The sequence below is a fragment of the Microbispora amethystogenes genome, assembly GCF_016863015.1.
GTDB lineage: Bacteria > Actinomycetota > Actinomycetes > Streptosporangiales > Streptosporangiaceae > Microbispora > Microbispora amethystogenes.
Map to the genome: position 1 here is coordinate 1 of NZ_BOOB01000011.1, position 57,255 is coordinate 57,255.

The 57,255-nt window shown below is 71.9% G+C and carries 51 protein-coding genes and 1 pseudogene (1 of these 52 only partly in view); 34 read left to right on the plus strand and 18 right to left on the minus strand.

What is annotated here, in order from left to right; genetic code table 11:
• Together Mam01_RS08035 and Mam01_RS08040 are read right to left on the minus strand one after the other, a co-directional pair.
• On the minus strand, positions 1-901 hold a 901-nt coding region (locus tag Mam01_RS08035; protein ID WP_239101134.1), incomplete at its 3' end, for a nucleotide sugar dehydrogenase.
• 143 nt (positions 902-1,044) lie between these two features.
• Positions 1,045-2,712 carry a glycosyltransferase family 4 protein gene (locus tag Mam01_RS08040; protein ID WP_150933855.1) on the minus strand — a complete coding sequence of 556 codons (1,668 nt, stop codon included), beginning with the start codon at positions 2,710-2,712 and terminating at the stop codon, positions 1,045-1,047.
• A gap of 56 nt (positions 2,713-2,768) precedes the next feature.
• Between Mam01_RS08040 and wecB the strand changes: the two genes are divergently transcribed.
• The 8 genes from wecB (at position 2,769) to Mam01_RS08080 (ending at position 14,579) form a co-directional block, all read left to right on the plus strand.
• Positions 2,769-3,896, plus strand: coding sequence for a non-hydrolyzing UDP-N-acetylglucosamine 2-epimerase (wecB, locus tag Mam01_RS08045; protein ID WP_204284766.1), 1,128 nt, complete (start codon positions 2,769-2,771; stop codon positions 3,894-3,896).
• Between the two features lie 205 nt (positions 3,897-4,101).
• The gene (locus Mam01_RS08050; RefSeq protein ID WP_204284767.1) at positions 4,102-6,171 is read left to right on the plus strand and encodes a glycosyltransferase family protein; all 2,070 of its coding nucleotides are present in this window, start codon (positions 4,102-4,104) and stop codon (positions 6,169-6,171) included.
• A 185-nt stretch (positions 6,172-6,356) separates the two neighbouring features.
• Positions 6,357-7,298, plus strand: a complete 942-nt coding sequence (locus Mam01_RS08055; protein ID WP_204284768.1) for a CPBP family intramembrane glutamic endopeptidase — start codon at positions 6,357-6,359, stop codon at positions 7,296-7,298.
• 42 nt (positions 7,299-7,340) lie between these two features.
• Entirely contained in the window at positions 7,341-8,615 is a 1,275-nt protein-coding gene (locus Mam01_RS08060; RefSeq protein ID WP_239101129.1) for a sensor histidine kinase, read from the plus strand.
• Positions 8,603-9,262, plus strand: a complete 660-nt coding sequence (locus Mam01_RS08065) for a response regulator transcription factor (RefSeq protein WP_150933850.1) — start codon at positions 8,603-8,605, stop codon at positions 9,260-9,262. Before Mam01_RS08060 ends, Mam01_RS08065 begins: the two co-directional genes overlap by 13 nt.
• A gap of 852 nt (positions 9,263-10,114) precedes the next feature.
• Positions 10,115-12,130: a DUF222 domain-containing protein gene (locus Mam01_RS08070; RefSeq protein ID WP_204284769.1), complete on the plus strand. Its 2,016-nt coding sequence runs from the start codon at positions 10,115-10,117 to the stop codon at positions 12,128-12,130.
• 233 nt (positions 12,131-12,363) lie between these two features.
• Entirely contained in the window at positions 12,364-12,891 is a 528-nt protein-coding gene (locus tag Mam01_RS08075; RefSeq protein ID WP_204284770.1) for a DUF1697 domain-containing protein, read from the plus strand.
• Between the two features lie 59 nt (positions 12,892-12,950).
• A complete protein-coding gene (locus tag Mam01_RS08080; RefSeq protein WP_204284771.1) occupies positions 12,951-14,579 on the plus strand; it encodes an ABC-F family ATP-binding cassette domain-containing protein in 1,629 nt (542 codons plus the stop codon).
• 5 nt (positions 14,580-14,584) lie between these two features.
• Here the strand turns inward: Mam01_RS08080 and Mam01_RS37235 are convergent, their stop codons facing one another.
• Entirely contained in the window at positions 14,585-15,097 is a 513-nt protein-coding gene (locus Mam01_RS37235; protein WP_275408916.1) for an NUDIX domain-containing protein, read from the minus strand.
• Positions 15,098-15,169: 72 nt separating this feature from the next.
• Between Mam01_RS37235 and Mam01_RS08090 the strand changes: the two genes are divergently transcribed.
• Positions 15,170-15,634, plus strand: coding sequence for a hypothetical protein (locus Mam01_RS08090; RefSeq protein ID WP_204284772.1), 465 nt, complete (start codon positions 15,170-15,172; stop codon positions 15,632-15,634).
• An 11-nt stretch (positions 15,635-15,645) separates the two neighbouring features.
• Here the strand turns inward: Mam01_RS08090 and Mam01_RS08095 are convergent, their stop codons facing one another.
• The gene (locus Mam01_RS08095; protein ID WP_204284773.1) at positions 15,646-16,869 is read right to left on the minus strand and encodes a cytochrome P450; all 1,224 of its coding nucleotides are present in this window, start codon (positions 16,867-16,869) and stop codon (positions 15,646-15,648) included.
• A gap of 173 nt (positions 16,870-17,042) precedes the next feature.
• Here Mam01_RS08095 and Mam01_RS08100 point away from each other — a divergent pair, with 173 nt between their 5' ends.
• Complete coding sequence (locus Mam01_RS08100; RefSeq protein ID WP_239101130.1) at positions 17,043-18,563, plus strand: MDR family MFS transporter; 1,521 nt, start codon at positions 17,043-17,045, stop codon at positions 18,561-18,563.
• Positions 18,564-18,582: 19 nt separating this feature from the next.
• On the opposite strand, the gene Mam01_RS08105 is transcribed toward Mam01_RS08100, so the two are convergent.
• Complete coding sequence (locus Mam01_RS08105) at positions 18,583-19,533, minus strand: NADP-dependent oxidoreductase (protein ID WP_239101131.1); 951 nt, start codon at positions 19,531-19,533, stop codon at positions 18,583-18,585.
• 92 nt (positions 19,534-19,625) lie between these two features.
• Between Mam01_RS08105 and Mam01_RS08110 the strand changes: the two genes are divergently transcribed.
• Positions 19,626-20,624, plus strand: a complete 999-nt coding sequence (locus Mam01_RS08110) for an AraC family transcriptional regulator (RefSeq protein ID WP_204284774.1) — start codon at positions 19,626-19,628, stop codon at positions 20,622-20,624.
• Positions 20,625-20,661: 37 nt separating this feature from the next.
• On the opposite strand, the gene Mam01_RS08115 is transcribed toward Mam01_RS08110, so the two are convergent.
• From Mam01_RS08115 to Mam01_RS08130, 4 genes are all read right to left on the minus strand, one after another.
• A complete protein-coding gene (locus Mam01_RS08115) occupies positions 20,662-22,131 on the minus strand; it encodes a flotillin family protein (RefSeq protein ID WP_204284775.1) in 1,470 nt (489 codons plus the stop codon).
• Positions 22,132-22,178: 47 nt separating this feature from the next.
• Entirely contained in the window at positions 22,179-22,379 is a 201-nt protein-coding gene (locus tag Mam01_RS08120) for an NfeD C-terminal domain-containing protein (RefSeq protein WP_150933842.1), read from the minus strand.
• A 52-nt stretch (positions 22,380-22,431) separates the two neighbouring features.
• Entirely contained in the window at positions 22,432-23,562 is a 1,131-nt protein-coding gene (locus Mam01_RS08125; protein ID WP_204284776.1) for an acyltransferase family protein, read from the minus strand.
• 119 nt (positions 23,563-23,681) lie between these two features.
• Positions 23,682-24,494, minus strand: a complete 813-nt coding sequence (locus Mam01_RS08130) for an SDR family NAD(P)-dependent oxidoreductase (protein WP_204284777.1) — start codon at positions 24,492-24,494, stop codon at positions 23,682-23,684.
• Positions 24,495-24,681: 187 nt separating this feature from the next.
• Here Mam01_RS08130 and Mam01_RS08135 point away from each other — a divergent pair, with 187 nt between their 5' ends.
• From Mam01_RS08135 to Mam01_RS08150, 4 genes are read left to right on the plus strand one after another with little or no spacing between them, the layout of a single operon-like run.
• Positions 24,682-27,174, plus strand: coding sequence for a sensor histidine kinase (locus Mam01_RS08135; RefSeq protein WP_204284778.1), 2,493 nt, complete (start codon positions 24,682-24,684; stop codon positions 27,172-27,174).
• A complete protein-coding gene (locus Mam01_RS08140) occupies positions 27,171-27,578 on the plus strand; it encodes a roadblock/LC7 domain-containing protein (RefSeq protein ID WP_030507694.1) in 408 nt (135 codons plus the stop codon). The genes Mam01_RS08135 and Mam01_RS08140 overlap by 4 nt, the downstream gene beginning before the upstream one ends.
• A 31-nt stretch (positions 27,579-27,609) precedes the next feature.
• Positions 27,610-27,957 (plus strand): DUF742 domain-containing protein, encoded by a 348-nt coding sequence (locus Mam01_RS08145; RefSeq protein ID WP_225311451.1) that lies wholly within the window; start codon positions 27,610-27,612, stop codon positions 27,955-27,957.
• Positions 27,938-28,513, plus strand: coding sequence for a GTP-binding protein (locus Mam01_RS08150; RefSeq protein WP_150933837.1), 576 nt, complete (start codon positions 27,938-27,940; stop codon positions 28,511-28,513). The genes Mam01_RS08145 and Mam01_RS08150 overlap by 20 nt, the downstream gene beginning before the upstream one ends.
• Here Mam01_RS08150 and Mam01_RS08155 read toward each other — a convergent pair.
• The 3 genes from Mam01_RS08155 to xylA all read right to left on the minus strand — a co-directional run bounded on the left by Mam01_RS08155 (position 28,485) and on the right by xylA (position 31,865).
• Positions 28,485-29,141 (minus strand): DUF998 domain-containing protein, encoded by a 657-nt coding sequence (locus Mam01_RS08155; RefSeq protein ID WP_239101132.1) that lies wholly within the window; start codon positions 29,139-29,141, stop codon positions 28,485-28,487. The genes Mam01_RS08150 and Mam01_RS08155 overlap by 29 nt on opposite strands.
• 140 nt (positions 29,142-29,281) lie before the next feature.
• Complete coding sequence (gene xylB / locus Mam01_RS08160; protein WP_204284779.1) at positions 29,282-30,661, minus strand: xylulokinase; 1,380 nt, start codon at positions 30,659-30,661, stop codon at positions 29,282-29,284.
• A gap of 58 nt (positions 30,662-30,719) precedes the next feature.
• Complete coding sequence (xylA, locus tag Mam01_RS08165; protein ID WP_204284780.1) at positions 30,720-31,865, minus strand: xylose isomerase; 1,146 nt, start codon at positions 31,863-31,865, stop codon at positions 30,720-30,722.
• 107 nt (positions 31,866-31,972) lie between these two features.
• On the opposite strand from xylA, the gene Mam01_RS08170 reads away from it, so the two are divergent.
• The 5 genes from Mam01_RS08170 (at position 31,973) to Mam01_RS08190 (ending at position 39,829) form a co-directional block, all read left to right on the plus strand.
• Entirely contained in the window at positions 31,973-33,145 is a 1,173-nt protein-coding gene (locus tag Mam01_RS08170; RefSeq protein ID WP_204284781.1) for an ROK family transcriptional regulator, read from the plus strand.
• 53 nt (positions 33,146-33,198) lie between these two features.
• Positions 33,199-33,702: a VOC family protein gene (locus Mam01_RS08175; protein WP_150933968.1), complete on the plus strand. Its 504-nt coding sequence runs from the start codon at positions 33,199-33,201 to the stop codon at positions 33,700-33,702.
• 163 nt (positions 33,703-33,865) lie between these two features.
• On the plus strand, positions 33,866-34,705 hold the full coding sequence (locus Mam01_RS08180) for an SAM-dependent methyltransferase (RefSeq protein ID WP_204284782.1): 840 nt from the start codon (positions 33,866-33,868) through the stop codon (positions 34,703-34,705).
• Positions 34,706-34,907: 202 nt separating this feature from the next.
• Entirely contained in the window at positions 34,908-35,261 is a 354-nt protein-coding gene (locus Mam01_RS08185; protein ID WP_204284783.1) for an STAS domain-containing protein, read from the plus strand.
• 110 nt (positions 35,262-35,371) lie between these two features.
• Positions 35,372-39,829: a cation-translocating P-type ATPase gene (locus Mam01_RS08190; RefSeq protein WP_204284784.1), complete on the plus strand. Its 4,458-nt coding sequence runs from the start codon at positions 35,372-35,374 to the stop codon at positions 39,827-39,829.
• A gap of 17 nt (positions 39,830-39,846) precedes the next feature.
• On the opposite strand, the gene Mam01_RS08195 is transcribed toward Mam01_RS08190, so the two are convergent.
• A complete protein-coding gene (locus Mam01_RS08195) occupies positions 39,847-41,946 on the minus strand; it encodes an MMPL family transporter (RefSeq protein ID WP_204284785.1) in 2,100 nt (699 codons plus the stop codon).
• 105 nt (positions 41,947-42,051) lie between these two features.
• On the opposite strand from Mam01_RS08195, the gene Mam01_RS08200 reads away from it, so the two are divergent.
• Positions 42,052-42,528, plus strand: coding sequence for a MarR family winged helix-turn-helix transcriptional regulator (locus Mam01_RS08200; protein WP_204284786.1), 477 nt, complete (start codon positions 42,052-42,054; stop codon positions 42,526-42,528).
• A gap of 44 nt (positions 42,529-42,572) precedes the next feature.
• Here the strand turns inward: Mam01_RS08200 and Mam01_RS08205 are convergent, their stop codons facing one another.
• From Mam01_RS08205 to Mam01_RS08220, 4 genes are all read right to left on the minus strand, one after another.
• Positions 42,573-43,154 carry a hypothetical protein gene (locus Mam01_RS08205; RefSeq protein ID WP_204284787.1) on the minus strand — a complete coding sequence of 194 codons (582 nt, stop codon included), beginning with the start codon at positions 43,152-43,154 and terminating at the stop codon, positions 42,573-42,575.
• A 132-nt stretch (positions 43,155-43,286) separates the two neighbouring features.
• A complete protein-coding gene (locus tag Mam01_RS08210; protein ID WP_204284788.1) occupies positions 43,287-43,973 on the minus strand; it encodes a siderophore-interacting protein in 687 nt (228 codons plus the stop codon).
• Between the two features lie 89 nt (positions 43,974-44,062).
• A complete protein-coding gene (locus Mam01_RS08215) occupies positions 44,063-45,493 on the minus strand; it encodes an aldehyde dehydrogenase family protein (protein ID WP_239101133.1) in 1,431 nt (476 codons plus the stop codon).
• Between the two features lie 142 nt (positions 45,494-45,635).
• Entirely contained in the window at positions 45,636-46,250 is a 615-nt protein-coding gene (locus Mam01_RS08220; RefSeq protein ID WP_150933828.1) for a pentapeptide repeat-containing protein, read from the minus strand.
• Between the two features lie 147 nt (positions 46,251-46,397).
• Here Mam01_RS08220 and Mam01_RS08225 point away from each other — a divergent pair, with 147 nt between their 5' ends.
• From Mam01_RS08225 to Mam01_RS08240, 5 genes are all read left to right on the plus strand, one after another.
• Positions 46,398-47,480 (plus strand): L,D-transpeptidase, encoded by a 1,083-nt coding sequence (locus Mam01_RS08225; RefSeq protein WP_204284790.1) that lies wholly within the window; start codon positions 46,398-46,400, stop codon positions 47,478-47,480.
• Between the two features lie 49 nt (positions 47,481-47,529).
• Positions 47,530-48,162: a trimeric intracellular cation channel family protein gene (locus Mam01_RS08230; protein WP_225311446.1), complete on the plus strand. Its 633-nt coding sequence runs from the start codon at positions 47,530-47,532 to the stop codon at positions 48,160-48,162.
• A 208-nt stretch (positions 48,163-48,370) separates the two neighbouring features.
• Positions 48,371-48,502 carry a hypothetical protein gene (locus tag Mam01_RS37240; protein ID WP_275408919.1) on the plus strand — a complete coding sequence of 44 codons (132 nt, stop codon included), beginning with the start codon at positions 48,371-48,373 and terminating at the stop codon, positions 48,500-48,502.
• Between the two features lie 62 nt (positions 48,503-48,564).
• Positions 48,565-49,443 (plus strand): CDP-alcohol phosphatidyltransferase family protein, encoded by an 879-nt coding sequence (locus Mam01_RS08235; protein ID WP_204284791.1) that lies wholly within the window; start codon positions 48,565-48,567, stop codon positions 49,441-49,443.
• 63 nt (positions 49,444-49,506) lie between these two features.
• Positions 49,507-49,965 (plus strand): hypothetical protein, encoded by a 459-nt coding sequence (locus Mam01_RS08240; protein WP_204284792.1) that lies wholly within the window; start codon positions 49,507-49,509, stop codon positions 49,963-49,965.
• Between the two features lie 20 nt (positions 49,966-49,985).
• Here the strand turns inward: Mam01_RS08240 and Mam01_RS08245 are convergent, their stop codons facing one another.
• Positions 49,986-50,351, minus strand: coding sequence for a winged helix-turn-helix transcriptional regulator (locus tag Mam01_RS08245; protein WP_204284793.1), 366 nt, complete (start codon positions 50,349-50,351; stop codon positions 49,986-49,988).
• Positions 50,352-50,447: 96 nt separating this feature from the next.
• Between Mam01_RS08245 and Mam01_RS08250 the strand changes: the two genes are divergently transcribed.
• The 8 genes and pseudogenes from Mam01_RS08250 to Mam01_RS08285 all read left to right on the plus strand — a co-directional run.
• A complete protein-coding gene (locus tag Mam01_RS08250) occupies positions 50,448-51,326 on the plus strand; it encodes an NAD(P)-dependent oxidoreductase (RefSeq protein WP_204284794.1) in 879 nt (292 codons plus the stop codon).
• 85 nt (positions 51,327-51,411) lie between these two features.
• Positions 51,412-51,897 (plus strand): DnaJ family domain-containing protein, encoded by a 486-nt coding sequence (locus tag Mam01_RS08255; RefSeq protein WP_204284795.1) that lies wholly within the window; start codon positions 51,412-51,414, stop codon positions 51,895-51,897.
• 109 nt (positions 51,898-52,006) lie between these two features.
• A complete protein-coding gene (locus Mam01_RS08260; RefSeq protein ID WP_204284796.1) occupies positions 52,007-53,485 on the plus strand; it encodes a serine hydrolase domain-containing protein in 1,479 nt (492 codons plus the stop codon).
• Between the two features lie 30 nt (positions 53,486-53,515).
• The gene (locus Mam01_RS08265) at positions 53,516-54,190 is read left to right on the plus strand and encodes a response regulator (protein ID WP_204284813.1); all 675 of its coding nucleotides are present in this window, start codon (positions 53,516-53,518) and stop codon (positions 54,188-54,190) included.
• Positions 54,191-54,193: 3 nt separating this feature from the next.
• On the plus strand, positions 54,194-55,726 hold the full coding sequence (locus tag Mam01_RS08270; protein WP_204284797.1) for a sensor histidine kinase: 1,533 nt from the start codon (positions 54,194-54,196) through the stop codon (positions 55,724-55,726).
• A 79-nt stretch (positions 55,727-55,805) separates the two neighbouring features.
• Positions 55,806-56,264 (plus strand): annotated as a pseudogene (locus Mam01_RS36440) (RNA polymerase sigma factor); the annotation flags it as partial.
• Positions 56,265-56,307: 43 nt separating this feature from the next.
• Positions 56,308-56,907: a hypothetical protein gene (locus tag Mam01_RS36445; RefSeq protein ID WP_239101135.1), complete on the plus strand. Its 600-nt coding sequence runs from the start codon at positions 56,308-56,310 to the stop codon at positions 56,905-56,907.
• A gap of 136 nt (positions 56,908-57,043) precedes the next feature.
• Positions 57,044-57,255: the 5' portion of a GNAT family N-acetyltransferase gene (locus Mam01_RS08285; protein ID WP_204284800.1), read on the plus strand. The gene runs 343 nt beyond the window's last position; 212 of the gene's 555 nt are visible here — the first part of the coding sequence; its start codon is at positions 57,044-57,046; its stop codon lies beyond the right edge, outside the window.

Here is a 57,255-nt window from a genome sequence, read left to right on the forward strand (position 1 = left end):
GGGAGCCGTTCACCGGCTTGCGGGCCCGGTTGAGCAGCCGCTGCACCCGGGCCACGACGTACGACGGCATCCGCTCGTTGATCTCCTGGGCGAGCTCGACGAAGCGGAAGGGATAGCCCAGCTTGCGCACCGTGTACGACAGGTACGAGGGGTCGACGGGGATGCAGTGCCCGCCGACGCCGGGGCCGGGCAGGAACTTCTGGTAGCCGAAGGGCTTGGTGGAGGCCGCCTCGATGGACTCCCAGAGGTTCACTCCGAGCTCGTCGCAGAAGATCGCCATCTCGTTGACGAGGGCGATGTTGACGTGCCGGTAGGTGTTCTCCAGCAGCTTGGCCATCTCCGCCTCGCGGGTGCCGCTGACCGGCACGACCCGCTCGACGAACTGGGCGTAGAAGGCGACCGCCCGCTCCTTGCAGGCCGCGGTGTAGCCGCCGACGACCTTGGGGGTGTTGCGCAGGCCGAACTTCGGGTTGCCCGGGTCGATCCGCTCCGGCGAGAACGCCAGGTGGAACTCGTCGCCCGCGGTGAGCCCCGACTCCTCCAGGATCGGCCGTACGAGCTCGTCGGTGGTGCCGGGCCACGTGGTGGACTCCAGCACGACGAGCGTGCCCGCCTGAAGGCGCTCGGCCACGGCCCTGGTGGCGCCCTCGACGGCCGACAGGTCGGGACGGTGGTCCTCGTCCAGCGGCGTCGGGACGCAGATGACGATCGCGCGCGACCGCGACAGCACCGACGCGTCGAGCGTGGCGGTGAAACCCGCCGCGAGCATCGCGTCGAGGTCGGCGTCCGTCAGGTCGTCGATGTAGGAGCGGCCGGCGTTGAGCGCGTCCACCTTGCGGGGATCGACGTCCAGACCAGCCACCCGCAGACCGGCCGCCGTGGCCTCCTTGGCCAGCGGCATGCCCACGTATCCCAGCCCGATGATCGTGAGATCGAAGGCGGTCACGATACGGCCTGAGGGCGGAAACAACACTTCATGGTGGCAAAGGTTATCTCAACTCGGCACCAGGCATGCCTGATGCAACACATCGGACTTCGTGCGTTTTATCGGTTTTCGGTCAGGGACTGGTAGATCCCCCGGTAGGTCCTGGCCAGGCTGCTCCAGGTCCGGTGCGCGGCGACCTCGGCCTTGCCGGCCTCACCCATGACCCGGCGGCGCTCCGGATCGTCGCGCAGCGCGGCCAGCCCCTTGGCGAGCGCGGCCGGGTCGCCGGGCGGCACCAGCAGCCCCGCGCCCTCGCCGCCGACGAGCTCCGACAGCGCGGGCAGGTCGCTGAGCACGACCGGCTTGCCCAGGGCCATCGCCTCGACCGGCTTGAGCGGCGTGACCAGGCGGCACACGCGCAGGTCCTCGCGCGGGCAGACGAAGATGTCGATGGCGGCCTGCGCCTGCAGCGCCTCGTCCGGGCCGACCCGTCCGGGCAGGATCGCGTCTGTCAGGCCCAGCCGCTCGACCTGTTCGAGCAGCGCGGGCCGCTCCGCGCCGTCGCCGACGAGCAGCACCCGCACCGGCGTCCCGGCGTCGCGCAGCAGCGCGGCCGCGTTCAGCAGAGTGGCGAAGCCCTCGTAGCCCACGATGCTCGACACCGAGCCCACGACGATCTCGCCGCGGCCGACGCCGTACGCCTGGCGGAACGCCTCGCCGTCGTAGTCGGCGGTCAGCAGGGAGTCGTCCACCGCGTTGGGCGCGAGGAAGATGCGCTCCCGGGGGACGCCGCGCTCCATGATCTCGGTGGCCATGGTCTCGGCGAGCGTGACGACCGCGTCGGCCTCGCGCATGATGCGCGCCTCACGCTCGCGCTGCAGGACGTGCCGCTCGCTGCCGACCCGCTCCGGGTCCCGGGAGACCCAGGTCTCCTCCAGGAAGCCGCGCACCTCGTACACGAAGGGGGTGTTCGTCCGCTCGCGGACGGCGAGCGCGACCGAGCCGTTGCGGTGGTCGGTGGCCGCGTGCAGGACCTGCGGGCGGAGCGTGCGGACCAGCTCCGACACGTCCGCGGCGCCGCGGATCATCCGGCCCTGCGTCTCGAACGGGACGTCGTCCTTGGGCAGCAGCCGGTAGTAGGGGACCCCGTCGATCTCCTCGTACGGCTCGGCGTCGGTGTGCCCCTGGAGCATCGGCCAGCCCCAGCTCGTCACGACGTGCGGGTCGAGCCCGGCCGCCCGCTGCGCGCTGACGATGCGGTGGGTGCGCACCGTGTATCCCGCCTGCGTGTACGGCAGCGCGTTGGTGACCATGTGCAGCACCCGGCCGGGCACGCGCTCGCCCATGATGACCTTGGGCTTCGGCGGGATCGGGTCCGGGCCCAGCGCGGCGAGCTCGCCCTCGTAGTAGGCGATCCTGCGGCGGACGAACGGCCACCGGGACTGCGCCTGGAGCACTCTGATCGACTCGGACATCCGCCCGGCGTCGAAGTGCGCCTTCGCCTCCTTCAGCGGGCCCTTGGCGGCCCGCTGGAGGATCTTGCGCGTACGCACCTTGACGAAGCGGGCGGCGGGCCAGGCGACGCGGCCGACGAACGGGCGCATCCCGGCCGGCATGGCGTCTGCGGCCGCCTGGGCGACCCGCATCGGGTCGGACTTGACCTTGCCGGCGACGATCCGGGAGACGATGACGGGGTTCTTCGCGAACCCCCGGAGGAAGCCGCCGAGACCGGCCTTCGCGGAGGCGGCGGACACGGCCTTTACGGGCTTGTTGGCCTCGGTTTCCACGGCGCGACCGTACCATAGGCAACGTTTGTCCCAGGGTTAGGTGAAAGGCGAGGTAGATGAGAGACCACCCCCTCGTCCTGCACGTTTTGGGCGCCCGGCCCAACTTCGTCAAGGCGGCTCCCGTCGTCAAAGGACTGGCCGCACTCGGCGTCCGGCAGGGCATCATCCACACGGGCCAGCACTACGACGCGCTGATGTCGGACGTGTTCTTCGCCGACCTCGGGCTGCCCGAGCCGATCGCGAACCTCGGCGTCGGCAGCGGCACCCACGCGCGGCAGACGGCGGCCCTCCTCACCGGGCTTGAGGACCTCGTCCTGGAGCACCGCCCGGCGCTCGTCGTCGTCTACGGCGACGTGAACTCCACGCTCGCCGCGATCCTGGTCTGCGCCAAGCTGGGCGTGCCGACCGCGCACGTCGAGGCGGGCCTGCGCTCCTTCGACCGGGGGATGCCGGAGGAGGTCAACCGGATCGTCACCGACGCACTGTCGGACCTGCTGTTCGCCACCTCGCCGGACGCGCTGTCGCACCTCGCCAACGAGGGCGTGGATCCGGCGAAGGTGCACCTCGTCGGCAACCCGATGATCGACAGCCTGTTCGCCGCGCTGCCCTCGCTCGACCCCGCGCCGGTCCAGGAGCGTCTCGGGATCACCGGTCGGTACGCCGTGGCGACGCTGCACCGCCCGGCGAATGTGGACGACCCCGCGGCCGCCCGCGAACTGGTCGACGCGGTGCTCGGGGTGGCCGAGCAGGTGCCGGTGATCGTGCCGCTGCACCCCCGCGGCCGGCAGCGCCTCGCGGAGGCCGGCCTGGTCGACCGCGACGGGCTGCGGATCGTGGACCCGCTGGGTTACGTGGACTTCCTGTCCCTGGTCCGGGGCGCCGCCCTGGTGGTGACCGACTCCGGCGGCGTGCAGGAGGAGACGACCATGCTGGGCGTCCCATGCCTGACCGTACGGCCGAACACCGAGCGGCCGATCACGGTGACCCACGGGACGAACCGGCTCGTGACCCCGGCGGCGCTGCCCGCCGCCGCGTCGAAGGCGCTCGCGGACGGCGCGGCCACCCCGAGCGGGGAACTGCCGCCGCTCTGGGACGGCGCCGCCGGGCCGAGGATCGCCCGCGTCATCGACGCCTGGCTGCGCGGCGACAACCTCTCCCCCGCGGCCAAAGGCCAGGCGCGCTAGCGCCTGGCGAGCGATCCGGAGGGGCGCGCCGCCGGTCTGGACCGAGGAGCGAGGAACGAGCGACGAGGGAAGACGGCGGGTGTGAGCGCCCCGATGGTGAGCGGGAAGCACAGGCCAGGCGCGCTAGCGCCCGGCGCTGAATCCCCTATTTCGGCATAAAGGCGGCGGCGACAGCCGTACGATGGCTCTTCCTTGAGGGGGAAGCATGGCTGAGACCGACGAGACTCCTGAAGAGCCGCGTTTCCAGCGGCTGGGGCCGGTGAACTGGCTGCCCGAGGAGCGCAAGCACGTCGAGCAGTACGAGGCGCGCATCCGCGACCTGGAGAACCGGCTCGCCTACCAGGAGGCCCGCGCCGACTACGCGCTCTGGCGGCTCCAAGCCACCCAGACCCAGAAGCCGTACCGGGTCGCGCAGGTGCTGACGAACGCGGCCAGGCCCAAGAAGATCGTCCGGCTGCCGCGCGACCTCAGCAAGGCGATGAAGGACGGCAGGAAGGCGCCGAAGGCGCCGCCGTCCGCGATCGAGGTCGCCGCCGCGGCCGAGGCGCGGGGTCCGGAGGTCAAGATCCCGACCCTTCAGTGGCCCGACGGCCCGGTCGTACGGCCCGACATGCGGGTCGCGGTGATCCTCGACGACTTCTCCCGCATGGCGTTCAAATACGAGTGGGACCAGATCGAGTTCGGGCTCCAGGACTGGCGTGAGATCTTCGCGGAGCGGCGTCCGGAGATGCTGTTCTGCGAGTCGGCCTGGCACGGCAACCAGGGCCGCTGGCGTTACCAGATGACCGGGACCAACGCGCCCAAGCAGGAGCTGCGCGACCTGATCGCCTGGTGCCGGGAGGAGGGCATCCCCACGGTCTTCTGGAACAAGGAGGACCCGCCCAACTTCGACTTCTTCATCGAGACGGCCAAGCTGTTCGACCACGTGTACACGTGCGACGGCGACATGATCCCGAAATATCGCGAGATGCTGGGTCATGACCGTGTCGGCGTGCTGCAGTTCGCCGCCCAGCCGCGGATCCACAACCCGATCCAGACCAAGCAGGGCCGGCCGTACGACGTCGTCTTCGCCGGCATGTACTTCCGCGACAAGCACCCCGAGCGGCGCGAGCAGATGGAGACGATCCTCGCGCCCGTACGCCCCCTCGGCCTGCACATCTTCGCCAGGAACGGCACGGTCGCCGACAAGTACGCCTGGCCGGAGGAGTACCGCCCCCACATCGCCGGCGAACTGCCGTACGAGCAGATGCTGGCGGCGTACAAGATGTACAAGGTCTTCCTGAACGTGAATTCGGTGATCGACTCGCCGACCATGTGCGCCCGGCGCGTCTTCGAGCTGTCGGCCTGCTCGACCACCGTGCTGTCGGGCTGGTCGCGGGCCATCGAGGAGACCTTCGGCCCGCTGATCCCGGTCGCGCACTCGCAGGAGGAGGCGTACAACCGGGCGATCTACTTCATCAACAGCCCGGAGCTGCGCGCCCGGCAGGGGCACCTGGCGATGCGCGAGGTGTTCGACAAGCACCTGTTCTCCCACCGGGTCGACCAGATCCTCACCGACCTCGGCCTGCCGGTCGTGTCGCGCTCCCGGTCGATCTCCGTCGTGCTGCCGACCAACCGGGCCGGCCAGCTCGAACACGCGATCACCCAGGTGGCCCGGCAGCAGCACCGCGACCTGGAGCTCGTGCTGGTCATGCACGGCCTGTCCGAAGACCCGGCGGTCGTACGCGACAAGGCGCTCGCGGCGGGCATCCCGGCCGTGAAGGTGCTCACCGCCGACCCGTCCTGGACGCTCGGCGAGGTGCTCAACCACGGCATCGCCCACGCCGACGGCGAGCTGATCTCGAAGATGGACGACGACAACATCTACGGCGAGCACTACCTGTCCGACCTGGTCCGCTCCTTCGACTACGCCGACGCCGAGATGGTCGGCAAGGGCGCCCACTACACCTACTTCCCCGACCAGGACGTCACGATCTTCCGCCTGCCCGGGCTGGAGCACCGTTACGCCCACCTCATCCAGGGGGCGACCATCCTGGCCAAGACCGACCTGCTGCGGGCGTTCCCGTTCGAGGCGGTCAACGCGGGCGAGGACACCCGGCTCGTACGGCGCTGCAAGGAGGAGGGCGTCCGGATCTACTCGGCCGACCGCTACAACTTCATCTACATGCGCGGCTCCGACGCCACCGCCCACACCTGGCAGGCGGCGGACTACAAGCTGACCCGCAACGCCCAGTTCTGCTTCGCCGGCAACCCCGAGCCGCACGTGCTCATCTGAACGTACCTGTCCGGAGTGAGGGCCGCGGCCCTCACTCCGCCTCCCGGCCGACGCTCTGACCTGGTCGTTTTCTCCTTGGTACCCCTGGCTGTACCTCCATTGGGGTGTACGCGGGAGCGACCGGGAGGGCCCGCGGCTGGTGTGCTGATCACTGTCAGTCGAGCACTCCTACAGGAGAGAGTGAAATGGCAGTCGACAGCCGGCCGGAGGCCGAGCGGTACACGAGTCGGAGCGGGCTTCGGGGCTTCATCCGCAACCATCCACTGATCAGCTTCTTCGTCCTGACCAACCTGATGAGCTGGGTCGCCTGGGTGCCCTACATCCTCTCGGCGACCGGCCTGGCGGTCTGGGATTTCACCTTCCCCCGGTTCCTCGGCAGCACGCAGATCGCCGGGGTGCTGCCCGGCGCCTATCTCGGCCCGATCTTCGCCGCGTACATCGTGACCAGGGTCGCGGACGGCAAGGAAGGCGTCCGCCGGTGGGTGCGGAGGATGACCAAGTGGCGGGTCGGCTGGGTCTGGTATCTCGTGGCCGTCCTCGGCGTCCCCGCCGCCATCATCGCCGCCTCTCTCGCGTTCTCCGGCGAAGACATCCGCATCCCGCCCGTCGCGGTGCTGGTCGCCTACGTGCCCAGCCTGCTGATCCAGATGGTCACCACCGGTCTCGCCGAGGAACCCGGCTGGCGTGACTTCGCCCTGCCCCGCATGCAGCGCAGGTTCGGCCCGCTGGGCGCCACCGCCGTCCTCGGCCTGCTGTGGGGCGTCTGGCATCTGCCGCTGTTCCTGAGCGAGTGGGGTGGGTGGCCGGACGTCACCTGGATGAGAGTCGGCGAGTTCGTCGCCTTCTGCTGCGCCTTCAGCGTGGTCGTCACCTGGATGTTCAACCGGACCGGTCAGAGCCTGCCGCTGGTCATGCTGCTGCACGTGAGCGTCAACAACTTCATGTCGCTCCCCTACGGGGAGATGTTCCCGTCGATCGCCACCCCCGAGCAGGCGAGTCACGTCACCCTGCTCGCGGCCACCACGGCGGCGATCCTGCTGCTCATCGCGACCCGCGGCCGTCTCGGCTACCGTCCGGCCGGGGAACCCGCGCCGGAGCTCGCCCAGGCAGAGCTGAACGCTGCTTGATCGACGATTCCTGTTCTAAGCTCTCTGGCCCGAGGGGGGTGCATGATGGCGGCGCACCAGCCGGAACCGGCCGACACCCGGCGAAACGATCGGAGGGGTGTCGCCACACGCGCCCGTGACGTCTTCCACGCGTTCGAACACCTCGTCGGAGGCCTCAGCACGGCGCTGCTGGCACTCGCCGCTCTGGTGTGGCTCGCCGTGGCCGGACTGACCTGTGTGATCGGTGTGGGCCTGCTCCTGCTGCCCGCCGTGCCGCGTGTCGTACGGTCCGTCGCCGAGCGCGAGCGTGACCGGTTGTCCCGCTGGGGTCCGGAGATCGTCCGCTTGGGGCCCGCGCCGGCCGGCGCACGCGCCGCGCTCGCCGATCCGGCCGTACGGCGGGAGCTGTGCTGGATCCTCGCGCACGGCACGCTGGGCCTGTTCCTCGGCGTGGCCGGGTTGACCATGGTGCTGAACGCCGTGCAGAACATCACGTATCCGCTGTGGTGGCGGGCGCTGCCCGCGGAGGATCCCACCCCGACCCTGGTGTTCTGGGACGTGCGCGACGACGCCGGCGCCATGGCGGTCGCGATCCTCGGCGTGGGAATGGCCGTCTGCTTCCTGGTGCTCGGGACGGGAATGGCCCGGTTGCAGGCGTGGCCGGGACGCCGGCTGCTGGCGCCCACCGCCGACGTCGACCTGTCCCTGCGGATCGCGGAGCTGTCGGCCACCCGCGCGGCGGCACTGGACGCCCACGCCGCGGAGTTGCGGCGGATCGAACGCTCGCTGCATGACGGGGCGCAGAACCGGCTGGTCGCGGTCACCGTGATGCTCGGCGCGGCCCGCCGCGCGCTGGCCCGTGACCGGCCGGACGCGGAGGACATGCTCGAACGCGCCCAGGAGACCGCCGAGCAGGCGCTGGCCGAGCTCCGTACGGTCGTCCGCGGCATCCTGCCGCCCGTGCTGGCCGACCGGGGGCTCGCCGGCGCGCTCGCCGGGCTCGCGGCGAACTGCGGTGTGCCCTGCCGGGTCGACGTCGACGCGCTCGGTAGGTGCCCCGCCTCCATCGAGGCCACCGCCTACTTCGTGACCGCCGAGGCACTCACCAACATCTCCAGGCACAGCCGGGCCCGGCACGCCACGGTGACCGTACGGCGTGAAGGCGACCGGTTGTCCCTGCGGATCGAGGATGACGGCGTCGGCGGCGCGGACGAACGGCACGGCTCCGGGCTCACCGGCATCCGCAGCCGGGTCGAGGCGCACGACGGCCGTCTCACCCTGACCAGCCCGCCCGGCGGGCCGACCACACTCGAAGTGGAGTTGTCATGCGGATCGTGATAGCCGAGGACGATCCGCTGCTGCGTGAAGGCGTCGCGCTGCTGCTGCGCGCGGAGTCCTTGGACGTGGTGGCCACGACCGACTCCCCGGACTCCTTCCTGGCGGCCGTCGACGCCCACCGGCCCGACGTGGCCATCGTCGACGTCCGGATGCCTCCGACCCACACCGACGAGGGCATCACCGCGGCGGTCGAGGCCAGGCGCCGTCAGCCCGGCCTGGCGGTGCTCGTGCTGTCCGCCTACGTCGAGCAGGCGTTCGCCACCGAGCTCCTCGCCGGCGGAACCGACCGGCTCGGATACCTGCTCAAGGAGAGGGTCGGCCGCGTCGACCAGTTCCTCGACGCCCTGCACCGGGTGGCCGCGGGCGGCACGGCCATAGACCCCGAGGTCGTCGCGCAGTTGCTCACGCGCACCCGCACCGACAGCGGGCTGGAACGGCTGACCGCCCGGGAGTTCGACGTGCTCGCCCTGATGGCCGAGGGACTGGGCAACACCGCCATCTCCGAACGGCTCTTCGTGAGCGAAGGCGCCGTCCACAAGCACATCCGCAGCATCTTCGCCAAACTCGACCTGGCCCCCACCGACCGGGCGGACCGGAGGGTCACAGCCGTCCTGCGCTACCTGGAGGAGACCCAGCGCCGCGGCTGACGTCGGACACACGCCGCACCCCGCCGGTGCGGCGGTCCGCCTGGTCGCAGGCGGTGGTCATCATGTACGCCCCGCACCGGTGAACGTCTGCACCTCCACTTGTTGTGACTCCAGGTAATTGCAATGGCGGCTTGTTCTACACAGAGAGTGATGAAAGAATTAGGGCAAGAGTTCGAATCGCAGGGGCGATGGGAGGAGGGGCGCATGGAGTCTCCGACGTTCGACGTGCCAGCGCCGCGTCCTCCTGCTGATCCCTGGTGGGCCAGGATCATCGACGGCCCACCCTTCTGGCCCTCAGATGGCTCTCGTACGTCCGAGCCCGGCGCCGAGGATTCGCGTCTTCGCCCTGCCGTCGTGCCAAACCTTGCTGTCGTCGCGCCGAACCACCCTGCCGTCGTGCCGAACCACACTGTTGACGGTGGCCGCTCCCAGGACAGCGCGAGCGGAAACCCCACTGCCGCAGGTGGTGGCACTTCCACCCCGAGGCCGGCCGGTGGGATCCCGGCGAACCTACCCGACGACGCCGCCGACGCCGACGAACACGGGGACGCCGACGGGCCCGGGGACACCGACGGGCCCGGGGACACCGGACCCCAGAGCAGCGCGGCCGAAAGCGCCCCCGGTGGCACTGCCGGTGGCACTGCCGGTCCTGACGGAGCTCCCACCGGAGTGTCCGGCGGCGCCCCCGGCACCGATAGGAGCGATGGGGGCCGTGACCGGCATCGGGATGCCAGTGGTGCGTCTGATGTCCCCGGTGGCGCTGCCGGTGCTGCTTCTGACGGTGCCTTCGGCGGTGCTTCCGGCGGTGCTCGTGGTGGCGCTTTTGGCGCGGGGTCGTCGTCGTGGGTGGCGGTGGCGGCGGTTGCTGAGGCGGCGCGGGCGGTGGCGCTGGTGCCGGTGCCCGAGGCGGCGGAAGTGTGCCTGGCCGAGGCCGAGGAGTTGCTGTCGGCCCGCGACCGGATCACTTCAGCGTTGGCGGCCCGGGTCGGGCGTGTCCATCGGGCCGGGGAGGCGAAGAACCATGGGCATGCCTCCACCAAGTTGTGGCTGCGCACTGCTGGGGGGATGACCGTTCCCGGTGCCAGTCGCCTGTTGACGATGAGCATGGAGCTGGTCCGCCTGCAGGACGTGCGCCGCCTGTTCGCCGAGGGTGGCCTGGCTGAGGGCATTGTGGAGGCGATCTGCATAGCCACTTCCGGGCTGACCGACGACCAGGCCACCACCGCCGCAGGGATCCTGCTGGAGCTGGCTAAATCGGCGGGCGCGGCAGAGGTGGCCAAGGCGGGGCGATACCTGCGCGCGGTGCTCGACCCCGACGGCCACGAGAAGGACGAGCAGGCCGACTTCGACCGCCGATTCTTCCGGGTACGCCGTCGCAGGAACGGCGGTGTGGAGGGGGAGTTCTACCTGCCAGTGGAGGCCGCCGCACGGTTGCAGCACCTGTTCGACGCCTACGCCAAGCCCAAGGCCGAGGGCGATGACCGCACCCTGAGCGTGCGGAACGCGGACGCGTTCATCGCGCTCCTGGAGAACAAGATCGCCACCGAGCTTCTGGTTCTGGTCAACGCCGAATCCCTTCCCGACGACCCCGCGACGGCTCCCGGCAGCGGATCCCGCGCCGGTGATGCTCCGGGGCGTGACAGCGGGCGCTGCGAGAGCGACACCCCTGAGTGCGACAGTGGGTGCTACGAGAGCGACATACCCGAGTGCGACGGTGACCGGTTCGGGAGCGATGCGCCGAAGCGGAGCGACGAGCACTGGGCTGACGCGCCTATCAGCCGGAACCCTGGCGTGGATGCTCCCACCTGCGGCGACGAGCATCCCGCTACGGAGTGCTCGGCCACGGGCAGCCCGAACGTCGCCGAGCCGGGTGGCGCCAGTGCTGCGGGTGACGCCGATGACACCCAGCAGGGCTACGCCACTGACGCAGACATGCAAAGACACCGAGCACGGAACTCGCAGCACCCGTGTGCGCAGCAGGCGCATGCCTCTGATCACTCGTCCGAGGGTGACGACGCCCCTGCCACCCATAACGGGGACAGCTCCAGCGGGAACTGCGCTGGAGACCGACGTGCGTCCGGCTGCCCCGATGAGGACCGCCCTGCCGGTGGCTGCACGACAGGGGGCCGCACGGCGGGGGACTACCGGCATGCCTTCACACCCGGAGAGGCTCCTTACCGGCTGCCGGGGGCGGGAGCCGACGCTCCGCCAGGTGCGGAACACGGCGGCGACGCCTGGCCGGGAGCTGACGCCTGGCCGGGAAACGAAGCCTGGCCTGGAAGTGACGCCTGGCTGGGCGGTGACGGCTGGGCGGGTGAGAGAGCCGACGCTTCGCCGGGTGCGGAAGACGGCGGTCCGTCGTGGGCGGGCGGCAGCGCCGGTGCTCGGTCGGGGGTGGGGGTGAACAGTCCGCCGGGGGTGGGGGTGAATGGTCCGCCGGGGGTGTGGTTGCGGGGGTTGCCGGGGCTGATCCTGGCGACCGGGCATCTGCTGCCCGTCTCCAGCGTGCACCGGCTGGCTCGCACCAGCACTCTGGTGAGGATCGTCATGAACGCCGCCGGGCAGGTCCTGGACATGGGCCGTAAGGCCCGCCTGGCCACCCCCGCCCAGCGCCGGGCGATCTTCGCCCGCTACGCCACCTGCTGGGTCGACGGCTGCCCCCTGCCCGCCACCCTGTGCCAGATCGACCACGCCGACGACTGGTGCCGCGGCGGGCTGACCGACCTCAAGCTGCTCGGGCCGGCATGCCAGTTCCACAACCGCGACCGCTACCGCCACCCCACCCGCTACACCCGCCGCAAGACCGGCGACGACCGCTGGGCCTTCACCTACCGCAACCCTTACAGCACCCGGCGAGCGAGGACATGATGCCGAACCACATACGGGCCGCTGCCATGGTCGCGGGTGGCGGGCAGTCAGGGGGACATGATTAGCGAAGGCATGGCTGCCGGCTGAGGCCGGTGGGGTCCGGCAAGGAGTCGAGACGGTCGTGAGACGGTCGCGCGGATCAGAGCCCGAGCGGTCGGCCGGCATCGCGGCCCGATACCTGACGCTTCCTGACATGATCGGGCGATAGTCTCCCGCCGGAAGGAGGCGATGCGATGCGTTACGTGGCGCTGTTGCGCGGCATCAACGTCAACCCCGCCACCGCGGTGGCGATGGCCGATCTCAAGGCACTGCTCGAACGCCTCGGGCACGGGAGCGTGCGCACGCACCTGCGCAGCGGCAACGCCCTGTTCACGGCGGACGGTGACAGGGAGCCGATCGCCGCCGCGATCGAGCGCGGACTCCAGGAGGAGCTCGGCCTGTCCACAACGGTGATCCTTCGTACGGCTGAGCAGCTTCGCGGTGTGGTGGAGCGCAATCCCCTGGAGGTCAGGGACCCGGCCCGGTTCGCCGTGGTGTTCCTGGCCCGGCCGCCGGACCGTGAGGGGCTGGCGAGCATCGACCCGGCGGTGTACGCACCCGAGGAGATGCGGGTCGGCGAGCGGGAGCTGTACGTCTACTTCCCCGACGGGCTGCGGCGTCCCAAGCTGCCGCCGCTGCTGGAGAAGCACTCGACCGGCCCGGCGACCATGCGCAACTGGAACACCGTCACCCGCCTGCTCACACTCGCCGAGGACCTCTAGGACTGTTCGAGCAGGACTGCGCGGGCTCCCCGTCGGGACCCAGTAGGGTCGGTGTCCTGATGAGCGCCACTCTTGTCGCGAAGGAACTCGCCGCCGGGCACGGCGACCGCGTCCTGTTCACGGATCTCGATCTGGTCGTCGCGCCCGGGGACGTCGTCGGGCTGGTGGGAGTCAACGGCGCGGGCAAGTCGACGCTGCTTCGCCTGCTGGCCGGCCTCGACACCCCCGAGCACGGCAGCGTACGGCTCAGCCCGCCCACCGCCAACGTCGGCCACCTGCCGCAGGAGCCCGAACGGCGGCCGGGTGAGACCGTCGCCGCCTTCCTCGCCCGCCGAACCGGGGTCGCCGCCGCACAGCGGGCCCTCGACGCGGCAACCGAGGCCCTCGTCGCCGGCGATGCCGGCGACGCGTACTCCGAGGCGCTCGATCGGTGGCTCGCCCTGGGCGGCGCCGACCTGGAGGAGCGGGCCGCGGAGGTGTCCGCCGACCTCGGGCTCACGGTCGGCCCGGAGCAGGAGATGGCATCCCTGTCCGGCGGGCAGGCGGCCCGGGTGGGGCTGGCCTCGCTGCTGCTCAGCCGTTATGACGTGTTCCTGCTCGACGAGCCCACCAACGACCTCGACCTCGACGGCCTGGACCGGCTCGAACGTTTCGTGACAGGGCTGCGCGCCGGAACGGTGGTCGTCAGTCACGATCGCGAGTTCCTCGCGCGTACGGTGAACAGGGTGGTCGAGCTCGACCTCGCCCAGCAGCAGGTCCGGGCGTACGGCGGTGGGTACGACGCCTATCTGGAGGAGCGCGAGGTCGCCCGCAGGCACGAACGCGAGCAGTACGAGGAGTACGCCGACACCAGGTCGTCGTTGGAAGCCCGGGCCAGGGCCCAGCGCGCCTGGATGGAGAAGGGCGTCAAGAACGCGCGCCGCAAGGCCCCCGACGGCGACAAGCTCGGCCGGAAGTTCCGCACCGAGGCGACGGAGAAGCAGGCGGCCAAGGCCCGGCAGACCGAGCGGATGATCGAGCGGCTCGATGTCGTCGAGGAGCCGCGCAAGGAGTGGGAGCTGCGGATGGAGATCGCCGCCGCGCCCCGCTCCGGGGCCGTGGTCGCGACGCTGCGTGGCGCGGTCGTGCGACGTGGCTCCTTCACGCTCGGGCCCGTCGACCTGCAGATCGACTGGGCGGACCGGATCGCGATCACCGGCGCGAACGGCTCGGGCAAGACCACTCTGCTCGGCGCGTTGCTCGGCCGGGTGGCCCTCGACGGGGGCACGGCGGCGCTCGGCCCCGGTGTGGTCGTCGGCGAGGTCGACCAGGCGCGCGCCCTCTTCGAGGGCGACGAGCCGCTGCTCGGCGCGTTCGGCGCGCTCGTCGACCTGCCGCCCGCCGATGTCCGCACGGTGCTGGCCAAGTTCGGCCTGCGCGCCGACCATGTGCTGCGCCCGGCGGCCACGCTGTCACCGGGCGAGCGCACGCGGGCGGCCCTCGCCCTCCTCCAGGCCCGTGGGGTCAACCTGCTCGTCCTGGACGAGCCCACCAACCATCTCGACCTCGCGGCGATCGAACAACTGGAGTCGGCGCTCGCCTCGTACACGGGAACCCTGTTGCTCGTCACCCACGACCGGCGCATGCTGAAGGCCGTCCACACGACCCGCCGTGTCGTCGTCGAGGCCGGCCGGATCCGCGAGGGCTGAACCGGCTACGGCTGACGAGCCTCACGGCCGAAGTAGTGGGCCACGACCTGCGTGTGGAGCGGGAACGCCAGCTCCTGAGGGGCGTCGATCACCACCCACTCGCTGGTCTCCGCGGTGGGCACGACCGGCGGGAGTGCGTCCGCGGTCGTGCGCGGCCCGAGGCCGAAGATCAGCACGGTGCCGTCGGGCGCGCTGAGCACGTCGAAAAGCCGCACACCGGCCGCGTCGACGACGACGCCCGTCTCCTCGCGGACCTCCCGTACGGCGGCCTGCTGCCAGGACTCGCCGATGTCGACGAAGCCGCCGGGCAGGGCGAGCAGGCCGCGGTGCGGCTCGACCGCCCGGCGGACCACGAGAAGGCCGGACGTACGCGCGCTGTCCACCGGAAGCACCATGACCGCGACCGGCAGGGGATTGAGATAGCTCGTGTTCCCGCACTCCTGGCAGGTCCTCGGCCAGGGCCGGCCGGGCGCGTAGGCCGCTCCGCAGAAGGAGCAGTGGGAGTTCTTGATCGCCACGCTCGCGAGCGTAGCAAGCTTCGCCGTCAGGACAGCTTGACGTCAGGGAAACCTGACGCAATGCTTGCTGGCATGCCTACTCCTGAAGAGCTTGAGCGTCAGTTCACACTGCTGACCGCGGCCGCGCGCCTTGACGCACTCCGCACTCGCGAGGCCCTCGCCTCACCGGCCGAGGAGGCCGAGGAGGGCGATCTCGGACCCTTGTCCGGCGACGAGGACGCCGAGCCCCTGACGCGGGAGGAGACGCTGGAGCTTCTCGCGCTGGGCGAGGTGATCGCACGGAAGGCGAGCTACGGGCGTCAGCTCACGGTCCGATCGGCTCGCAGGGCCGGAGCTTCGTGGTCGCAGATCGGCGCCGCGCTGGGAACCACCAAGCAGTCGGCCTGGGAGGCGCACCAGCGATGGATCGACGAACAGGCTCGGCACCGGAGCGAAGGCCACTGGGGCTGGGACGGCGACGAAGTGGCGGCCGCCCGCGCACTCGCCGGCTCACCCGAAGGCCAGGAAGCCCAGGAAGGCCAGGAAGCCGCCGGATGAGCCCGCCGGCGTCACCCAGCCGAGGTGACGTGCAGGGCGACCGGCCGCAGGACCAGGCCGTCGGCCCATGTCACCGACTCCGGCGGAGTGGCCAGGCGGAGGGCGGGCCGCCGGGTGACCAGGGCCCTGAACGCCTCGGTGAGCTCGACCCTGGCGAGACTGGCGGCCAGGCAGCGGTGCGGGCCGTACCCGAACGCCACATGCGGGTTGGGCGGGTGGCCGGTGAAACGGTGGATGTCGAACCGGCCGGGCTCGGGGAACGCCCTCGGGTCGTGGTTGGCCGCGTTCAGGTTCGGCATGACGACCGTCCCCGCGGTCAGCGGGCCGCTCGGCAGTTCGGTGTCCTCGGTGACGCGGCGCATGAAGGCGTTGGCGGGCGGCCCGTCGAAGCGCAGGACCTCCTCGACGGCGGTGGCCGTCAGGGCGGGGTCCGCGACCAGTTCGTCCCATTGGCTCCGGTGCAGGAGCAACCGGAACACGCCACGGGCGATCATCGAGGCCGTCGTCTCGTAACCAGCTGTGATCAGGGAGAAGACGGTGTTGACGAGCTCGCCCTCCGACAGCCGGTCGCCTTCGTCCCTGGCCTGGATGAGCAGGTCGATGAGGTCCTGCCCGGGCGAGAGGCGATGCCGGGCGACCAGTTCGGCGGCGTAGGTCATGAAGCCGGTGTAGGCCTCCCCGCGCACCCGCTCGTCGGCCGTGGAGGTGGTCAGGAACATGTCCGTCCACCGGACGAACTTCTCGTAGTCGTCCATCGGCACGCCGAGCATCTCGCAGATGACATGGGCCGGTAGCCGCAGCGCGTATCCCTGGACCAGGTCGAAGTCGTCGCCCAGGCCGTCGAGGAGGTCCTCGGCGATCTTTGCGATGCGGGGACGCCACGGTTCGATCTGGCGCGGGGTGAAGGTGCCGTGCATGATCCGGCGGTAGCGCGTGTGCTCCGGCGGATCCTGGTTGACCAGCGCGTCCGGGTCGTCGTCGATGCCGACGCCGCTCACGAACCGCGGCAGCCCGGGCAGGCGGAGGTTACGGCTGGACGCGGGCGAGGCCAGCAGTGCGCGGACGTCCTCGTACCGGACGACCATCGGGACGCGGTCGCCGCTGGGCATGGTCGCCGGCTCCAGCGGCCCCGACTCACGCCGGCGGGCGAGCTCCGGCGACGGTGTGGCGAGCGGGCCCGGCACGATGTCCGGCACGATGTCCGGCCCCCCATCTGGGCTCAGCTCGGTGGCCATCGCAACCCCTTCCCAGTCGGGGGCGCCCGGGGGGCGGCCTACGCGGAACGTACGAAATGTCGCCGGGGCCGTCAACAGGTCCCGTCAACAGGCCCCGTCAACAGCTCTGGAATGTTCTGACATACGGTGACGGTTGCGCATAACGAAACCGCTGTGCCGAGGGAGTTCTGTCTGTGACCACGACGACGACATCGAAGGGCATCGGGCTACGGTCGGAACGCGGTCCCGTCCTCGCCGCCATCATGCTGTGTACCGGACTGGTGGCGCTGGACAGCACGATCATCGCGACCGCGGTGCCCTCGGTCGTCAGTGACCTCGGCGGGTTCTCCCAGTTCCCGTGGCTGTTCTCGATCTACCTGCTCACCCAGGCCGTCACCGTGCCCATCTACGGCAAGCTGGCCGACGTCTTCGGGCGCAAGCCGGTGATGTTCTTCGGCATCGCCGCGTTCCTGCTCGGGTCGGTGCTGTGCGGGGTGGCCTGGAGCATGCCCGCGCTGATCGCGTTCCGGGCGATCCAGGGCATCGGCGCCGGGGCGGTGCAGCCCATCAGCATCACGATGGCCGGCGACCTCTACTCGGTCGAGGAACGGGCCCGGGTCCAGGGCTACCTCGCGAGCGTATGGGGCATCTCGGCGGTCGTCGGCCCGACGCTCGGCGGCGTGTTCTCCGAGTACGTCTCCTGGCGCTGGATCTTCTTCATCAACCTGCCGCTCGGCGCGGTGGCCGCCTGGGTGCTCGCCCGCCGTTTCAAGGAGCAGGTGAGGCGCGGCTCCCACCGCGTCGACTATCTGGGCGCCGTGCTGCTGACCGGCGGCTCCTCGCTGCTCATCCTCGGCCTGCTGGAGGGCGGGGTCGCCTGGGAGTGGAACTCGGCGCCCAGCATCCTGATCTTCGTGGCGGGGGCGCTGCTGATCGCCGCCTTCGTCCTCGCCGAGCGCCGCGCGGCCGAACCGGTGCTGCCCTTGTGGGTGTTCCGCCGCCGCACGCTGAACGGGGGCAACCTGGTCTCCGTCGGCGTCGGCGCCCTCACCATCGGGCTCACGTCGTACGTCCCGACGTACGCGCAGGGGGTGCTGGGCACCGGCGCGCTGGTGGCGGGCTTCGCCCTGGCCGCGCTGACCATCGGCTGGCCGCTCGCGGCGACGTTCTCCGGCCGCCTCTACATGCGCATCGGGTTCCGCGACACGGCGCTGATCGGCGTCGTCGTGGTGGTGGCCGGCACCGTGCTGTGCGCGCTGCTCGGCCAGAACGCGATGATCTGGCAGGTCGCCGCCGCCTGTTTCGTGGTCGGCGTCGGCCTCGGGCTGTCGGCCAGCCCCACGATGGTCGCCGTGCAGTCGGTCGTCGGCTGGGAGCGCCGCGGCGTGGTCACCGCGACGAACATGTTCTCCCGCTCGATCGGCAGCACGGTCGGCGCCGCGATGCTGGGCGCCATCTCCAACGCGACGCTGTCGGACCGCTTCGCCCATCCGCCGGCCTCCCTCGCCGGGCGGCTTCCGGACAGCCTCGACGCCACGAGCCTGGTGCTGAACGCCCAGGGCGCGGCGGCCCACTCGGCCGCCGCGTCCTTCGTCCGGGGCGCGTTGTACGACGCCGTCCACCACATCTTCATCGCGCTCGTCGTCGTGGCCGTGCTCAGCGTCGGCGCGCTGCTGCTCATGCCCCGCCGTACGACGGAACTGTCATTCGACTGACGGAGACGGCCCCCGCGGATCAGAGCTCGATGACGACCTTGCCCCGGGTCCGGCCGGCTTCTGCCATCCGGTGTACGGCCGCCAGATCCGCCAGGGGGCGCCGCTCCGCGACGTCGACGACGATCTCCTCCGCGTCCACCAGGGCGGCCATCTCGGTCAGCTGATCCACGTCGTTGCGGGTCACGAACCGCGTGGCGGTGACTCGCGAGCCCGGGGGCGGCCGAACGGGCGCGGTGATCGAGACGAGGTGGCCTCCGGGGCGTACCAGCCGGGCCAGATCCGGCCCGGCGCCGGGCGCGAACGGGACGAGGTTGAGCAGCACGTCCAGGTTCCCGGGCAGGGGATCGGTCAGGTAGTCCACCACCTCGTCGGCTCCGCAGGCCCGGACCGCCGCGGCGCTGCGCGCGTTCCCGGCCGTGGCGATCACCGTCGCTCCGGCCCTTCTGGCGAGCTGCACGGTGAACATCCCCACCCCGCCGCCCGCCCCGTTGACCAGCACACGCCGCCCCGGTGCGATCCGGCCGTGCTCGTACACCGCCTGCCATGCCGTCAGCCCCGCCACGGGGATCGCGGCGGCGTCCGCGAGCGGGACGACCATCGGCGCCGGGGCCAGCAGCCGCGCGGGCGCGACAGCGTACTCCGCCGCCGCCCCGCCCTCCAGCAGGCCCATGACCCTGTCCCCCGGGCGCGGCCAGGACACCCCCGCCCCGGTCGCCACCACTGTGCCCGAGACGTCCCACCCGAGCGTGTGCGGTAGCGGAAGGCCCGCCGTCTCCGGCACCACCGTCCGCAGCAGCCCCGAGCGCAGCCCGATCTCGGACGGGTTGAACGAGGTGCCCGCCACCTTGATCAGCACCTCGCCCCGGCCGGGCGTGGGGATCGGGATCTCCTCCTGGCGGATAACGGACGCGTCGCCGTACTCGTGGATGCGGGCGGCCCGCATCGTGGCGCGGCTGCTCTCGTGTGTCATGAGTGCGACGGTAGGACGGCCCGGCCAGACGTCCAATGTCATGAAGTCTGGATTTGATACGCGATCGTCTGGTCTTCCGTAGGGTGATCGGTATGGACGTGCTCAGCGATGTCATCTCCGTCATGCGTACCGGGCGGCCGAACGCGGCACGCGTGCAACGGCGCGGCGTCTGGGGACAGCGGTTCCCGGCGGTACCGGGGGCGGCGGGTTTCCAGGTGATCCTGCGGGGCTCGTGCTGGCTCATCCCGCAGGAGGACGACACCGGCGCCGCGCCGGTCCCGCTGTCCGCCGGAGACGTGGTCTTCTTCTCGCAGGGTCACCCGTACGGCCTGGCCGACTCGCCCGCCACACCCCTCGCCGTCACCGCCTGCGACCCGACGGCCGAAGACCTGGCGTTGTTCGTGAACGACTCGGCGGGACCGGACACCCCGGACGGCGGCGAGGCGGCCACGGTGACCTTGTGCGGCGGGTACCGCCTCGACCCGCGGCGAACGCACCCGCTGCTGCACGACCTGCCCGGCCTCATCCATATTCCGACCCGCGCCACCTCGATGACCGGAGACGGACCGGAGGCCGCCGCGGACGCGACGGCCGAGCTGGGCGCGGTCGTCGCCATCCTCGGCCGTGAGATCGCCACTCCCCGCCCGGGGACGGACGCCGTCGTCCCCGCGCTGCTGGACATGCTCCTGCTCTACATCCTGCGGGCCTGGTTCGACGGGCAACTCGCCCGGGGCGCGGCCACCGGATGGGCGGCCGCGCTGTCCGATCCGGCGGTCAGCACCGCCTTGCACGCCGCTCACCAGGACCCGGCCCGGCCGTGGACGGTCGAGTCGCTGGGCCGGGAGGCCGGGATGTCCCGTGCCGCCTTCGCCGCCCGCTTCACCGCCCTGGTCGGCCAGCCGCCGCTGACGTACCTGACCTGGTGGCGCATGACCACGGCGGCGCGGCTGCTGCGGGACTCCGACGCCGGGCTGGCCGAGATAGCCGCCCGTGTCGGCTACAGCTCGGAGTACGCCTTCGGCGCCGCCTTCAAACGCGTCTACGGCACCGCTCCCGGCCTCTATCGCCGGCGTTCGTCCCCGTCCGGATGACGGGGACGAACGCTACGGCTGACCAGCCCGCCCTCGATCAGGCGATGGGCTTGACGGGGTGCTCGGCGCCGTTCACGCTCGCGCTTTCCTGCTGGGAGGCCGTCGCGGGCGAGCCGCCGGCCAGGAGGGTGCGCGCCAGGCCCAGCCCGGTGCCGCCCAGCGTGAGCGCCTTGGCCAGCATCTCCTCGATGCCCTGGGCGCCGTTGAGGACCACCATGTGGTCGACGTTGCCGAACGCCTTCGCCCCGGCCTCCACGATCTGCGGCCAGTTCTCGGCGAGCTGCTGGGCGATGACGGCTTCCTGGTTCTCCCGCAGCGCCTCCGAGCGGGCCCTGATCGCCTCGGCCTCGGCCAGACCGCGCGCCTTGGCGGCCTCGGCCTCCGCGAGACCGCGCGCCTTGGCGGCCTCGGCCTCGCTCAGACCGGTCGCCCTGGTCGCGGCCGCGGCGGCCTCACCGCGCAGCCGCACCGACTCGGCGTCGGCCGCGGCCGCCTGCTTGACCTGCGACGCCTGCGCGACGGCCCGCAGCTCGGTCTCCTTCGCCTCCGCCTCGGCCTGCGCGATGCGCGCGTCACGCTCGGCCTGCGACAGCGTCACGGTCTCGTACGCCTTGGCGTCGGCGGGCTTGCGCACCTGCGACTGGAGCCGCTGCTCGGAGAGCTGGGCCTCCAGCTCGGCCGTACGGGTCTCCTGGACGACGACCTCCTGACGGGCCGTCGCCTCCGACAGCGGACCGGACTGCCGCGACCGCGCCTGCGCCTCGTCGATCTCCGCCTGGTAGGAGGCCTGCTTGATCTGCGCGTCACGCCACGCGGCGGCCTTGTTCGCCGCCGCGATCTGCTCGGCCTCGGTGGCCTCCTGGTCGCGCTGCGCCTCCGCGATGCGGGCGGACGCGGCGATCTTCGCGGCGTGCGGCTTGCCCAGGTTCGTGATGTAGCCGGTCTCGTCCTCGATCTCCTGGATCTGCAGCGAGTCGACCACCAGGCCGAGCTTGCTCATCTCGTCGGCCGCGGAGCTGCGGGTCTCGCTGGTGAGCCGCTCCCGGTTGAGAATGAGATCCTCGACGGTCAGGTTGCCGATGATCGAGCGCAGGTGACCGGTGAACAGCTCGTGGATGGCGCCGTTCATCGAGTCCTGCTGGTCGAGGAAGCGCCGGGCGGCGTTCGCGATGCTGCTGAAGTCGTCGCCCACCTTGTAAATGATCACGCCGCGCACCTGGACCGGGATGCCCTGCTGGGTCACGCAGTTGACCTGCAGGTTCGTGGCCCGGCTGTCGAGCCGCAGCCGCCGGGAGGTCTGGAAGCCGGGCAGCACGGCGGTGCCCTTACCTGTCACGATCTTGAAGCCCAGGCTGTCGGCGAGCTCGTTCCTCGTGTGGGCGCCGAGGCCCGAGATGATGAGCGCCTCGTTGGGCTCGGCCACCCGCCAGATGGCCTTGAACAGCATGATGAGGACGATCAGGGCGACGATGGCGACGCCGCCCACGACCACGATCTCCGAGGACAATGGGAGCCTCCGTCCAGTGGGGGGATGAGAGAGGAGGAGGGTGCGGGTCAGACGATCGCGCGGGCGACGTAGACGCTGCGCGGGGGCGAGTACTCCACGACGACGACGATGGACCCCACCGGGATCTCCTCGTCCGGGACGCTCGGATAGGCGTAGAACGCCTCGACACCCCCGCGGATGGGGACCATCACCTCGCCGACGAGGCCGGGACCGATCCTGCCCGTGACCCTGCCCTGTCTGCCGACCACCCGCGTCACCCCGTCGTTTTCACCACACCTGGCCGCACCGCGAATGCGTACGCTACCCCGGATTGCGCGCTTCGCCGTGTTCTGCACCATCGCCCGGAAAACGTCCGTACGGCCCTGGGAGTTCCGCCCGGCGTCTACCGGGCCGCCGACCGCGCCGCTGACCGGGCCGGCGCAGCGTCGTGAACGCCCAGGAGACGTCCGGCTCGACCGCCCACCGGAAGACCCGCCGTACCGGAGTGGTGCACAGCAGGGCCGCCAGTACGGCGCCGAGGGCCACCATCGCCGCCACGCCGAGCGGATTGACGAGCGCGTCGTGGAAGCGCTCGGTGACCTTCACCGCGAAGCCGTGCAGCAGATAGGCGTACATGGTGGCGGCGCCGAGGCCGGAGAACCAGGTGCGGCGGTCCGGGGTGAGCGCGAGGAACGCCAGGACCAGCAGGAAGCCCGCCGCCAGCATGGCGAGCCTGATCAGGGTGCCGGTCAGGTCGTCCACGCCGATCTGGTGGTTGGAGTGGCGCCAGCGGATCCACTCCGTCGGCACGAGCCGGTGCACGGCGAAGGCCCCGGCGAGCGCCGCAGCCAGCACGGCGCCACCCGTGATCGCGGCCACCCGCCCGCGCAGCATCTCCAGGTGGCCGGGGGTGAGCATGAGCCCGAGCACGTAGAACGGCAGCAGGCCGAAGGTGCGGTTCATCGACAGCTCGTCCGGCAGCGCGCTCGTCCCCGACAGCAGCGAGAGCCCGACCGCGACGACCAGAGGATGCCGCAACTGCTGCCAGACCGGGGTGGACAGCCGCCAGAGGAACAGCGACATCAGGAACCAGGTCAGGTAGTACGGATCGAGCAGGCTGATCTCCAGCTTGCCGTACAGGAACCAGCGAGGCAGCGAGTAGGCCACCTCGAAGATGACGTACGGCACGGCCAGGCCGCTGATGAGCTTGCGCGCCTTGCCCGCGGAGAACGTGAAGTTACGCGACAGGTAGCCGCTGATCACGATGAACAGCGGCATGTGGAAGAGGTAGACGTAGAAGTAGAGCGCGTGCGCCGCGGGGACGTCCCGCAGGTCCTCCACGAGGTGCCCGGAGACGACGAGCACGATGGCCAGGAACTTGGCGTTGTCCAGCAGCGGGTCGCGGGCGGGGGCCGCCGGGCCGGACGTGCGCGCGGGAGCGGTCACGGTCATGCGGCCGGACCCTAGTCATCCGTCACTCACCCGTCCGTGAGCACCGGCGCAACCCCCGGCGAACACTCCCCTAACTCTTCGGAGCCCGGCGGCCCGCAGGCCCGTCACCCGTCAACCCGTCAGCCCGACAGTCCGGTGGCGGCGGCGCTGGCGTCCCAGAGGGCGGCGGCGAGGGCGGGGTCGGACATCCGCGCCGGCACCCGGGCGGGGGCGTTCTTGACGAAGTAACGGCCCGGGTGGTCCACGCCGTCGGCGTGGGTGACGAGGTGGACGATCCTGGCGGCGCCGGCCTCGACCGGCTCGCCGACACCGGGAACGCGCCACACCATCTTCATGAAGAGCGTGCCGTCCGCGAAGGACGTCTTCAGCACCCCCGGGTGCAGGCACGTGGCGGCGAGCCCGCGCTCGGCGAGCGACACGGTGAACAACGCGTTGGCCTGCTTGGAGTCGCCGTACTGCTGCCAGCCGTTCCAGCGCTGCCGTTCCCTGGACAGGTCGGCGGGATCGAGGCGGCCGAACTTCGCGGCCCGCGACGAGGTGGTGACGACCCGGGCGGACGACGCCGCGAGCCGGTCGGCGAGCAGGTTCGTGAGCAGGAACGGCGCAAGGTGGTTGACCTGCATCATCAGCTCGTTGCCGTCCACCGTCGTCCGCCGGTCGGGCGTCATGACGCCCGCGTTGTTGACCAGCACGTCGATGCGTTCGTAGCGGGCCAGCAGGTCCGCGGCCAGCCGGCGCACCTGGTCGAGTGAGGAAAAGTCGGCCACAAGAGTGTCCGGGCGGGCGCCGCCGGCCTCCGCGGCCCGGTCCGCGACGGCGCTCACCTTCTCGGGAGTGCGCCCGACGAGCACGATTTGATGACCTAGCCGGGCGAGATCAAGGGCGGAAGCTGCACCGATTCCGGCACCAGCCCCAGTGATCACAGTAATCATGGTTTCCTCCTCCTGCGCGCGGAGTGTATCGGTGCTAGCCTTCTGTGCGATCTTCCGGAGGTGCATTCCCCCATAAATGCGGCACAGCCTCCAGCACTGCAGGAGTGGCCATATGGGTTCAAAAAACCGCTCGATTCGGTTCAAGATCTTCTTACTGCTGCTCCTACCATTGCTCATGTTGAGTGCTATGTGGGGGTTTGCCCTAAAACTCACGGTCGGCGACGGTGTCATCCTCCTGCGTGCCAAGACGCTGTACGACACCATCGGCATCGCCTCCACCGACCTCGGGCTGCAGATCCAGGCCGAACGCGCGCTGACCGCGGGAGTGCTGAGCAGCGGCCAGACGACCTCCGGCACGCTCACCACGCAGCAGGCCAAGACCACCGCCTCGGTGGACAGGTTCAGGAAGACCGCCAACGAGGAGTCCACCCGTGACGCCATGGGCGAGGACCTCGTGGCGCCCCTGGACACCCTGCTGTCCTCGCTCGAACGCCTGCCCTCGATCCGGGAGTCCGTCTCGCTCGGCCAGGCGGACCGGCTCTACGCCATCAACTCCTACAACGCGATCATGGACGACATGTTCGCGCTGTACGAGAGGCTGGTCTCGGTCCCCGACCTGACCGTCTTCCAGCAGGCCAGCGCGATGCAGGGGATGGGCAACGCGCACGAGATGATCAGCCGCGAGGACGCCCTCATCCGCGGCGCGCTCGCCAGCGGCATGATGACCGGCGAGGAGCAGACCGCGTTCAGCGAGTGGGTCTCCACCCGCCGGTTCCTCTACCGGAAGAACCGCGCGATCCTGACCGGCGAGATGCGCGCGCCGTACGAGCAGGAGCTCACCTCGCCGCTGTTCGACCGCTTCACGGCGCTGGAGAACCTGCTCGTCAACCGGGTGCGCACCGGCGGGCCGGTCCCGCCGGAGGCCCAGAAGTGGTCGGCGACCGTCGACCAGCTGATCCTCAGGCTCGACTCGGCCCGGGTGAAGGCGTCGGACGCGCTCAACACGAATGCCACCTCGGTCGCCACCGGGATCCTGCTCCGCATCCTGGTCGCCGGAGGGCTCGGCCTCGTCGTCATCGTGACGACGATCATCTTCTCCGTACGGTTCGGCCGCCGTCTCGCCCGTGACCTCGCCGGGCTGCGCGACGCCGCGCTCGATCTCGCCGACGTACGGCTGCCGCGGGTCGTCGAGAAGCTGCGGCGCGGCGAGGAGGTGGACGTCGAGGCCGAGGCGCCCCCGATCAACGCGACGGGGTCCAGCGAGGTCGAGGACGTCGCCCACGCGTTCGGCTCCGTGCAGCGCACCGCCGTGGAGGCCGCCGTCGGCCAGGCCGCCCTCCGCCGCGGCGTCGGCCAGGTCTTCCTCAACCTGGCCCGGCGCAAGCAGACCCTGCTGCACCGCCAGCTCACGCTGCTCGACACGATGCAGCGCCGGGCCGAGGACCCGGAGGCGCTGGAGGACCTGTTCCGGCTCGACCACCTCACCACCCGCATGCGGCGGCACGCGGAAGGCCTGATCATCCTGTCCGGGGCCACGCCCGGACGCGCCTGGCGCAAGCCGGTGCCGCTCATCGACGTGGTCCGTGCGGCGATCTCCGAGGTGGAGGACTACACCCGGATCACGATGGCCCCGATGCCGGCCGCCACCCTCACCGGCGCGGCCGTGGCCGACCTCGTCCATCTGATCGCCGAGCTGATGGAGAACGCCACCGTCTTCTCGCCGCCGCACACCAGGGTGGAGGTCCGCGGGGAGCTCGTCGCCAACGGGCTCGCGATCGAGGTCGAGGACCGCGGCCTGGGCCTCGCCCCCGAGGAGTACGACGAGATCAACACGCGGCTGACCGATCCGCCGGAGTTCGACCTGGCCGACAGCGACAGGCTCGGGCTCTTCGTCGTCAGCCAGCTCGCGGTCCGGCACGGGGTGCGGGTGGTGCTGCGCGGGTCGCCGTACGGCGGGACGACCGCGATCGTGCTCATCCCCCGCACCCTGGTCGTGGAGGACGGCGCGCCCGCGGCGATCGAGGGACCGCCGCCCTCCCGCGGCGCCCACGCCAAGCCCGTACCGGAGACGCTCCGGGAGCCACTGCGGGAGACGCTCCGGGAGGCCCTGCTGGAGCCAGTGCCGGAGAGCACGCCGGAGACGCTGCGGGAGGCCGTCGCGGGACGGGTGTGGGACCCCGCCGGAGCCGCGGAGGGCCCCGAGTCGTCCCCGTTCTTCACCCCGGCCGCCCTGCGGACCGAGGCCGTGCCCTCCTCGGTGCGCGAGGCTCCGCCCGCCCCCACAGCCGTTCCCACCCCGTTCCCCACCCCCGTCCCGACGCCTGTCTCCAGGCCGGAGCCGGTCGCCGCGAACGGCACGCCGAACGGTGCGGGAAACGGTGCGGGAAACGGCACCGCGTCCCGGGCCAGGGGATCGGCCGCCAACGGGACCCACGCCGGTCTGCCGCGCCGGGTCCGTCAGGCCAACATCGCTCCGCAGCTACGCACCCCGTCCACGCAGCCGACGCAGCCGCCGCTGTCCGCCCCTCCCATGGAGGAGCGGTCACCCGAGGAGGCCAGGGCCGTGTTCGCCGCCTTCCAGAGCGGAGCGCGCCGGGGCCGGGAGGACTCCGACCAGCCGGGTGGGGTAGCACCCGGTGACCACGCACACAACACGCACGGCGAGAAGGGTGACGCATGACCGGCAAAGCGACGTCGACCGGCGAACTGAACTGGCTGCTCGACGATCTCATCAGCAGGGTCGCCGCCGTCCGCCAGGCGGTGATCCTCTCCACCGACGGCCTCGTCGTGGGAGCCTCCCAGGGGCTGAGCCGGGAGGACGCGGAGCACCTGTCGGCGGTCGCCGCCGGGTTCCAGAGCCTGGCCAGAGGCGCCGGGCGGCACTTCGGAGGTGGCGAGGTGCGGCAGACCATCGTCGAGATGGAGGCGGCGTTCCTCTTTGTCACCGCCGCCGGGCAGGGCACCTGCCTGGCCGTCCTGGCCGCCTCCGACGCCGACGTCGGCCACATCGCGTACGAGATGGCGATGCTGGTCAAGCGAGTGGGCCAGCACATCTCCACCAACCCGCGCCGGATCTCCCCGTGAGACGGGCGGGCATATGACGGGACCCCAATGGATGGACGAGGAGGCCGGGCCATTGGTCCGGCCGTACGCGCTGACAGGGGGCCGGGCGCGGCACTCCGGCGTGAAACTCGATCTCATCACGATGGTGACCACCACGGGTTCACGCAGGGACCTGTCCGGGATAGGTCCCGAGCAGCGACGGATTCTCGACCTCGCGCGCGGCGGCGCGTCGGTGGCGGACATCGCGTCCGACATCGACCTGCCGCTGGGCGTGGTACGCGTCCTGATCGGGGATCTCCTCGACCTGGGACTCGTCGAGGCACGGGCTCCGGGCAAAGTGGCGCCGCTGCCAAGCGAGCGCATTCTCAAGGAAGTGATCAATGGCCTTCGCGCCCTCTGAGGAGCCGGTCGCCCTCAAGATATTGGTGGCCGGCGGCTTCGGCGTCGGCAAGACCACGCTGGTCGGCGCGATCAGCGAGATTCGCCCTCTCCGTACGGAGGAGGTGCTGTCCGACCGCGGCGTCGGCGTCGACGACATCGACGGCGTGGAAGCCAAGACGACCACCACGGTCGCGATGGACTTCGGACGCATCACCATCAGGGAAGGCCTGGTGGTCTACCTGTTCGGCACCCCCGGGCAGGAGCGCTTCTGGTTCATGTGGGACGAGCTCAGCTACGGCGCGCTCGGCGCGGTCGTGCTGGCCGACACCCGGAGACTGACCGACTGCTTCCCGTCCATCGACTACTTCGAACAGCGCGGCACGCCGTTCATCGTGGCGGTGAACTGCTTCGACGGTGCGGATCAGCACGAGGCCGACGACGTGCGGATCGCCCTCGATCTCGATCCGGAGGTGCCCGTCCTGCTCTGCGACGTACGGCGGCGCGCCTCGGCGAAGGTCGTGCTCGTCACCCTCGTGGAGCACGCGCTCAAGATGCTGACGGCCGCCCAGCGCTGATCGGCATGACGGCCGCCGTTCCGCTCGCGGAGCGGCGGCCCCAGGTGAGCTGGACGAGCCGCAGGGCGAGCAGCCCGAGGACGGACACCTCGGCGGCCAGCAGCAGCCGCTCCACCAGGCCGATCATGACGCCGTGGCCGGGCAGCGCGACGTAGGTGATGGCGGCGAGGCCGAGGCCGGAGGCGAGCGCGAGCCATTCGAGCGGCCGGGCGACGACCTGCCACCGCTCGTCCTGGCCGAGCCGGCCCACGAGCTGGATCGCGGCGGCGGGCACGCTCACGAAGGCGGCCGCCGACAGGAGTCCGTGCAGGTCGCCCTGCCAGCTCGTGTCCGACGGGATGACCGCCGCGCCGATGAGAGAGGCGCTCCACAGGCCGATCAGGCGGGCGGGCCAGCCGTCCACGGGCGCGTGCACCGCGCGCATCCCGGCGAGCAGGGCGAGCGAGGCCAGGCCGAGGACGGCCATGGCCGTCTCGATCACGCCGCCGTCGTCCCGCGCCGCGTACTGGCTGATCGTCATGGAGACGGGATCCAGCGAGGGTTCCCCGCCAACCTGCGCCGCCACGACGGTGGCGACGGCGAGCACCATGCCGCAGCCGGCGAGCAGGGGATAGATCCTCTTGACCATAACTTCAGAATCCCGCGTACGGCCCGTTTCTAACATCCGGGACAACGCGTACATCACCCCGATAGGGGATCAGGGTCGTCTCAGGGTGGGGTCCCCGGGGTCGCGTGGACCCCACCCCGGACGTCTATCCTGCGCGGCGTCTACTCCGCCGCCTCGTGGTAGCGCTCGCGCAGGCCGGGAGTGGGGTCGCCCTCGTACCGCTCGGTGCCACCCGACGTGCCGCCCGGCTCCCAGTGGGGCGGCTCCGGCGCGCCGGACAGCAGCCAGGCGGCCTGCTTGGCGGCGCCGTCCGCGACGTACTCCCCGGGGGTGGGGACGAGCACCGGACGCCCGAACACGGTGGGCGCGATCCGGCGCACCGCCTCCGAGCGCGCGCCGCCGCCGATGAGCAGCACCCTGGCGGGCTCGACGCCGAGCGCGTCCAGCGCGTCGGCGAGCCCGCACAGCATGCCCTCGACCGCGGCCCGGGCCAGGTGCTCCGGGGTGGAGTTGGACAGGCGCAGCCCGTGCAGGGACCCGGTCGCGTCGGGCCGGTTCGGGGTGCGCTCTCCCTCCAGGTACGGCACGAGGACCAGCCCGTCCGCACCGGCGGGGGCCCGCAGAGCCAGGTCACTCAGCTCCTGGGGCGTGACCCGCAGCATCCGGGCCGTGGCGTCCAGCACCCGCGCCGCGTTCAGCGTGCAGACCAGCGGGAGATACCGCCCGGTGGCGTCGGCGAACCCCGCGACCAGCCCGGCCGCGTCGGCGGACGGCGTCTCGGAGACGGCGAACGCCGTGCCCGACGTGCCGATGGACACCACCACGTCGCCGGGCCGCATGCCCGCGCCGAGCGACGCCGCCATGTTGTCGCCGGTGCCGGGCGCGAGCAGCGCGCCACCCTGCTCGGCTGTGCCCGCCTGCTCGGCCGGACCGAGCACGCGGGGCAGTTCCGGCACCCGGCCCATGGCGAGTTCCAGCAGGTCGGTGCGGTACTCACCGGTGGCGGGCGACCAGTAGCCGGTGCCGGAGGCGTCGCCCCGGTCGGTCGCGATCGTGTCCGGCCGCCCGGCGAGCCGCCAGGTGAGCCAGTCGTGCGGGAGACAGACCGACCGCGTACGGCGGGCGTTGTCCGGCTCCTCGCGGGCGAGCCAGCGGAGCTTGGTCACCGTGAACGACGCCACCGGCACGCTGCCGACGGCCTCGGCCCACGCCTTCGGTCCGCCCAGCTCGGCGACCAGGTCGGCCGCGGCCCCGGCCGACCGGGTGTCGTTCCACAGCAGCGCGGGCCGGACCACCTCGCCGTCCTCGTCGAGGCAGACCATGCCGTGCTGCTGTGCCCCCACGCTGACGGCGGCGACGTCCGCCAGGCCGCCCGCCTGCTCGATCGCGCTCTGCAGGGCGGTCCACCAGTGGTCGGGATGGACCTCCGTGCCCTCCGGGTGGGGGGCGCGGCCCTCGCGCACGAGGGCCCCGCTCTCCGCGTCCCGGATCACGACTTTGCAGCTCTGGGTCGACGAGTCGACCCCTGCCACGAGCGTCACAGTCGTCCCCTCACTCTGTCTCTCGCTCTGTCTCTCGCTCCGTCTGTCGGCCGGCCGGTCAGCCGCGGACGCCGAGGAGGTGCTCGATCGCGAGCTGGTTCAGCCGGGTGAAGTGGAAGCCGCGCTCCGCCGCCGCGTCCACGTCGATCGACTCGGCGAGGACGTCCTCGTACGTCTCACCGGCGGCGAGGGTCGGCTGGGCCAGCTCGTTGTACCTGCTGGCCTCCAGCGCCGCCTGCACCTCGGGGTCGGCGCGGTAGGCCTTCGACTTCTCCTTGAAGATGAGGTAGGTCCGCATGTTGGCCGCGGCCGACTCCCAGACGTCTTCCTTGTCCTCGGTGCGCAGCGGCTTGTAGTCGAAGTGGCGCGGGCCGTCGTAGCCGCCGTTCTCCAGCAGGTCGACGAGGAAGAAGGCGTTCTTCACGTCGCCGTGGCCGAAGATGAGGTCCTGGTCGAACCTCGGGCCGTGCTGGCCGTTGAGGTCGATGTGGAACAGCTTGCCGTGCCACAGCGCCTGGGCGATGCCGTGCACGAAGTTCATGCCGGCCATCTGCTCGTGGCCGGTCTCGGGGTTGAGGCCCACCATCTCGGGGTGCTCCAGCGAGTTGATGAACGCCAGGGCGTGCCCGATCGTCGGGAGCAGGATGTCGCCGCGCGGCTCGTTCGGCTTGGGCTCGACCGCGAAGCGGATGTCGTAGCCCTTGTCGATCACGTACTGGCAGAGGAGGTCGAAGCCCTCCTTGTAGCGGTCGAGCGCGACCCGCACGTCCTTGGCGGCCTCGGACTCGGCGCCCTCACGGCCGCCCCAGCACACGTACGTCTTCGCGCCCAGCTCGGCGGCGAGGTCGATGTTGCGGATCACCTTGCGCAGCGCGTAACGCCGGACCTCGCGGTCGTTGCTGGTGAACCCGCCGTCCTTGAAGATCGGGTGGGTGAACAGGTTGGTGGTGGCCATCGGCACCTTCATGCCGGTGTCGGCCAGCGCCTTCTTGAAGTTCTCGATCGCCTTGGCCCGGTCCGGCTCCACCGCGAGGAGGTCGTCGTCGTGGAAGGTCACACCGTACGCGCCGAGCTCGGCCAGGCGGTGGACGCTCTCGACCGGGTCCAGCGGGGCCCGGGACGCGTCGCCGAACTGGTCGCGCGCCTGCCAGCCGACGGTCCACAGCCCGAACGTGAAACGGTCCTCGGGAGTGGGGGTGTACATGAGTCGCCTCCGAATTAGTCTATGTTGTGGACTAAATATTCCGACGTAGCGGGCTCCGGGTCAAGAGGGCGTGTCCAGGTCTTCAACGCCCGATAGTGGAGGGTGTGATGTCGCAGGCCGTACGACACGACGCGATGCGCGCCCGGAACCTGGCGCTCGTGCTGGGCGAGGTGGGCGCGCGCGGCGCGGTGACACGGGCCGCCCTCGCCGAGATAACGGGCCTGACCAAGACGACCGTCTCCAAGCTGGTCGGCGACCTCATCGAGGGCGGCCTGGTGGTGGAGACCGGCGCCGTCCGGGACGGCGAGCGCGGCAGGCCCGGGGTCGAGATCCGGATCAGCGGGCGCAGCGTGGCCGCCCTCGGCCTGGAGGTGAACGTCGACTACCTGTCCGTGTGCGTGGTCGACCTCGCCCGGACCGTGCGGCTTCGCCGTACACAGGCTGTGGACAACCGCGCCGCACCCCCTGTGGACAGCATCGCGCGACTTGGGAATCTGGCCGCGAACGTTGTGGACGAAGCTGTGGAGAAGGGCCTCCGGGTGGTCGGCGGGGTGCTGGCCGTGCCCGGCCCCGTGGACAGGACCACCGGCGACGTCCGGAACGCTCCCAACCTGGGCTGGCGCGACGTCCCGCTGGCGTCGCTCCTCCGGCACTTCCCCTTCCCCGTACGCGTCGAGAACGAGGCGAACCTGGCCGCGCTCGGGGAGCTGTGGTTCGGGTCGGGGCTGCCCGATTTCCTGCATGTTTCAGGGGAGATCGGCATCGGGGCCGGGCTCGTCGTCCGCGGCCGGCTCTTCCGGGGGGCGCACGGCTTCGCCGGCGAGCTCGGGCACGTCGTGGTCGCGCCCGACGGGCCGCAGTGCCGCTGCGGCGGCCGGGGATGCCTCGAACAGTACGCCGGGCAGGACGCCCTGCTGGCCGCCGCCGGAGGCGTGCGCGGCCAGCTCGGCGTCGGGCAGGTGGCCCAGCGCCTGCGGGAGGGCGACGAGAAGGCGCGGGATGCCTGCGAGCGGGCGGCGTGGGCGCTCGGGGTGGCCCTGTCGTCGGCGATCAACCTGGTGGACCCCGGCGCCATCGTCCTCGGCGGGATCTACGCGCCGCTCTTCCGCTGGATCGGCGACGTGGTCGGGGACACGCTGCGGGCCCGCCTCGGCCAGATGCGCGGCACCGTGCCGCCGGTGATCGTGTCGCGACTCGGCGCGGAGGCGGCCGCCCTCGGCGCGGCCGGTCAGGTGATCGAGCAGGTCATGGCCGATCCCGCCGCTCTTTTGCACACCTGAGCTAGACTTACTTGAAAGCTCAAGTAACGAGCTCAAGCAAACGGGAGGGCGTCATGCCGGTCCAGCGACTCAACCACGCGGTGCTCTATGTGCGGGACGTCGACCGCAGCGTGGCCTTCTACCGGGAGGCGCTCGGCTTCCGCGTCGTCAACGCGCTCCCCGGGGCGGCGTTCCTGCAGGCCGAAGGGTCGTCGAACGACCACGACCTCGGGCTCTTCCAGATCGGCGCGCAGGCGGGGCCGTCGTCGGCGGGCCGGGCGACGGTGGGGCTCTACCACCTCGCGTGGGAGGTCGACACGCTCGCCGAGCTCGACCGAGTCGCGACCCGGCTGGCCGCGATGAACGCCCTCGTCGGCGCGTCCGACCACGCCACCACCAAGGCCCTCTACGCGAAGGACCCCGACGGGCTGGAGTTCGAGGTCTCGTGGCTCGTGCCCGCCGACCTGATCACCGACGAACTGCTGGCCGGGCGCACCACGATCAGGCCGCTCGACCTGGCCCGGGAGCTGGAGCGGTACGGCGCGCACACGCGCGGCGGGGTCGGTGTCAGCGTCTGACCGAAACTCCTACATAAGACAGGTCAGAAAGGCTGAATGTAACAGCCTTGTATTCATTGACCGTCCTATCCATACCACTTGTCGCAAATCCCCTCCCTCGTCCCGCGTCCGGCTCTAGCATGATCGCGATCTGAACCGGTACGGCGAGGGGACAGGACGGATCGTGGACGACGACGCCCAGCGCGAGGCCGCCGCGAGAGCGGCCCGAATCGACACGAGCAAGCCGAGCATCGCCCGTGTCTACGACTTCTTCCTCGGCGGCAAGGACAACTTCGCCATCGACCGCGAGATCGGCGAGGCGACCCTGAAGATCGCGCCGGACGCCCCCGCGGCCGGCCGGTCGAACCGGGCCTTCCTCCGGCGCGTCGTCCGCTACCTGGCGGCCGAGGCGGGCATCCGGCAGTTCCTCGACATCGGCTCCGGCCTGCCGACCCAGGGCAACGTGCACCAGGTCGCCCAGGCGGCCGCTCCCGACTCGCGGGTCGTCTACGTCGACAACGACCCCATCGTGCTCGTCCACGGCCGGGCGCTGCTCGCCACGAACGGGAGCACCAGGGTCATCGAGGCCGACATCCGCGACCCGGAGTCGATCCTCAACCACCCCGAGGTGAACGACCTCATCGACTTCACGCAGCCGGTGGCCCTGCTGCTGTTCGCGATCCTGCACCACGTCAACGACCAGGAAGACCCGCACGCGATCGCCGCCCGCTTCCGGGAGGTCCTGCCGTCCGGCAGCTACATGGCGCTGTCCCACTTCCACAACCCGGGCCCGTCCATGCCCGAGGTCTCGGCGCAGGCGACCACCGCCGAGAAGCTGTTCAACGAGAACCTCGGCACCGGCCGGTGGCGCAACCGGGACGAGATCCTCGCGTACTTCGGCGACATGGAACTCCTGGAGCCCGGCGTGGTCCCGCTCGCGGAGTGGCGGCCGGACCCCGGCGAGCCGGTGGACCGCGGAATCACCTATCACACGTTCGTCGGTGGCCTGGCCCGGAAGCCCTAAGATCATCTTCCCCGAATAAACGTGAGTTAGGTCACTGTCCCCCCGCGGGGCCGTACGGGTATCAGTGCAGGCGGCGTCACGTCCGGCGACGGAGTGGCGGCCGCCCTGCTCCCCGTACGGCTGTCGGCTCGGTTGACACCGGTCGGTGAGGACGGTGATGCTCGGAGGTGGCTGCCCCTCTACAGGAAGGCGGCACCGCATCATGACCGTCAATGGGTCGTTTAAATCCACTCGCACCATTCGCAGCAAGAATCTGCTCTACACGGACCCGCAACTCAGCATCCGCACCTCCGCGGACGGGTCGGTCCGCCTGATCGGCCAGATCGATCTCACCAACGGCGACGCCATCGCCGGCGCCCTGAACAAGGCCTGGACGAAGGCCGGCGCACAGGCCGTGGACGTGGCCGAACTGAAGTTCATCGACCTCTACGGCCTGCGCGCCCTGGCCGTGCTGTCCGACTCACCGGTCGGCCACCCCATCCAGCTCGACAACGTGCGGCCCGCGCTGCGCAAGCTGCTGCTCATGCTCGACTGGCCCGCCTTCACGATGGCCTGAGCATCCGGCGCGTTTCCGCCGCCGCCGATGGAGGAAAAGTATCGGAGGACGGTCGTCCGGCCGTTTTACCGTAATTCGTGAGTTCCCCCCGACTCTCGCGAGGAGGGGTGATGATCCTCACTCAGGGGCTCACGACGTCGGTGGCCCTGCTGCGGAGCGTGCTGCCCGAACCGCTCCGCGACCTGCTGCCGTGCACCCGTGAGATGCGCCTCTGCCCGGGAGGGCTGCGCATCGGCCTGCACGGCATCGGCCGGCCCGGCTCCGAGGAGGCCGTCACACGGCTGGAGACGCGGCTGGGCGAGGTCGCCGGCGTGGAACGGGCGGAGGTCAACGGCCGCCTCTCCTGCGTCTTCGTCGCCTGCGACCCCGAGCTGACCGACCAGGACGAGCTCCTGAGGATCGCCACCGAGCTCGACTCGCAGGAGGAGCACGCCCGCGAGACCCCCGTCCACCTGGCCCACGAGCATCTGAGGGCGACCGTACGGCTGGGCGCGGGCCTGGCCGGGATCGGGTGGGTCTTCCTCGCGAAGGCGGTGCGCGTGCCCCGGCTCCCCGCCGCCGTGCCCTCGCTGGTGCAGCTCGTCAACGCGACGCCCGCGCTCCGCGAGGAGCTCGACCGGCGCCTCGGCCGGCGGCCCGCCGAGGTCCTCTTCACCACGGCCAACCTGGTCACCCAGACGCTCACCCTCCGCCCGGCGGGACTGCTGGTGCAGGCGGCGGCCTCGTTCGGCCGCTACGTGGAGACCAGGGCGGGCCGGTACGCCTGGGAGGACCTGGAGGAACGCCTGGCCGAGCGGCCGGGCGCCTACCACCACGTCAGGGCCGGTTCGCGGCCCCGGCCCTGCCCTCTCCCACACGGCCCGATCGAGCGGTACGCCGACGTGGTCGGCCCGATCAGCGCCGCGGGCTACGCGGCGGCCCAGTTCCTCACCCGCGGCGAGCGGGCGGTCTCCGTGCTCGTCTCGGCCACCCCGCGGGCCGCCGACCTCGGCCGGGAGGCGTTCTCCGGCGCCGTCCTCCGCGCGCTCGGCAGACACGAGACCGTCGTCTTCGACGCCGACTCCCTGCGCAAGATGGACCGCGTCAACACCGTGATCCTCGACGCCGCCGCCCTCACGACCGGCTCGTGGACGATCGACCGGGTCGAGCCGCTGGTGGAGGGCCTCGACCTCGACGAGCTCTACTCCCGGCTCTACTCCCTCATCGACTTCGCCGATCCCGGGCGCGTCCGGAACGGGGACGGGTGGTCGGCCCGGCCGCTGGCGGACCCGGCGCGGCTCGTTCCCGGCGGCGACGACTGGCGGAGCCGGGGCCTGCGAGCCGTGGAGGTGACGAAGGACGGCGCCCGGGTCGCCGTCGCCGGTCTCGCCCCGGAGATCGACGCCCTGGCCGTGCCCGTCGTCAGCGCGGCCAAGGGGGCGGCCAAGGGAGCGGGCAGGGATTCGGGCACCGTTTTTCTCGCGGGCGGCGACGAGGGCCTCGCGCGACGCCTCGCGATCCCCCGCCTGCTGCCCGGCGGCGCCGAGCTCGCCGGGCGCGTCTACGAGCTGCAGGCGGAGGGCCACTGCGTGGTCGTCGTGTCCGCGTGCGCCCGGCACGCGCTGGCGCAGGCCGACATCGGCGTCGGGGTCGTCGACCCGAAGGGGGGCGTGCCGTGGGACGCCGACGTCGCCGGAGAGCTGCACGGCGTCCACCTGTTCCTGCGCTGCCTGCCCCGCGCGCGCGTCACCAGCACGAACGCCGTGCGGCTCGGGGCCGCGGGCGCGGTCGTCGGCACCCTGCTGGCCGTCGCGGGCCCGGCCGGCACGGCCCTGCGGCGGGCGCAGATCGCGAGCGCCGCGGTCTCCGGGGCCGCCATCGCGCTCGGCGAGTGGGCCGGGCGCGGCGCCGGGCGCATCCCCGTCCCGCCCCGCGCCGACACCACCCCGTGGCACGCCATGTCGGCCCGGGAGGTGCTCTCCCGGCTCGACTCCTCGCCGTACGGCATCGCCGGGCAGGAGGCGGGCAGGCGCCGCGCGCAGGCCGTGCCCGAGGAGGAGGAAGCGCCGCACTCGCTGGCCCGGGCCACCGTGGAGGAGCTCGCCAACCCGCTCACGCCCGCCCTCGCGACCGGCGCGGGAATCTCCGCCATGGTCGGCTCGATGCTGGACGCCGTGCTGATCGGCGGCGTCATGGTCGTCAACGCGTTCCTCGGCGGGGTGCAGCGGTTCAAGGCCGACCAGGCGCTGCACCAGCTGACCGAGACGACCGAGGTCCTCGTACGGCTCCGCCGCCCCGAAGGGGTGGTCGAGGCCACCAAGGACGACCTCGCCCCCGGTGACGTCGTCGAACTGCGCGCGGGCGACGCCGTGCCCGCCGACGCCCGCGTCATCAAGGCGGTCGGGCTGGAGCTCGACGAGTCCAGCCTCACCGGGGAGTCCCAGCTGGTCTCCAAGACGGCCGCGCCGACCATGGCGGCGGCCGTCGCCGACCGCGTCTCGATGGTCTACCAGGGGACGACCGTCGCGGCCGGCAGCGGCCGGGCGGTGATCGTCGCGACCGGCGACCTGACGGAGGCGGGGCGCAGCGCCCGGCTCGCCGGGGAACCCGCTCCGCCCACCGGTGTCGAGCTGCGCCTGCGGGAGCTAAGTCGGCGGATCCTCCCGCTCTCGATCGCCTCGGGGGTGGCGCTGCTCGTGACCGACCTCCTGCGCGGGCGGTCCCTCGCCCAGGCGCTCACCCCCGCCGTCAGCCTGACGGTCGCCGCCGTGCCCGAGGGGCTGCCGTTCGTGGCGACCGCGGCGGAGCTCGCCGCCGCCCGGCGGCTGTCCAGGCGGGCGGCACTGGTGCGCAACCCGTCCACGATCGAGGCCCTCGGCCGGGTCGGCGTGCTGTGCTTCGACAAGACGGGCACGCTGACCGAGGGCCGGATCAGCCTGCGTCACCTCTCCGACGGACGCGCGGGCCGCCCGGTCGAGACGGCGGACACGGACGCCGCGCTGCGGCGCGTCCTCGCCGCCGCCGTACGGGCGAGCCCCCGGTCCGGCGCCGGACGGGTGATCGCCCACCCGACCGACCGCGCCGTGCTGGAGGGCGCCCACCGGCTGGAGATCACCCCCGAGGAGGGGTTCGCGAGCTGGGAACGTGTCGACGAGATGCCGTTCGAACCCGGCCGGGGATACCACGCCGTGCTCGGCCGCACCGAGCACGGCCACCTGCTCAGCGTGAAGGGCGCCCCCGAGGTCGTGCTCACCCACTGCGTCACGGTCCACCGCGAGACCGGCGAGGTGCCCTGCGACGAGTCCGTACGGCTGGAGCTGGAGCAGGAGGTCGACCGGCTGGCCCGGCAGGGATACCGGGTGCTCGCCGTCGCGCAGCGGGCCGCGTCCGACCGGAGCGACCTGGACGAGTCGCGCATCGAGGAGCTGTGCTTCCTCGGCTTCCTGGGCCTGGCCGACCCGGTCAGGCCCACGGCCGCGCAGAGCCTCGGCCGCCTCATGCGGGCCGGGGTCCGGGTCGTCATGGTCACCGGCGACCACCCCAGCACCGCCGAGGCGATCGCGGTCGAGCTGAACGCGCTGAACGGCGGGCGGGTGATGACCGGCCCCGCGCTGGACGAGCTCGACGACGAGACGCTGACCAAGGTGCTGCCCGAGGTGTCGGTCTTCGCCCGGGCCACCCCCGCCCACAAGGCGAGGATCGTCACCTGCCTGCGCCGGGCCGGAGAGGTCGTGGCCGTCACCGGCGACGGCGCGAACGACGCGCCCGCCATCCGCACGGCCGACGTCGGCATCGCCCTGGGCTCACGCGCCACCCCCGCCGCCCGGGCCGCCGCCGACCTCGTCGTGACCGACGACCGCATCGAGACGATCGTGGACGCCATCGTCGAGGGCCGGGCGATGTGGAGCTCGGTGCGCGACTCGCTGAGCATCCTCCTCGGCGGCAACATCGGCGAGATCGCCTTCACCGTGGGGTCCAGCCTGCTCGGCGGCGGCAGCGCGCTCAACGCCCGGCAGCTCCTGCTGGTCAACCTCCTCACTGACATGGTGCCGGCCATGGTGGTCGCCGTACGGCCGCCGGCCTCGACCGACCCCGAGAGGCTGCTCGCGGAGGGCCCCGAGGCCTCGCTGGGCGCGTCGCTGACCCGCGACATCCACCTGCGGGCCGTGGTCACGGCGGGCGCCGCGACGGCCGCGTGGCTCGCCGGCCGCCTCAGCGGCACCCGCACGCGGGCCAACACGATCGGTCTCGTCGCGCTCGTGTCGGCCCAGCTCATGCAGACGCTGGTGGAGGGCGGGCGAGACCGCGTGATCGCGCTGGCCGCCCTGTCGTCGCTCGCCGTCCTGGGGTTCATCGTCACGGTCCCAGGGGTCAGCACCGTCTTCGGGTGCCGCCCGCTCGGACCGGTGGGCTGGGTCATCGGCCTCACCAGCGCCGCGGCCGCCACCCTCGTGGGCGTGTTCGTGCGGCGCCCGGCCGGGCAGGCGAGCACACGGGCGAGCACACAGGCGAGCACACAGCCGAGCACACAGCCGAGCATGCGGACCGAGCCCGGCGGGGCCCCGGCCCCCGTGCCCGTCCCGGCCTGACCGCCCGTACGGGCCGATCAGGGGCGGGCCGCCTCCGCTTCCCGTACGGACGTGCGCGCGGACGTCGCTGCGGCCGCGGGGTCGCCGGGCCACCAGAAACGGTCGCCCAGCAGCGTGACCAGCGCGGGGACGAGCACGCTGCGCACGAGGATCGTGTCGAGCAGCACGCCGAACCCGACGATCACCCCGATCTGGGTGAGCGTGATCAGCGGCAGCACGCCGAGCACGGAGAACACCGCGGCGAGCAGGACCCCGGCGCTCGTGATGACCCCGCCGGTCACCGCGAGGGCGGTGACCACGCCCTCGCGGGTGCCCTGTTCCGCCGCCTCCTCCCTGGCCCGGGTGGCGAGGAAGATGTTGTAGTCGATCCCCAGCGCCACGAGGAACAGGAAGCTCAGCAGCGGGACGTCGAGGTCGAGCGCGGGGAAGCCGAGCAGGTGCCGGAAGGCGAACCAGCCCGCGCCGAAGCTCGCCCCGAAGCTCGCGATCACGGTCAGCACCAGCGTCACCGCCGCGACCACCGAGCGGAGCAGGGCGAGCAGGACGAGCAGCACCACTCCCAGCACGAGCGGCATGATCAGCTTCTGGTCGCGCGTGGCCGCGTCGCGTTCGTCCAGGTCGGCGGCCGCCTGCCCGCCGACGACGGCCTGCGCCTCGGGCACGGCGTGCACGGCCGCGCGCAGCGAGCGCACCGCCGAGAACGCCGCCTCCGTCCCCGGTTCCGCCCCCAGCACCACGTCGGCCCGGGCGTACTCGGCGGTCCGGTCGCCCGGCGTGACGCGCACGACCCCGGGCACCCGCGAGGCGGCGGCCGCGACCTGCTCGGCCGCGGAGGCGCGGGAGATCAGGACGAGCGGCTGCGCGCTCCCGGCCGGGAAGGCGCGGCCGAGCGTCTCCTGCCCCGCGATCGCCTCCACCTTCTCCCGGAACTGCTCCGTCTGCGACAGGCCGACCTTCAGCCCCACGGTGCCCAGGGCCAGCACGGCCAGCACCGCCACGCTCACCGCGGTCATCAGCGCGGGCCGCCGCGACACCGCGCCGCCCACGCGGGCCCACACGCCGCCGCGGGCCGGGTCGGGCTGGCCCGTCTTCGGGGCGAACGGCCAGAACAGCCCCCGGCCGAACAGCACGAGCGTGGCGGGCAGGACCAGCAGGGCGTAGCCGACGGCGGTCACGATGCCGATCGCGCCGGCCAGGCCGATGCCGCGCACCGCCGGCGAGTCCGCGAGGACCAGCGTCACCAGGGCGAGCGTGACCGTCGCCGAGCTGGCCAGGATGGCCGGGGCCGCCGAGCGGACGGCCCGCGCCATGGCCCGGTGCCGGTCGTCGTGCACGCGAAGCTGCTCCCGGTAGCGGGCGATGAGCAGCAACGCGTAGTTGGTGCCCGCGCCGAACACGAGCACGGAGGTGATGCCGAGGGTCGAGTCGTCCACGGTCAGCCCGGCCGTGCGGGTGAGCACGGCGACGATCTTGGCCGCGACCTGGTCGGCGACGCCGATGACGCCGAGGGGGACCAGCCACAGCCACGGGCTGCGATAGGTGATCAGCAGCAGGAGCGCGACGACCGACGCGGTGACCGCCAGCAGGGTGAAGTTCGCGCCGTCGAACACCGCCGCGAGATCGACCTTGAACCCGGCCGGGCCGGTGACCTGCGCCCGCGCCCCCGCGGGAAGGCCGTCCGCGGCCTCCGCGCGGATCTGCCGTACGGTGCCGGTGAGATCGGCGAGCGGCAGCGCGCCGCGCAGCGGCACGCTCAGCAGCGCCACGTCGCCTTTCTCGGAGTAGACGGGCGGCGGCACCCGCCCGCCTGCCGCCACGGAGGTGAACCGCCGCGCGTCCGCGTCGATCGACGCCCGGTCCTCCGGAGACAGCCCGCCGTCACGGCTGTAGACGACCAGGGCCGGCGCGAGCTGGCCGCTCGGGAGCCGCTGTTGCAGCCGCGCCACCGTGGCCGACTCCGCGCCCCTGGGCAGCGCGGCCGCCGGATCGGTGTTCACCTTGGACGCGCCCCCGAGCGCCAGGGCCAGACCGGAGACGATGATCGCCAGGACGACCGCGAGCCACTTGCCCCGGGGACCCGAGAGCGCCGCCCATCCACTAGTATCTGCTGGCCTCATCCGCCATCTCTTTCCATGGTGAAATATTTCTGCGGTGGAATATTTCTGCCATGGAAAGATTAGGTGGAGCCGGGGGTGGTTGGCAACGCGGGAGGTGTGGTGCGTGTGGCCGAGGAGACCATCGATCCCTTCGAGCTGATGAACCTGATGCGGCGTCTCAACGTCGAGGTGGACCGGTTCGCCGAACACTTCGCCGTCGGCCACGGGCTGCACCGCACGGATCTCAACGCGCTCACCGTGATCATGGACGCCTCGCGCGAGGGGCGGCCGCTGACCCCCGGGGCGCTGGGCGCGGCGCTCAACCTGAGCGCGCCCGCCACCAGCGCCCTGATCAACCGGCTTGAGCAGGCCGGGCATCTCACGCGGCACCGGAGCACCGGCGACCGGCGCAAGGTGGAACTCGCCATGCACGAGCAGGCGGCGGCCCTCGCGGGCCGGTTCTTCGCACCGCTCGGGCGGCGGATGTCGGCGGCGCTCGACGAGTTCACCCCGGAGGAGCGCCGGGTCATCGGGCGCTTCCTCGACCGGAGCATCGAGGCCACCGTCGCGGCCAGGCAGGAGACGGCGGGCGAGGGCTCGTAAGAAGGCGCGCCTCTCGCGACGGAGCGCGCGTCAGCGGTGCTGGGTCAGCGGTGCGGGTGCGCCTTGCCGCGATGGTGGTGCTTGCGGGCCCGTGGCCGGTGGGTGCGCGGCTTGTCCGTCACCTTGAACTTCTGGAAGCCGAAGTCGGGCAGCGTGATCGGCTTGGAGGGGTCGTCCGAGATCGGGACGACCACCACGTCGTGCCGCACGCCGTCCTTGCCCTTCAGGTGGTAGACAGCCTGCTTCGGCTGGGCGGCCTGAGGGGCGGCCTGGGCGGCCTGTCCGGTGAGAGAGGCGGGCGCGACTGCCGGCATGACGGCCGGCTTCGCGACCGGCGCGTACGCCGGGCTGTAGCCGGTGGTGGTGAAACCAGGGCTGTCCTCGGTGCTGTCGTCCGGGCCGGAGGGGCCGTAGCCGGGGTCGCTCACCACCGTGTCGAGCCCAGTGTCGGGCCCCTTGTCGAGCCCCCTGTCGAGCCGCGGCGTCGGCGCCTCTGCGCCCGGGTTGTCGGCGGTGGCGCCGGCGATGTCGCCGGAGAGGGCCGCGGGTGGTCTGGGGTCGGCGGACGCGGCCGGTCCGGCGATCAGCGTCGCGGCGAGAGCGGCGGTGGCCGAGAAAATGATCATGATTCTCCCCCGAGGTCACGGATCCTACGAGGAAGACGGTAGGCAGCACGTCTCCGCCGATCACGCCGCCGACGCCCAATGTCGGGTCAAGCCTGGCGAGCCCGCCAGACCATGCCCGCCAGTCCGTGCCCGTCAGTCCATGCCGCGCCGTCCGGGAGCCCAGAAGGGCTTCATCACGATGTCCGCGCGCGACCAGCCGCGTTCGCGGACGAGGTGGTCGCGCACCGCCTGGCAGTCACGGACCTGTCCGGCCAGGTAGGCGACGCCCGGCGTGGCGGGGAGGTCCAGGGAGCGGACCGCGCCGACGAGATCGGCCGGCCGGTAGGACCAGCTGAGGCGGTCGGCTCGCGCCAGGGGAAGACGGTCGCCTGGGCTCTCCGCCGAGATCGCGCCGTACACGGTCGCGTCCGGAGGCAGGGCGCGCAGCATCGCCCCGAACGCGCCGGCCGCGGTCTCGTCCCCGGCGAAGAGGTGGTACGGCGCGTCCGCGCGCACGACGAACCTGCCCTGGGGGGCGATGAAGGCGACCGGATCCGCGACACGCGCCTCCCTCGACCACAGCGCTCCCGGTCCGGGCGTGGGGTGGTCGAGGACGCACAGGTCGAGATGTCCGTCGGGCGAGTACTGCCAGATCGAGTAGGTGCGCAGCAGCCCGCGCAGCCACGAGCGCGGCGAGCGCGGGTCGCCCACCCGTACGCGGATGTGGTTGCCCGGCTTCCAGGCGAGGCCGCGCAGATCGGGCCCGGCGATGCGAACGCGGCGCATGCGCTCGGCGACCTGCTCGATCTCGGCGACGGTGCCGTGCAGGAAAAGGCTCATCGCGCGGCCTCCCTGCGACTGCTCAAGTTCATGGGGTCAACAGTGGCGGGTGACGTGCGCCCGAAGTCAAGTGGGGAGCCGCAGTGGGCTCAGGGCAGCGGGCTCAGGTGGACGACCTTGGTGTGGGTCATCTCGTCGAGAAGCTCGGGGCCGTAGCCGAAGCCGTGCCCGCTGCCGCGCAGCGGCTGCGCGGCGCCGCCCGGCGCGCCGCCGAAGACGGCGTTGATCTTCACGGTGCCCACCGGAATCTCCCGCCAGGCCCGCTGGGCGTTGGCCATCGACGGCGTGAGGACCGTGGCGGCGAGGCCGTACCGCGACTCGCGGGCCAGTTCCAGCGCCTCGTCGAACGACCCGGCCACCCGCACCGCCGCGACCGGGCCGAACGTCTCCTCCCACATGATCTCCATGTTCTCGGTGCAGTCGGCCAGGACGGTCGGCGGATAGAAGGCTCCCGGCCCCTCGGGGACGTATCCGCCGGTCAGCAGCCGCGCGCCCGCCTCGATCGCGCCGCGCACGTGCCGGTCCACGACGTCGCGCTGCGCCCGGTCGACCAGCGGCCCGAGGGTGGTCTCCTCGCTCAGGCCCGGGCCCATGCGCAGCTCCTCGGCCCGCTGCACGAGCGCCGCGAGGAACTCCTCGGCGACGTCCCGGTGGACGTAGACGCGCTCGGCCGAGGTGCAGATCTGCCCGGCGTTGGCGAAGCAGCCGGTCGCGGCCTGCCCCGCCGCCCACTTCACGTCCACTCCGGCGTCCACGATCAGCGGGTCCTTGCCGCCGTTCTCCAGCAGGGTCTTCGCGCCGGTGCGCGCGGCGACGGCGGCGATGGCGCGGCCCGCGGCGGTCGAGCCGACGTGCGCGACGAGGTCGATCCCCGGATGCGCGGCCAGCGCCTCCCCCGCGTGCCGGTCGCCCGGCACCATGGTCAGCACGCCCGGCGGCAGCTCCTCCGCCATCAACCCGGCGAGCAGCGCCCCCGTGTGCGGCGTGCGCTCGGACGGCTTGTGGACGACCGCGTTGCCGGTCACGAGGGCCGCCCCGACGAGCCCGCAGGCGATGGCCACCGGGTCGTTCCACGGAGTGACCACCGCGACGACGCCGCGCGGTTCGTAGACCATGAGGTCGGTGGCGTCCCAGCCGCCCTGCAGGCTGCGCCCCCGGTGCAGGGGCCCCAGCTCGGCGTACTGCCTGAGCGTGCCGGCGCCGGCCGCCACGCCGCCTCGGCTGTCGCCGATCGGCTTGCCCATCTCCCTGGTCACCAGTTCGGCGAGCTCGTCCGCGCGGGCCTCGATCCGGCCGGCGATCCGGTGCAGGCACGCCGCCCGCTCGGCGGGCGCCGTACGGGCCCAGCCCGCCTGGGCCCGGCGGGCCGAGTCGACGGCGCGCTCCACGTCTTCGGCGCAGCCGGCGGGGAAGTCGCCCAGAGGCTCGCCGGTCGCGGGGTCTGCGACCGTGCGGTCTCGTTCGCTCGCGCTCGCCGTCCACTCGCCGTCGGTCAGCACCCAGCGATCCCTGTCCCGCACCCCGGTCTCCTCCCGTTTCACCCGCCGTGCTTCATCCCCGCCGCGTTTCATCCCCGCCGTGTTTCATCCCCGCCGCGGTCGCTCTCCCCCTGCTCGCTACCCCCCGGTGCGTACGGTTATCACCACGGTTTCGGACGTCTCGTCAGCGCACCTCCAGGCCGAGCGACTCGGCGATGACGATCGCCTGATGCGGGTCGACGACGGCGCCCGCGATCTCGGCCGTACGCGGGTCGAGCGCGGACAGGTCGCTGCCGCGCAGGTCGCACCGGGAGAAGTCGGCCCGGTGCAGCCACGCGCCGGACAGGTCCACCCCGCGGATCGTCGCCCCCGCGCACCGGGCTCCGGTCAGGTCGGCCTCACGCATCCGCACGCCGGTCAGGGACGCGCGGCGCAGGTCGGCGCCCGGCAGGGCGGTCAGCGACCAGTCGCCGCCCTCCACCTTCATCAGGTCGTGGGTGCAGCGCTCGAAGACGCTGCCGACGAGCTTGCACCCCGTGAAGGTGGCGTCGAAGAACGAGCACCGGACGAACGTGCAGCTCACGAAGGCCGAGTCGGTGTGCGCGGACACGTTGAACCGCACGTCGCGGAAGACGCACTCGAAGAACTCCGCGCCCCGGCTCGACGCCTCGGTCATGTCGACGTCGGTGAACTCCACCCTGCGGTGACTCTCCCCCGACAGGTCCCGGCTGTCCCAGTCCTCGGACTCGACCGTGCTCTCCGTGGGCGGAGCCTGCCTGCCGTACGCGCGCTCAGCCACGGCCACCCCTTTGACAACGCATGCGCCGACCGTAGCGCCCGCCCCCGACAGTTACTTGATCGTTACCCTCTCGGACGCACAAAACCGGCTTTTCATACGTTCCAAGGGAGTGCAATTCGCAGTGAAACCCCCTATGAGGAGTAGACCGTGAACATCCTCCGGCGGGCGGCCCACGTCACACTGACCGTCGCCGCCATCGCCGTCTCCGCGGCCTGCTCGGCGGAGGGCACAGCCCCACAGACCGAAGCAGCACAGACCAGATCAGCGCAGACCGAAGCGGCACAGACTCCGGCCGCCCGAACCCCGGCAGCGCAGGCCACCGGGCTCGCGCCGCACGCGGCGTCCAGGACGGCGCGCAAGGCGGGCAAGCCGAAGCTGGCCATCGCCGACATCACCCCGATGGGCGAGAAGACCGAGCGGGTCGGCGTCGGTTTCCCGATCATCGTCACGTTCGACCGGGCCGTACGCGACCGGGTGGCCGCGGAGTCGGTCCTGCAGGTCCAGGCCGAGAAGCCGGTCGAGGGCGCGTGGCGCTGGGTCTCCGACCGCAAGGTCATCTATCGGACCAAGACGTACTGGAAGCCGCACCAGAAGGTGCTCTTCAAGGCCCTGCTGAGCCAGATCCCCGGCAACGAGGCCGCCAAGGACGTCTCGCGCCGCTTCGCGGTCGGCACCGCCAACATCGCGGTCGTCGACACGAAGAAGCACGTGATGAAGGTCCGCCGCGACGGCAAGCTCGCCAAGACCATCCCGATCAGCGCGGGGCGCGGCGGCCTGGTCAAGAACGGCGTGGACGTCTACCTGACGACCAGCGGCGTCCACCTCGCCATGGGCAAGAAGCGGGTCGAGACGATGACCTCGTCCTGGCTCGGCGTCACCGACCCGAAGGACCCGCTCTACTACAAGCTGGAGATCCCCTGGGCGGTCCGGATCTCCGACAGCGGCGAGTACGTCCACCAGAGCGCGGGCGACTACCAGTTCCTCGGCAAGTCGAACCAGAGCCACGGCTGCGTGCGAGCCACCCCCGCCGGGGCCAAGTGGTTCTACGGCATCAGCCAGCGCGGCGACGTCGTCCAGGTCACCGGCACCAAGCGCAAGCTCGACTGGCGCAACGGCTGGAGCTACTGGCAGCTGAGCTGGACCCAGTGGAAGCGCGGCAGCGCCCTGCCGGCCGGTGCCCCCGCTCCCTCCGCGTCCCCCTCCCCGACCTCCGGAGGCCTGGAGGGGTGACGCGCCCCAGGTAGGCCGGCCGACCGCGTCGGAGCCGTGGGGGAGCCGTGTGGAAGACTCCACAGCTGTGACTCCCGCGCTCGACCTCGCCGGAATCTTCGTCTTCGCCCTTTCCGGCGCGTTGCAGGGCGTACGCAAACGGCTCGACGTGGTCGGCATGGCGGTGCTCGCGTTCTTCACCGCCGTCGGCGGCGGGATCACGCGCGACCTGTTCATCGGCGTGCAGCCCGCCGCCTTCCGGGACACCTGGTATCTCCTCGTCCCGATCGCGGCCACCGCCATCGCCTTCTTCTGGCATCCGCAGGTCGAGCGGGCGATGCCGGGTGTGCTCGTCTTCGACGCGGCCGGTCTCGGCCTGTTCTGCGCGGTCGGCACCGCCAAGGCGCTGGCCTACGGTCTCTCGCCGCTGCACGCCGTGCTGCTCGGCGTCTGCACGGCCGTCGGCGGCGGCGTCCTCCGCGACGTCCTGTCCGGCGAGATGCCGACCCTTCTCTACGACCGCCAGCTCTACGCGGTGCCGGCGATGCTCGGCTCGACGGCGATGGCCGTCCTGTACGCGATGGACATCCGGGGGTTCGCCGCCACCCTGTCCTCTGCCGTGCTCGCCTTCGCGCTCCGCATCCTCGCCATGCGGTACGGCTGGCGCGCTCCCCTCGCCCGGGGCGTCGGCGGACCGGCCTGACAAGTCCCGGCGCCGGTCCGATGCGCGCCTGATATGCGCGCCCGCTTAAATCCACATTTATCGTTGTTTGGCGATTTCGCATGCCCGGGCACCCCGGGAAAAAGCCGCGAGAGGCGGCCGGCGGGTGCTTTGATGAGGCGCAGGAAAAGAAACACCGGAAAGAAACACCGAAGAAACGCCGAAGGAACGCCGACCCGAAGGCGCGGGCATGCCCAAGACTCTTCTCCTGCTGATGATCGCCCTGCTCGACGCCGACGACCCGCATCTGGGTGACGACTCGCACGCGCTCGACCAGGACGACGAAGCGGACGAAACGGAAGATCTGGACGACGATTTCTGACATTTCCCCGGTGATTCACCGAACACGCGACTCGCCGAACAACCAGAAAGCCCCCCTAAAAGATGAAGTTCACATTTCACGACGTACGCTCACAGACGTACAAGGCGCGTGACGCCTGGTGGACCGTGTTCCTGGTCGATCCCCTGGCCGGCCGGCTGGTCGTCGGAACGGCCAACCGCACGTCCGTCACCCCCAACCAGATCACCTGGGGCGCCTTCGCGCTCGGCCTGGGGTCGGCCTGGTGCTTCCTGCGGGCGGAGTGGTCGTGGCTGGTCGCGGGGGCCGTGCTCTATCACCTGAGCTTCGTCCTCGACTGCATGGACGGGAAGATCGCCCGGCTGAAGGGGACGGGCACCGTCCTCGGCGGCTGGCTCGACTACGTCTTCGACCGGATCAGGGTGCTGGCCTGCACGATCGCGCTGGTGTGGGGGCAGTACCGCGTGACCGGCGACGACGTCTACCCGCTGCTGGGCATCACGGTGGTGTTCCTCGACATGCTCCGCTACGTCGACGCGCTGCAGATCGCGAAGGTCCGCCGGGAGATGCGGCGCAGGGTGCGGAGGGCCTACTGCGAGTCGTCCGGCGACCCCGCGCCCCTTCCGCGAGTGCTGCTGCGTGAGGACCCCGACGACGACCCGGACGAGATCAGGGTGCGCCTGGCCGCGGCCGTCGACCTGCAGGAGGAGTTCCGCAGCCGCTTCTCCTGGTATCCGCGGCTGCGGGAGTGGCTGCGCGCGCACCGGATCCGTACGCATCTGATGAGCGGCATCGAGTTCCAGATGGCGGTGTTCATCGTCGGGCCGCTGACCGGCGCGATCGTGCCGGTGACGATCGGCGCGGCGGCCCTGCTGCTGCTGTTCGAGGCCGCGATCATGTACAAGCTCCTGCTGTCGTCACGCGACCTGTCCCGTGTGCTCGCCGTGATCCGCGCCTCCAGCTGACCCCGCGTCGTGGCTGGTGGAGACGCTGGTAGAGGTGTCAGATCGCTGGGTAGCGGTGGGGGCATGACCGAACGCGACGATTCCCGCGAGGACCTCCCGGCCCGGCCCGATCCCGAGCACCGCCGCCCGCCCGGCCTCGACGACGTCACCGTCGACGCGCTGGGCAGGCTCAGCAAGGCGCTGGAGACGATCCACCGGGTCAGAGGCCACCTCTACGCCTTCCACCAGCTCACCGGCACGGCGGACTTCGAGCTGGACAACGCCGTACGGCTGCTGCGCCAGGCCGGGCACGACAAGTGGGCCGACCGGATCGAACGCGAGCTCATCGGCCGCAACGTCCTCCAGGGGCGGTGGACCTTCCAGATCGTCGAGGAGTACGACGACGGCTACTACGCCGTCTTCCAGGAGCTGGAGCGACAGGCCCGCGACGAACTGGCCGGCGGCCGCCGCCATCTCTTCGAGGCGGAGCTCAAGCAGCAGCGCCGCACTCCCGGGCAGCCCGGGCACGAGACGACGCCGTAACCGGATCCGGGCGAACGCCGCTATCCACGGTCGCCGGTCGTGGAGTGGTGGTCGTCCCGTCCGCCGAGCAGGTGCTCGCGTCCCCACACGCCGAGCGGGGCGAGCGCCTCGTTGAGCGCGACGCCGAGCGGGGTCAGGGAGTACTCCACCCGCGGCGGCACCTCGTCGTACACCTCGCGGTGCACGATGCCGTCCGCCTCCATCTCGCGCAGGTGCGAGGCGAGCACCTTCTCGGTCACGCCGGGCAGCAGCCTGCGCAGCTCGCCGAAACGGCAGGCGTGTTCGTTCAGCGCCCAGAGGATCGAGCTCTTCCACTTCCCGCCGATCACGTCCATCGCCGCGTCGAGCCCGCAGACGGACGCTCCCGGCCGCCGCGAGGTCCGCATGGCCCACCCCTTCCGCCTGCTCGCTCACCCCGGGGTAACCACCCACCCGAAAGTGCGTACTTGATCGACTCGGGGCTCGCGACCAGCCTAACCGGCATGACCTCCACCGTTGAGAAGCCCGCACTGTCCCTCCTCGGCCTGGGCGCGATGGGCGGCGCGCTCGCCCGCGCCTGGCTCGCGGCCGGCCACCCGCTGACCGTCTGGAACCGCACCGCCGCGCGTGCACAAGCGCTCGCCGACCAGGGCGCCCGCGTCGCCGCGACCCCCGCCGAGGCCGTGGCCGCGAGCGACCTCGTGATCGTCTGCCTGCTCGACCACGCCTCGGCCGGCGAGGTTCTCGACGGCGCCGACCTGTCCGGCAAGGACCTGGTCGACCTCACCACCGGCACCCCGGAGGAGGCCCGTGCCCGCGCCCGGTGGGCCGGTGAACGCGGGGCCCGCTTCCTGGACGGCGGCGTCATGGCGGTCCCGCCCATGATCGGCACGGCGGGCTCCGGGGCGTACGTCTTCTACAGCGGCTCCCGGGCGCTGTTCGAGGACCACGCGGGCACGCTGGCCGTACCCGCCGGAACCGTCTACGCGGGGGAGGACCCGGGGCTCGCCGCCCTCCTCGACGTCGCGCTGCTCAGCGCGATGACCGGGATGTTCGCCGGAGTCGCGCACGCCTTCGCCCTCACCCGGGACGACGTCTCCCCGAAGGAGTTCGCCGATCTCGTCGTGGGCTGGCTGAGGGCGATGGCCTCGTACGCGTACGGCGTCGCCGACCATCTGGACACCGGCGACTACACGAGGAACGTCACGTCCGGCCTGGCGATGATGGTCCGGGGCAACGCGACCCTGCTGCGTACGGCCGAAGAGCAGCGGGTCAGCCCCGAACTGCTCACCCCGTTCATGACCCTCATGGAGCGCAGGCTGGCCGGCGGCCATGACGGCGAGGGCACCACGGGGGTGATCGACCTGCTGCGCATGCCGTGAGCGGCCCGCGGGCGGCCGGCAGGCGGCCGGCGGGGCGTTGGTTATCCTGCGAGGAGGATGCCGACCGTACGTGCGAGGTGAGGCCGTGACGGACCGCAGACCCCTCGGGATGAGCTTCGAGTCGTGGATCGACCGGCAGATCCGCGAGGCCGCCGAGCGCGGGGAGTTCGACGACCTGCCCGGAGCCGGCAAGCCCATCCCCGGCGCGGGCGAGCCGTACGACGAGATGTGGTGGATCAAGCAGAAGATGCGGGCGGAGAACCTGTCGTTCCCGCTGCCGGGGACGCTGGCGCTGCGCAAGGAGGCCGAGGAGGCCAGGGCGGCGGCGCTGGGCGCGCGGACCGAGGCCGAGGCGCGCGGGATCGCCGAGGAGATGAACGACAGGATCCGCGAGAGCTACCGCAGGCCCCTGTCGGGCCCACCGGTCGTGCAGCCGCTCATCGACGTGGACGAGATCGCCGCCGGATGGCGGGCCGCCCACCCGGTCGCCGATCGGGCCGCCGAGGCTGAACCCGCTCCCCCGCCCGCCCCGGCCGGGCGCTCCTTCCTCCGCCGCCTGTGGCGCCGCTGAACACCTGACGAAAGTCGGGTGAGAGACCTTCCGATCGTCCGCTGTGCCGCCCCCTGAGGGCTCATACCGTACGTGACCTGCGTACACGTGAGAGCTCAGGGAGAAGACGGTGCGGACACGGAGAATCGCCGCGGTCGCCGGCCTGCTGGTGACACTGGCGGGGGCGGCGGTAACGGCGACAGCGGCGGCGAGCACCGCGGCGGGGGCCGTCGCCGAGCGGCCGGGCGAGGTGACACCGGCGGCGATCGACCACTACGTGCGGTCGTATATGCGGCGGACCGGGCTGCCCGGCGCGATGGTGACGGTCGTCCGCGGCGATCGGGTGGTGTACGCCGCCGGGCACGGGCACACGGCGGGTGGCGAGGCGATCACCGCGGGCACGCCGATGCCGCTCGCCTCGATCTCCAAGTCGTTCACCGCGCTGGCGGTGCTCCGCCTCGCCGACGAGGGCAGGATCGACCTGGACGCCCCGGTGCGGCGGTATCTGCCGGAGTTCACGATGGCCGATCCCCGGGCCGGTGAGATCACCGTACGGCAGCTGCTCCAGCAGACCTCGGGCATGAGCGACCGGACCTTCCCCGAACTGACGCTCCCGGCGCCGGACAGCCTCGAAAGCGCCGTCGCGATGCTCCGGAACGCCCGGCTCGCGGCGACGCCGGGCACCCGGATGATCTACCACAATCCCAACTACGCGGTCGCGGCCCGGCTGGCCGAGGTGGTGTCGGGGACGCCGTTCGCCGACTACCTGGCCGCCTCGGTGCTCGCCCCGCTCGGCATGACGTCCACCCGCACGGTGAACACGACGGAGGAGTTCCCCGGCGCGGGCGCCGGGTACGTCCGGGCGTACGGCCGGGTGATCGCACGCGCGCATCCGAAGTGGTTCGTCAACGGCTCCTTCGGCGTCGTCAGCACCGCGAACGACATGGCCAGATGGCTGATCGCGCAGGACGGCGCGGGTCATGCTCTCCCGCCGGGCATCGTCAGGACGGCCCAGGCCCCCTCGGGCGTGGGCGGCAGCACGTACGGCATGGGCTGGTCGGCCGGCCGGACCGGCGAGGGAGCCCCCATGCTGCGGCACACCGGCTGGCTGCTGACGCACAACTCGGCGCAGACGATCCTTCCCGCGAGCGGGTACGGCATCGCCGTCGTCACCAACACCGGCATGATCTCCGGGGGCGACGCGGAGATCATCGGCAACGGCGTCGCCGGGATGATCGAGGGCAGGCCGGACCCGGACGCGGCGCCCTTCACGATGACGGCGGACTACTGGCTGGGCGGCCTGTCGCTGCTCACCCTCGCGCTCGGCGCGACGGGCGTGCTGCGCTCCGGCCGCTGGGCGCGCCGCCGTACGGGCGGGCCCGCGTGGCGGCTGGTCGCGCGGCTGGTCCCGTACGCGCTGCCTCCCGTGCTCTATCTCGGGCTCGCGGACCTGGCCGGGCTGCTGTTGAACCGGGCGGGCACGCTGGACCAGCTGACGTATGTCTGGCCGGCGCTCTACGTCTGGGCCGCCACCGGGGCGCTGGCCGCCGTCGCCGTCGTGGCCGCCCGCCTCGCCCGCACCGTGCTCACCCGCCGCGCGCTTCGGTAGCGTCCCACCATGGGGTCAGAGAGGTCAGAGATGATCCGGGTCCTGCTGGCCGACGACGAGGCGCTGATCCGGGCCGGGATCGGGAGCATCCTCGGCACGGCCGGCGACGTCGACGTGGTCGCCGAGGCGGCCGACGGGCGCGAGGCCGTGGACCTCGCCCTGCGGCACCGCCCGGACATCTGCCTGCTCGACGTGCGGATGCCGCGGCTCGACGGGCTCGGAGCCGCCGCCGAGCTGCGGCGCGTCCTCCCCGAGATCGCGGTCGTGATGCTCACGACGTTCAACGAGGACGAGTACGTGACGAGCGCGCTCGGCTCCGGGGCCTCGGGTTTCCTGCTCAAGTCGGGCGATCCCCGGGAACTGATCGCCGGGGTCCGTGCGGTGGCCGCCGGCGGCGCGTACCTCTCCCCCGCCGTCACGCGTCAGGTGATCGCCCGCCTCCGTACACGCCTGCACGGCGCGCCGGCGACCGCCCGCGACCGCCTGGACGAGCTGACCGAGCGGGAGCGCGAGGTGCTCGCGCTGGTCGGAGCCGCGCTGTCCAACGCCGAGATCGCCCGGCGGCTGCACCTCGTCGAGGGGACGGTCAAGGGATACGTCAGCCAGATCCTCACCCGTCTCGGCCTGCGGAACCGGGTCCAGGCCGCGATCCTGGCGTACGAGGCGGGTCTCGTGCCCGCCGTACCCGTGGATCGGAGGCCCTGAGCCGTGCGGGCGCGCCGGCTCCAGGACCTCGCGCTGTGGGCGGCGGTGTGCGTGCCGCCGGCCGCGGCGGCGCTGGACCCCGACGGGCGGACCCTGATACCGCTGATCGCGGGTGTCCCGTTGTTCGGCGTCGCGACGGCGGTGGCCCGCGCCCGGCCGCTGACCGCGCTCGCCGTGCCGGTGACGCTCACGCTGGCGCTGGACGCGCGGATGCTGACTCCTCTGTACTGGACGTGGGCGGCGCTGGCGCTGTTCGGTTACCTGGCCGGACGCCGGAGCGTGAGCGGGCGCGCGGCCCTGTGGTTCTTCGCCGCCGTCGCCCTCTCCGGGCTGCCGCTGTCCGCCCTCGTCCTGCGTGACCTGTGGGGCTGGCCCACCCAGCTCCTCACCCTGCTGCTCGCGGTGGTGCTGCCGTGGCTGGCCGGCCGCTGGCATCGCCAGTACGCCGAACTGGTGGACACGGGCTGGCGCCTCGCCGACCGGATGGAGCGGGAACAGCGGGCCGTCGCGGGCCGGGCCAGGACACGGGAGAGAGCCCGCATCGCCGGAGACATGCACGACTCGCTCGGCCACGACCTGACGCTCCTCGCGGTGCGCGCCGGAGCCCTCGAACTGGATCCCGGGCTCGACGCGCGGCAGCGCGACGCCGTACGGGAGCTGCGTGAGGCCGCGGCGGAGGCCACGCACCGGCTCCGGGAGATCATCGGCGTGCTGCGGGAGGACGACTCCCTCGCACCACCTCGGGAGGAGAGCGTGGAGAGCCTCGTCGAGCGGGCCCGCGACTCGGGCATCCCGGTCGTCGTCGAGCGGTCGAGCGGCACCGACGGCCTGCCCCCGATGGCGGCGCTCGCCGTCCGCCGCGTGCTCCAGGAAGCCCTGACGAACGCCGCCAGGCACGCCCCCGGCTCGACCGTACGCGTCCGGCTCGTGCGGGACGAGAACGCGTTCAGGGTGCGGGTGGTGAATGATCCCGCCCCCGCCGCGCCTTCCGAGGCCACTCCGGGAGGGTCCGGGCTGGTGGGGCTCGACGAGCGGGTACGGCTCGCGGGCGGGACCCTGCGCAGCGGCCCGACCCCGGCGGGCGGATTCGAGGTCTCCGCCGAGGTGCCGGTCGCCGGACGTGACGAGAGCCCCCCGGGCCCGGGCTCCGACGAGGGGCGTGAGGGCGCCCACGACGCCGCCGCCGCGGAGCTGGCCCTCGCCAGGCGCCGGATGCGGCGGCGGCTGGTGGAGGCGGCCGTGGTGCCCGTGGCGGTGCTCGCCGTGATCGCCCTGATCATGATCCCCCTCGGCTTCGTCAGCTCGTCCCTCTCGGTCCTCGACCGGGAGACGTACGAAGGGCTTCACGTGGGTGATCCGCGTGACGACGTGCGGGCCGGCCTTCCCCTGTTCACCAGGGACGGCCCGCCGGACGGAGCGCCGGCTCCGCCCGAGGGACAGGACTGCCTGTACTACACGGTGAAGAACGCCGACCGGCTCGCCTACCGGCTGTGCTTCCGTGACGACCGGCTGGCCTCGAAAGCCGTGGTGCCCTGAGTCGGGACAAAGCCTGAAACGCGTCCGGGCCTGCCGGACATGTGCGGGGCCGACGACCTCCCACAGGAAGGACGGCCGCATGGGCCCCCCGGAACGCAGAAGGCTTTTCGAGGAGATCTACGAGGAGCACTACTCCGACCTCCTGACCTATGTGTGGCGGCGTACCGACTCGCCCGACGACGCCGCGGACGCCATCGCCGAGACGTTCACGACGGCGTGGCGGCGCATCGACGAGCTTCCCGAGGGGCGGGAGGCCAGGCTCTGGCTGTACGGCGTGGCCCGGCGGGTGCTCGCCAACCAGCGGCGCGGCGCGTCCCGCCGCACGGCGCTCGCCACCCGGCTCCGGGCGGAGCTCACCGCCTGGCAGGACTCCACCCCGGGCCACGAGCGCGACGCCGTCCGCCGGGCGTTCCGCCTGCTCGAAGAGCGGGACCGCGAGCTGCTGGCCCTGGTCGGCTGGGAGGGCCTGGACACGGCCGAGATCGCCGTCCTGCTGGGCTGCTCCCGCGGCGCGGTACGCCTCCGCCTCCACCGCGCGCGCCGGCGGCTGGCGCGCAACCTGAAACTCGCCGGTTCCGACCTTGCCGCCTACGGCGTACGCGGACCTCTACGCCGATCCCGAGGTGTACCAGGAACAGCTCCGGGGCCTCGGACTGGACGTCTCGCTGCGCCTGGTCCCCGCGTCGCCGAGTCTGGTCGGCCGGATCTGGGAGGGCGCCGTGCGCGGCGGCGAGCCGGCGGCGGAGGGGGGACGTCGCAAGGACGCGATCGAGACCATCGACGGCTGCGTCGCAGCGCGCTTTCCCTGTGCGATCGGCCTGAGGATCCCCGTCGGCTATTCGAAGAAGATCGACATCACACTCGGACGCCAGGGACGGGAGGGCGAGCAGTACACCATGCTCGCCTCCATCGACGCCCCCGGGGAACCGCTGCACTGCACCGGTTTCCGCGGCGCGCGGGTGGACCGGGTCGTCGCGCTCCTGCGCTCCAGAGGAGTGCCGCACGCGGTCTTCGTCACCGCCGACGGTGATCGCGCCACCGTACCCGGGTCCTGGTACGTCCACGAGGGCGTGCTCAGGTCGGCGGGCACCGCCCGCCTGCTGGTGGGCCCCACGCACCGGCGACCCGACGTCCCCGGTCCCCGCATGTGGGCCGACGGCTGCCGGAAGGGCTCCTCCTGATCGTCGGGAAGACCGCGGGCCCGGCGTCCCCCGCGACACCGGGCCCGCTCTGTCGTAGGCGGGTGCGATGATCGCCGCATCGTTTCCGCCCTGATCGGCGTCCGGGCCGAGTACTGAATCGTCCTTGGGGGCACGCGTGACTGTCGTGATCCACAGTCCTCCGCACGATGAGGGCCCTTCTCTTCTGCTCCGGCTCTGGACGGAAGAGGACATCCCCGAGCTGATCGACGCCTACCGTGACCCCGTCATGCGCCGCTGGACCAGGTTCCACGTCGACGACGAGCAGGATGCCCGGCGGTGGATCGAGCTTCAGTGGAAAGGCTGGCATGACGGTGACCGGCTGAGCTT

What these genes read in the sequence shown, in the direction of transcription:
- Mam01_RS08195 (WP_204284785.1), bottom strand. Translation starts at nt 41,946, where the DNA reads ATGAGGCCAGCAGATACTAGTGGATGGGCGGCGCTCTCGGGTCCCCGG.
- Mam01_RS08105 (WP_239101131.1), bottom strand. Translation starts at nt 19,533, where the DNA reads ATGACACACGAGAGCAGCCGCGCCACGATGCGGGCCGCCCGCATCCAC.
- wecB (WP_204284766.1), top strand. Translation starts at nt 2,769, where the DNA reads ATGAGAGACCACCCCCTCGTCCTGCACGTTTTGGGCGCCCGGCCCAAC.
- Mam01_RS37240 (WP_275408919.1), top strand. Translation starts at nt 48,371, where the DNA reads ATGCCCAAGACTCTTCTCCTGCTGATGATCGCCCTGCTCGACGCCGAC.
- Mam01_RS08095 (WP_204284773.1), bottom strand. Translation starts at nt 16,869, where the DNA reads ATGGCCACCGAGCTGAGCCCAGATGGGGGGCCGGACATCGTGCCGGAC.
- Mam01_RS08145 (WP_225311451.1), top strand. Translation starts at nt 27,610, where the DNA reads ATGGACGAGGAGGCCGGGCCATTGGTCCGGCCGTACGCGCTGACAGGG.
- Mam01_RS08245 (WP_204284793.1), bottom strand. Translation starts at nt 50,351, where the DNA reads ATGCGGACCTCGCGGCGGCCGGGAGCGTCCGTCTGCGGGCTCGACGCG.
- Mam01_RS08065 (WP_150933850.1), top strand. Translation starts at nt 8,603, where the DNA reads ATGCGGATCGTGATAGCCGAGGACGATCCGCTGCTGCGTGAAGGCGTC.
- Mam01_RS08185 (WP_204284783.1), top strand. Translation starts at nt 34,908, where the DNA reads ATGACCGTCAATGGGTCGTTTAAATCCACTCGCACCATTCGCAGCAAG.
- Mam01_RS08055 (WP_204284768.1), top strand. Translation starts at nt 6,357, where the DNA reads ATGGCAGTCGACAGCCGGCCGGAGGCCGAGCGGTACACGAGTCGGAGC.
- Mam01_RS08205 (WP_204284787.1), bottom strand. Translation starts at nt 43,154, where the DNA reads ATGATCATTTTCTCGGCCACCGCCGCTCTCGCCGCGACGCTGATCGCC.
- Mam01_RS08170 (WP_204284781.1), top strand. Translation starts at nt 31,973, where the DNA reads ATGTCGCAGGCCGTACGACACGACGCGATGCGCGCCCGGAACCTGGCG.
- Mam01_RS08235 (WP_204284791.1), top strand. Translation starts at nt 48,565, where the DNA reads ATGAAGTTCACATTTCACGACGTACGCTCACAGACGTACAAGGCGCGT.
- Mam01_RS08150 (WP_150933837.1), top strand. Translation starts at nt 27,938, where the DNA reads ATGGCCTTCGCGCCCTCTGAGGAGCCGGTCGCCCTCAAGATATTGGTG.
- Mam01_RS08060 (WP_239101129.1), top strand. Translation starts at nt 7,341, where the DNA reads ATGATGGCGGCGCACCAGCCGGAACCGGCCGACACCCGGCGAAACGAT.
- Mam01_RS08210 (WP_204284788.1), bottom strand. Translation starts at nt 43,973, where the DNA reads ATGAGCCTTTTCCTGCACGGCACCGTCGCCGAGATCGAGCAGGTCGCC.
- Mam01_RS08250 (WP_204284794.1), top strand. Translation starts at nt 50,448, where the DNA reads ATGACCTCCACCGTTGAGAAGCCCGCACTGTCCCTCCTCGGCCTGGGC.
- Mam01_RS08080 (WP_204284771.1), top strand. Translation starts at nt 12,951, where the DNA reads ATGAGCGCCACTCTTGTCGCGAAGGAACTCGCCGCCGGGCACGGCGAC.
- Mam01_RS08265 (WP_204284813.1), top strand. Translation starts at nt 53,516, where the DNA reads ATGATCCGGGTCCTGCTGGCCGACGACGAGGCGCTGATCCGGGCCGGG.
- Mam01_RS08175 (WP_150933968.1), top strand. Translation starts at nt 33,199, where the DNA reads ATGCCGGTCCAGCGACTCAACCACGCGGTGCTCTATGTGCGGGACGTC.
- xylA (WP_204284780.1), bottom strand. Translation starts at nt 31,865, where the DNA reads ATGTACACCCCCACTCCCGAGGACCGTTTCACGTTCGGGCTGTGGACC.
- Mam01_RS08240 (WP_204284792.1), top strand. Translation starts at nt 49,507, where the DNA reads ATGACCGAACGCGACGATTCCCGCGAGGACCTCCCGGCCCGGCCCGAT.
- Mam01_RS08125 (WP_204284776.1), bottom strand. Translation starts at nt 23,562, where the DNA reads ATGACCGTGACCGCTCCCGCGCGCACGTCCGGCCCGGCGGCCCCCGCC.
- Mam01_RS08190 (WP_204284784.1), top strand. Translation starts at nt 35,372, where the DNA reads ATGATCCTCACTCAGGGGCTCACGACGTCGGTGGCCCTGCTGCGGAGC.
- Mam01_RS08110 (WP_204284774.1), top strand. Translation starts at nt 19,626, where the DNA reads ATGGACGTGCTCAGCGATGTCATCTCCGTCATGCGTACCGGGCGGCCG.
- Mam01_RS08135 (WP_204284778.1), top strand. Translation starts at nt 24,682, where the DNA reads ATGTGGGGGTTTGCCCTAAAACTCACGGTCGGCGACGGTGTCATCCTC.
- Mam01_RS08130 (WP_204284777.1), bottom strand. Translation starts at nt 24,494, where the DNA reads ATGATTACTGTGATCACTGGGGCTGGTGCCGGAATCGGTGCAGCTTCC.
- Mam01_RS08075 (WP_204284770.1), top strand. Translation starts at nt 12,364, where the DNA reads ATGCGTTACGTGGCGCTGTTGCGCGGCATCAACGTCAACCCCGCCACC.
- Mam01_RS08140 (WP_030507694.1), top strand. Translation starts at nt 27,171, where the DNA reads ATGACCGGCAAAGCGACGTCGACCGGCGAACTGAACTGGCTGCTCGAC.
- Mam01_RS08050 (WP_204284767.1), top strand. Translation starts at nt 4,102, where the DNA reads ATGGCTGAGACCGACGAGACTCCTGAAGAGCCGCGTTTCCAGCGGCTG.
- Mam01_RS08090 (WP_204284772.1), top strand. Translation starts at nt 15,170, where the DNA reads ATGCCTACTCCTGAAGAGCTTGAGCGTCAGTTCACACTGCTGACCGCG.
- Mam01_RS08155 (WP_239101132.1), bottom strand. Translation starts at nt 29,141, where the DNA reads ATGGTCAAGAGGATCTATCCCCTGCTCGCCGGCTGCGGCATGGTGCTC.